The sequence below is a fragment of the Nocardia alba NBRC 108234 genome, assembly GCF_001612665.1.
GTDB classification, from domain to species: domain Bacteria; phylum Actinomycetota; class Actinomycetes; order Mycobacteriales; family Mycobacteriaceae; genus Nocardia; species Nocardia alba.
In genome coordinates this window covers 55660-112438 of record NZ_BDAX01000019.1, presented here as the reverse complement: position 1 = coordinate 112438, position 56779 = coordinate 55660, and the positions used below count along the sequence as shown (strand labels likewise).

General features: G+C 68.3%; 55 protein-coding genes (2 of these 55 running past the window's edge). 24 read left to right on the top strand and 31 right to left on the bottom strand.

Annotated elements, in window-relative coordinates; translation table 11 throughout:
• The 6 genes from NA12_RS21480 to kstR all read right to left on the bottom strand — a co-directional run.
• Nucleotides 1-1129: the 5' portion of an acyl-CoA dehydrogenase family protein gene (locus NA12_RS21480; RefSeq protein ID WP_067454175.1), read on the bottom strand. The gene continues 47 nt to the left of window position 1, outside the view; 1129 of the gene's 1176 nt are visible here — the first part of the coding sequence; the start codon lies at nt 1127-1129; its stop codon lies off the left edge, out of view.
• A 71-nt stretch (nt 1130-1200) separates the two neighbouring features.
• The gene (locus tag NA12_RS21475) at nt 1201-2067 is read right to left on the bottom strand and encodes a metal ABC transporter permease (RefSeq protein ID WP_174551116.1); all 867 of its coding nucleotides are present in this window, start codon (nt 2065-2067) and stop codon (nt 1201-1203) included.
• Complete coding sequence (locus tag NA12_RS21470) at nt 2067-2909, bottom strand: metal ABC transporter ATP-binding protein (protein WP_067454173.1); 843 nt, start codon at nt 2907-2909, stop codon at nt 2067-2069. The genes NA12_RS21475 and NA12_RS21470 overlap by 1 nt, the downstream gene beginning before the upstream one ends.
• Before the next feature lie 8 nt (nt 2910-2917).
• Complete coding sequence (locus NA12_RS21465; RefSeq protein WP_067454170.1) at nt 2918-3802, bottom strand: metal ABC transporter solute-binding protein, Zn/Mn family; 885 nt, start codon at nt 3800-3802, stop codon at nt 2918-2920.
• Nucleotides 3803-3991: 189 nt separating this feature from the next.
• On the bottom strand, nt 3992-6577 hold the full coding sequence (gene otsB / locus NA12_RS21460; protein WP_067454167.1) for a trehalose-phosphatase: 2586 nt from the start codon (nt 6575-6577) through the stop codon (nt 3992-3994).
• 344 nt (nt 6578-6921) lie between these two features.
• The gene (gene kstR, locus NA12_RS21455; protein WP_067454165.1) at nt 6922-7536 is read right to left on the bottom strand and encodes a cholesterol catabolism transcriptional regulator KstR; all 615 of its coding nucleotides are present in this window, start codon (nt 7534-7536) and stop codon (nt 6922-6924) included.
• A gap of 146 nt (nt 7537-7682) precedes the next feature.
• Between kstR and NA12_RS21450 the strand changes: the two genes are divergently transcribed.
• From NA12_RS21450 to NA12_RS21420, 7 genes are read left to right on the top strand one after another with little or no spacing between them, the layout of a single operon-like run.
• The gene (locus NA12_RS21450; protein WP_067454162.1) at nt 7683-9806 is read left to right on the top strand and encodes an acyl-CoA dehydrogenase family protein; all 2124 of its coding nucleotides are present in this window, start codon (nt 7683-7685) and stop codon (nt 9804-9806) included.
• A gap of 4 nt (nt 9807-9810) precedes the next feature.
• Complete coding sequence (locus tag NA12_RS21445) at nt 9811-10890, top strand: acyl-CoA dehydrogenase family protein (RefSeq protein ID WP_174551115.1); 1080 nt, start codon at nt 9811-9813, stop codon at nt 10888-10890.
• Nucleotides 10875-12038: an acyl-CoA dehydrogenase family protein gene (locus tag NA12_RS21440; RefSeq protein ID WP_067454156.1), complete on the top strand. Its 1164-nt coding sequence runs from the start codon at nt 10875-10877 to the stop codon at nt 12036-12038. The genes NA12_RS21445 and NA12_RS21440 overlap by 16 nt, the downstream gene beginning before the upstream one ends.
• 14 nt (nt 12039-12052) lie before the next feature.
• On the top strand, nt 12053-13006 hold the full coding sequence (locus NA12_RS21435; RefSeq protein WP_067454658.1) for a bifunctional MaoC family dehydratase N-terminal/OB-fold nucleic acid binding domain-containing protein: 954 nt from the start codon (nt 12053-12055) through the stop codon (nt 13004-13006).
• Between the two features lie 20 nt (nt 13007-13026).
• Complete coding sequence (locus NA12_RS21430; RefSeq protein WP_067454655.1) at nt 13027-13449, top strand: MaoC family dehydratase; 423 nt, start codon at nt 13027-13029, stop codon at nt 13447-13449.
• Complete coding sequence (locus NA12_RS21425; protein WP_067454152.1) at nt 13446-14645, top strand: lipid-transfer protein; 1200 nt, start codon at nt 13446-13448, stop codon at nt 14643-14645. The genes NA12_RS21430 and NA12_RS21425 overlap by 4 nt, the downstream gene beginning before the upstream one ends.
• 20 nt (nt 14646-14665) lie before the next feature.
• Complete coding sequence (locus NA12_RS21420; protein ID WP_067454149.1) at nt 14666-15106, top strand: NUDIX hydrolase; 441 nt, start codon at nt 14666-14668, stop codon at nt 15104-15106.
• On the opposite strand, the gene NA12_RS21415 is transcribed toward NA12_RS21420, so the two are convergent.
• Nucleotides 15076-15714 carry a TetR/AcrR family transcriptional regulator gene (locus NA12_RS21415; RefSeq protein WP_067454652.1) on the bottom strand — a complete coding sequence of 213 codons (639 nt, stop codon included), beginning with the start codon at nt 15712-15714 and terminating at the stop codon, nt 15076-15078. The two genes, NA12_RS21420 and NA12_RS21415, sit on opposite strands and share 31 nt — an antisense overlap.
• A gap of 65 nt (nt 15715-15779) precedes the next feature.
• Between NA12_RS21415 and zapE the strand changes: the two genes are divergently transcribed.
• The 6 genes from zapE to NA12_RS21385 all read left to right on the top strand — a co-directional run bounded on the left by zapE (nt 15780) and on the right by NA12_RS21385 (nt 21358).
• On the top strand, nt 15780-16958 hold the full coding sequence (gene zapE / locus NA12_RS21410) for a cell division protein ZapE (RefSeq protein ID WP_067454146.1): 1179 nt from the start codon (nt 15780-15782) through the stop codon (nt 16956-16958).
• 137 nt (nt 16959-17095) lie between these two features.
• Nucleotides 17096-18025 (top strand): DUF4129 domain-containing protein, encoded by a 930-nt coding sequence (locus tag NA12_RS21405; protein ID WP_067454649.1) that lies wholly within the window; start codon nt 17096-17098, stop codon nt 18023-18025.
• 141 nt (nt 18026-18166) lie between these two features.
• A complete protein-coding gene (locus NA12_RS21400) occupies nt 18167-18661 on the top strand; it encodes a hypothetical protein (RefSeq protein ID WP_067454143.1) in 495 nt (164 codons plus the stop codon).
• 17 nt (nt 18662-18678) lie between these two features.
• The gene (locus NA12_RS21395) at nt 18679-19641 is read left to right on the top strand and encodes an AAA family ATPase (protein WP_067454140.1); all 963 of its coding nucleotides are present in this window, start codon (nt 18679-18681) and stop codon (nt 19639-19641) included.
• Nucleotides 19638-20912 (top strand): DUF58 domain-containing protein, encoded by a 1275-nt coding sequence (locus tag NA12_RS21390; protein WP_067454137.1) that lies wholly within the window; start codon nt 19638-19640, stop codon nt 20910-20912. The genes NA12_RS21395 and NA12_RS21390 overlap by 4 nt, the downstream gene beginning before the upstream one ends.
• Nucleotides 20909-21358: a hypothetical protein gene (locus NA12_RS21385; RefSeq protein WP_067454135.1), complete on the top strand. Its 450-nt coding sequence runs from the start codon at nt 20909-20911 to the stop codon at nt 21356-21358. Before NA12_RS21390 ends, NA12_RS21385 begins: the two co-directional genes overlap by 4 nt.
• Before the next feature lie 6 nt (nt 21359-21364).
• Here NA12_RS21385 and NA12_RS21380 read toward each other — a convergent pair whose 3' ends face one another.
• Nucleotides 21365-22198: a GNAT family N-acetyltransferase gene (locus NA12_RS21380; protein WP_067454646.1), complete on the bottom strand. Its 834-nt coding sequence runs from the start codon at nt 22196-22198 to the stop codon at nt 21365-21367.
• Nucleotides 22199-22267: 69 nt separating this feature from the next.
• Nucleotides 22268-22615 (bottom strand): winged helix-turn-helix transcriptional regulator, encoded by a 348-nt coding sequence (locus NA12_RS21375; RefSeq protein WP_067454132.1) that lies wholly within the window; start codon nt 22613-22615, stop codon nt 22268-22270.
• 69 nt (nt 22616-22684) lie between these two features.
• Between NA12_RS21375 and NA12_RS21370 the strand changes: the two genes are divergently transcribed.
• Nucleotides 22685-23452: an SDR family oxidoreductase gene (locus NA12_RS21370; RefSeq protein ID WP_067454129.1), complete on the top strand. Its 768-nt coding sequence runs from the start codon at nt 22685-22687 to the stop codon at nt 23450-23452.
• 93 nt (nt 23453-23545) lie between these two features.
• Here NA12_RS21370 and dmpG read toward each other — a convergent pair whose 3' ends face one another.
• Genes dmpG through NA12_RS21355 form a run of 3 tightly spaced genes read right to left on the bottom strand, consistent with a single transcriptional unit; the run spans nt 23546 to nt 26331 of the window.
• Nucleotides 23546-24601 (bottom strand): 4-hydroxy-2-oxovalerate aldolase, encoded by a 1056-nt coding sequence (dmpG, locus tag NA12_RS21365; protein ID WP_067454127.1) that lies wholly within the window; start codon nt 24599-24601, stop codon nt 23546-23548.
• Nucleotides 24602-24616: 15 nt separating this feature from the next.
• Nucleotides 24617-25522, bottom strand: coding sequence for an acetaldehyde dehydrogenase (acetylating) (locus tag NA12_RS21360; protein ID WP_067454124.1), 906 nt, complete (start codon nt 25520-25522; stop codon nt 24617-24619).
• A gap of 23 nt (nt 25523-25545) precedes the next feature.
• Complete coding sequence (locus tag NA12_RS21355) at nt 25546-26331, bottom strand: 2-keto-4-pentenoate hydratase (protein ID WP_067454121.1); 786 nt, start codon at nt 26329-26331, stop codon at nt 25546-25548.
• A gap of 181 nt (nt 26332-26512) precedes the next feature.
• On the opposite strand from NA12_RS21355, the gene kstD reads away from it, so the two are divergent.
• Together kstD and chsH3 are read left to right on the top strand one after the other, a co-directional pair.
• Nucleotides 26513-28216 carry a 3-oxosteroid 1-dehydrogenase gene (kstD, locus tag NA12_RS21350; RefSeq protein WP_067454116.1) on the top strand — a complete coding sequence of 568 codons (1704 nt, stop codon included), beginning with the start codon at nt 26513-26515 and terminating at the stop codon, nt 28214-28216.
• A 125-nt stretch (nt 28217-28341) separates the two neighbouring features.
• Nucleotides 28342-29202, top strand: coding sequence for an enoyl-CoA hydratase ChsH3 (chsH3, locus tag NA12_RS21345; protein WP_067454113.1), 861 nt, complete (start codon nt 28342-28344; stop codon nt 29200-29202).
• 13 nt (nt 29203-29215) lie between these two features.
• Here the strand turns inward: chsH3 and NA12_RS21340 are convergent, their stop codons facing one another.
• Nucleotides 29216-29650 (bottom strand): YdeI/OmpD-associated family protein, encoded by a 435-nt coding sequence (locus NA12_RS21340; protein ID WP_067454110.1) that lies wholly within the window; start codon nt 29648-29650, stop codon nt 29216-29218.
• A gap of 104 nt (nt 29651-29754) precedes the next feature.
• Entirely contained in the window at nt 29755-30354 is a 600-nt protein-coding gene (locus NA12_RS21335) for a TetR/AcrR family transcriptional regulator (protein ID WP_067454109.1), read from the bottom strand.
• Between the two features lie 30 nt (nt 30355-30384).
• Between NA12_RS21335 and NA12_RS21330 the strand changes: the two genes are divergently transcribed.
• Nucleotides 30385-31587: a saccharopine dehydrogenase family protein gene (locus tag NA12_RS21330; RefSeq protein ID WP_067454106.1), complete on the top strand. Its 1203-nt coding sequence runs from the start codon at nt 30385-30387 to the stop codon at nt 31585-31587.
• Nucleotides 31588-31618: 31 nt separating this feature from the next.
• Here the strand turns inward: NA12_RS21330 and hsaB are convergent, their stop codons facing one another.
• From hsaB to hsaA, 4 genes are read right to left on the bottom strand one after another with little or no spacing between them, the layout of a single operon-like run.
• Nucleotides 31619-32194, bottom strand: coding sequence for a 3-hydroxy-9,10-secoandrosta-1,3,5(10)-triene-9,17-dione monooxygenase reductase subunit (gene hsaB / locus NA12_RS21325; protein ID WP_067454103.1), 576 nt, complete (start codon nt 32192-32194; stop codon nt 31619-31621).
• A 17-nt stretch (nt 32195-32211) separates the two neighbouring features.
• Nucleotides 32212-33117, bottom strand: coding sequence for an iron-dependent extradiol dioxygenase HsaC (hsaC, locus tag NA12_RS21320; protein ID WP_067454100.1), 906 nt, complete (start codon nt 33115-33117; stop codon nt 32212-32214).
• Nucleotides 33118-33987: a 4,5:9,10-diseco-3-hydroxy-5,9,17-trioxoandrosta-1(10),2-diene-4-oate hydrolase gene (gene hsaD, locus NA12_RS21315; protein WP_067454097.1), complete on the bottom strand. Its 870-nt coding sequence runs from the start codon at nt 33985-33987 to the stop codon at nt 33118-33120.
• Between the two features lie 3 nt (nt 33988-33990).
• Nucleotides 33991-35154, bottom strand: a complete 1164-nt coding sequence (gene hsaA, locus NA12_RS21310) for a 3-hydroxy-9,10-secoandrosta-1,3,5(10)-triene-9,17-dione monooxygenase oxygenase subunit (RefSeq protein ID WP_067454092.1) — start codon at nt 35152-35154, stop codon at nt 33991-33993.
• A 194-nt stretch (nt 35155-35348) separates the two neighbouring features.
• Here hsaA and NA12_RS21305 point away from each other — a divergent pair, with 194 nt between their 5' ends.
• Nucleotides 35349-36524, top strand: a complete 1176-nt coding sequence (locus tag NA12_RS21305) for a 3-ketosteroid-9-alpha-monooxygenase, oxygenase component (protein WP_067454090.1) — start codon at nt 35349-35351, stop codon at nt 36522-36524.
• A 151-nt stretch (nt 36525-36675) separates the two neighbouring features.
• Entirely contained in the window at nt 36676-36948 is a 273-nt protein-coding gene (locus tag NA12_RS21300) for a hypothetical protein (protein ID WP_067454088.1), read from the top strand.
• Here the strand turns inward: NA12_RS21300 and NA12_RS21295 are convergent, their stop codons facing one another.
• The 8 genes from NA12_RS21295 to NA12_RS21260 all read right to left on the bottom strand — a co-directional run bounded on the left by NA12_RS21295 (nt 36949) and on the right by NA12_RS21260 (nt 45463).
• Complete coding sequence (locus NA12_RS21295) at nt 36949-37698, bottom strand: DUF427 domain-containing protein (RefSeq protein WP_067454087.1); 750 nt, start codon at nt 37696-37698, stop codon at nt 36949-36951.
• Between the two features lie 186 nt (nt 37699-37884).
• On the bottom strand, nt 37885-39150 hold the full coding sequence (locus NA12_RS21290) for an MFS transporter (RefSeq protein ID WP_067454085.1): 1266 nt from the start codon (nt 39148-39150) through the stop codon (nt 37885-37887).
• The gene (locus NA12_RS21285) at nt 39150-39602 is read right to left on the bottom strand and encodes a MarR family winged helix-turn-helix transcriptional regulator (protein ID WP_084472975.1); all 453 of its coding nucleotides are present in this window, start codon (nt 39600-39602) and stop codon (nt 39150-39152) included. The genes NA12_RS21290 and NA12_RS21285 overlap by 1 nt, the downstream gene beginning before the upstream one ends.
• Before the next feature lie 120 nt (nt 39603-39722).
• Nucleotides 39723-40772, bottom strand: a complete 1050-nt coding sequence (locus tag NA12_RS21280; protein ID WP_067454082.1) for an acyl-CoA dehydrogenase family protein — start codon at nt 40770-40772, stop codon at nt 39723-39725.
• 35 nt (nt 40773-40807) lie between these two features.
• On the bottom strand, nt 40808-41824 hold the full coding sequence (locus NA12_RS21275; protein WP_067454078.1) for an acyl-CoA dehydrogenase family protein: 1017 nt from the start codon (nt 41822-41824) through the stop codon (nt 40808-40810).
• Nucleotides 41825-41888: 64 nt separating this feature from the next.
• Nucleotides 41889-43031, bottom strand: a complete 1143-nt coding sequence (locus NA12_RS21270) for an acyl-CoA dehydrogenase family protein (RefSeq protein WP_067454075.1) — start codon at nt 43029-43031, stop codon at nt 41889-41891.
• Nucleotides 43032-43901 carry an enoyl-CoA hydratase gene (locus tag NA12_RS21265; RefSeq protein WP_067454072.1) on the bottom strand — a complete coding sequence of 290 codons (870 nt, stop codon included), beginning with the start codon at nt 43899-43901 and terminating at the stop codon, nt 43032-43034.
• A complete protein-coding gene (locus tag NA12_RS21260; protein WP_067454068.1) occupies nt 43898-45463 on the bottom strand; it encodes a FadD3 family acyl-CoA ligase in 1566 nt (521 codons plus the stop codon). The genes NA12_RS21265 and NA12_RS21260 overlap by 4 nt, the downstream gene beginning before the upstream one ends.
• A gap of 79 nt (nt 45464-45542) precedes the next feature.
• Here NA12_RS21260 and NA12_RS21255 point away from each other — a divergent pair, with 79 nt between their 5' ends.
• The 5 genes from NA12_RS21255 (at nt 45543) to NA12_RS21235 (ending at nt 51523) form a co-directional block, all read left to right on the top strand.
• The gene (locus NA12_RS21255) at nt 45543-46730 is read left to right on the top strand and encodes an acyl-CoA dehydrogenase family protein (RefSeq protein ID WP_084472974.1); all 1188 of its coding nucleotides are present in this window, start codon (nt 45543-45545) and stop codon (nt 46728-46730) included.
• On the top strand, nt 46727-47548 hold the full coding sequence (locus NA12_RS21250; protein WP_243654808.1) for an SDR family oxidoreductase: 822 nt from the start codon (nt 46727-46729) through the stop codon (nt 47546-47548). Before NA12_RS21255 ends, NA12_RS21250 begins: the two co-directional genes overlap by 4 nt.
• A gap of 46 nt (nt 47549-47594) precedes the next feature.
• Nucleotides 47595-48215 carry a TetR/AcrR family transcriptional regulator gene (locus NA12_RS21245; RefSeq protein ID WP_132369755.1) on the top strand — a complete coding sequence of 207 codons (621 nt, stop codon included), beginning with the start codon at nt 47595-47597 and terminating at the stop codon, nt 48213-48215.
• 46 nt (nt 48216-48261) lie between these two features.
• Entirely contained in the window at nt 48262-49425 is a 1164-nt protein-coding gene (locus tag NA12_RS21240) for an acetyl-CoA C-acetyltransferase (RefSeq protein WP_067454630.1), read from the top strand.
• A gap of 136 nt (nt 49426-49561) precedes the next feature.
• Nucleotides 49562-51523, top strand: coding sequence for a molybdopterin-containing oxidoreductase family protein (locus tag NA12_RS21235; protein WP_067454065.1), 1962 nt, complete (start codon nt 49562-49564; stop codon nt 51521-51523).
• Nucleotides 51524-51528: 5 nt separating this feature from the next.
• Here the strand turns inward: NA12_RS21235 and NA12_RS21230 are convergent, their stop codons facing one another.
• The 5 genes from NA12_RS21230 to NA12_RS21210 form a co-directional block, all read right to left on the bottom strand.
• Nucleotides 51529-52773 (bottom strand): arginine deiminase, encoded by a 1245-nt coding sequence (locus tag NA12_RS21230; protein ID WP_067454062.1) that lies wholly within the window; start codon nt 52771-52773, stop codon nt 51529-51531.
• Nucleotides 52774-52801: 28 nt separating this feature from the next.
• Nucleotides 52802-54241: a basic amino acid/polyamine antiporter gene (locus NA12_RS21225; protein WP_067454060.1), complete on the bottom strand. Its 1440-nt coding sequence runs from the start codon at nt 54239-54241 to the stop codon at nt 52802-52804.
• 369 nt (nt 54242-54610) lie between these two features.
• On the bottom strand, nt 54611-55696 hold the full coding sequence (locus NA12_RS21220; RefSeq protein ID WP_067454057.1) for an NAD(P)H-dependent flavin oxidoreductase: 1086 nt from the start codon (nt 55694-55696) through the stop codon (nt 54611-54613).
• Between the two features lie 71 nt (nt 55697-55767).
• Nucleotides 55768-56532 carry a CoA-transferase subunit beta gene (locus NA12_RS21215; RefSeq protein ID WP_067454054.1) on the bottom strand — a complete coding sequence of 255 codons (765 nt, stop codon included), beginning with the start codon at nt 56530-56532 and terminating at the stop codon, nt 55768-55770.
• Nucleotides 56529-56779: the 3' end of a CoA transferase subunit A gene (locus tag NA12_RS21210; protein ID WP_067454051.1), read on the bottom strand. 640 nt of this gene lie beyond the right edge of the window; the window shows 251 of its 891 coding nt (coding positions 641-891); its start codon lies beyond the right edge, outside the window; the stop codon is at nt 56529-56531. The genes NA12_RS21215 and NA12_RS21210 overlap by 4 nt, the downstream gene beginning before the upstream one ends.

Sequence of the window (56779 nt, the reverse complement as noted above, 5' to 3'; positions counted from 1 at the left end):
CCGTCGGCCCGTCGTACAGCCGGAAGGCGCGCATATCCCGGAACAACATCTCCACGACCGTCTCGTCGCTGATCCCGATCCCGCCCAGCACCTGCACGCACCGATCGGTGACCTTGAACAGTTCCTCGGAGACATAGGACTTGGCCATCGACGATTCGTGTCTGGCCTGCTGCCCCTGATCCATCAGCCAGCAGGCATGCCAGATCGTCAGCCTGCACTGATGCAGCGCCACCTCGTTGTCGGCGAGCATGAACGACACGCCCTCGTGTTCGCCGATCGGCTTGCCGAAGGCGGTACGGGTTCGCGCGTAGTCCAGCGCGATGGACTGGGCTCGGGCCGCCGCGCCGAGCCAGCGCATGCAGTGTGTGAGCCGGGCGGGGGCGAGCCGTAGTTGCGCGTACCGCAGGGCCTGTCCGGTACGGCCTAGCACGGCCGAGGGCGGCAACGTGAGATTGTCGAACCGCACCACCGCGTGCCCGCCGACGTAGTTGCGGTCCATCGTGTTCATGATCCGCTCGATCACGATGCCCGGCGCGTCACCCTCGGTGAGGAACAGCGTCGGGCCCGCGGGCAGGTAGGGGTTCTCGGCGAGTTGGGCCATGATGATCCAGGTCTTGGCGCCGTCGGCGCCGGTGATCAACCATTTGAGACCGTTGAGCACGAAGTTCTCGCCGTCGAACACGGCCTCGGTGCTGAGCTGTCCGGGATCCGACCCGGCGCCACCGGGTTCGGTCATCGCGAAAACCGAACGCTGTTCGCCCCGGATCACCGGCATCAGGTACTGGTCCGCCTGCTCCGGGTCGGCGATCTTGCCGAGCAGGAACATGTTTCCCTCGTCGGGCGCGGCGCAGTTCATGGCGACCGGCCCGAGCGTGGACCACCCCGCCGCCTCGTACACCAGCGCCTGCTCGACGTGGCTGAGTCCGAGCCCGCCGTGTTCCACCGGTGCCTGCACGGTCAGCAGTTTCTCGGCGCGGGCCAGTTCCACGAGTTCGGCCCGCAGATCGTCGTTCGGGCCGTGCGCGGTGAGCCGGGGGTCGCGCTCGAACGGCACGATCTGCTCGACGACGAAGGCGCGAACCCGATCTCGCAGTGCGGCCAGATCATCCGGAACAGTGAAGTCGATCATGCTGGCCATTCTGCGCGCCGAGCCGGGTGACGCGTGGCCGTTCGGCCATCGGGGCGAGATCTCGGGCGGGTTCAGCGCGCGTGCGCGAGTTGCCGATCTCGATGTCCGATGACCCGGCACACCAGGTAGATGCCGAACGAGATCGCGGTGACGAAGGTCGACACCGGAACGCCGGGCGCCAGTGACAGCAGCAGCCCACCGACCGCGGCGATCTCGGCGAACACCACCGACAGCACGGTCGCCCGCATCGGGCTCGAGGTCACCTGGGCCGCCGCGGCGGCGGGCGTGATCAGCAGAGCCAGCACCAGCAGCGCGCCGACGATCTGTACGCCGAACGCGGCGGTGATGCCGAGCAGCACCGCGAACACCACCGACAGCGCCCGCACCGGCACGCCGCGCGCGATCGCGACCTCGGGGTCGGAACTGGCGAACAACAGCGGCCGGTACACCACGGCCAGCACGGCGAGCACGCCCGCGGTGCAGGTGACCAGTAGCGCGAGCCCGTCGTAACCGACCCCGGCGACCTGACCGGTGAGCAGCGAGAACTTCGACCCGGCCCGCTCCGGCGCGAGCCACAGGAACAGCACCGACAATCCGAGCCCGAACGACAGCACCACCGCGATCACCGAATCACGTTCGCGCGCACGAGAACCCAGCCACCCGAACAGCACGGCCGCGACCACCGAACCGGCGATCGCGCCGAATCCGACCCCCACCCCCACGAGCAGCGCCGCCGACGCGCCGGTGAGCGAGAGCTCGCTGGTCCCGTGCACGGCGAACGACATCTGCCTGGCGACGATCAGCGGCCCGATCAATCCGGCCAGCAACCCCAGCAGGGCACTCGCCAGCAGCGCCTGCTGCACGAAGTCGTAGCCGAGCAGATTCGCGGTGGTGGCGAAGTCGAACATCTGCGCAAAGACCTTGGTGAGCTTTTCCATCAGGCGGTACCGCCCAGCGCGTCCATGTCGTCGCCGGTTCCGACGACCACGAGGCGCCCACGCACCCGCAGCACCTCGACCTCGGTGCCGTAGAGCTCCGACAGGGTCCGCGAGGTCATCACCTCGTCGGGCGTACCGATCCGGAAGCCACCGTCGACCAGGTACAGCACCCGATCCACCAGCGGCAGGATCGGGTTGATCTCGTGGGTCACGAACAGCACCGCGGTGTCGTGTTCGCGGCGGCGCCGGTCGACCAGTTCGGCGACCAGCCGCTGGTTGGCCATATCCAGGCTCAGCAGCGGTTCGTCGCACAGCAGCACCGATGGATCGCCGACCAGGGCCTGGGCGACCCGCAACCGCTGCTGCTCGCCACCGGAGAGCGTCTCCAGCGACGCGTGCGCGAACGACTCGGCGCCTACCGCGGCGATGGCCCGCTCGACCTTCTCGGCCCGGCTGCGTCGACCGCGCCAGCCGAGCCCCCATCGATGCCCGTCCACGCCGAGGCCGACCAGGTCGACGCCGCGCAGTTGCACGCCGGCGTCGATGGTCTTCTGCTGCGGGATGTAGCCGATGCCCGGATTGCCGACCCCGGCGCGCCGCCCCGCGATCAGCGCGCTGCCCGCGCTCAGCTCGCGGGTGCCGAGCAGGGCGCGCAGCAGCGAGGTCTTGCCGGAGCCGTTGGGTCCGAGGACGGCGATGAACTCACCCGGTCGCACGTCGAGGTCGAGGTCACGCCAGAGGACGCGGTCGCCGAAGGCCATGGTCGCCCCGCGCAGCCGGATCGCCGCGTCGGCGGTCTCGGGCGCGGCGGTGGTTTCCGACACTGCGGTTGCCTCGGTCATGGGGGTCCTCAGCGCAGGGCCGCGGCGAGCGCCTTGGCGTTGGCGGTCTGCCACTGGATGTAATCCATTCCAGCGGGCAGGGTTTCGGTGACCTCGACCACGGCGACGCCCGCGGATTTCGCGGTGGCCCGCAGGTCCTGGGTGATCTTGTCCTCGGTCTGGGTGTTGTAGATCAGCGCCTTGACCTGCTTGGCGGTGATCAGGTCGCGGGTGGCGGCGACGGCGGCCGGGGCCGGGTCGGTCTCCTGCTCGATCGCCTCCTGGAACTCGCGCGGGGTCTTGTCCTGGGCGGTCGCGGCCGTCAGCAGGTAGTGCGCGAGCGGCTCGGACTGGGCGACCGGCGCGTTCGGCGTCTGGGTGGCGATGGTGCCGGTGATGGTGCTGACGCCGATCAGCTGATTCTTGAAGGCGACCGCGCGCTCGGTGTAGGCGTCGGCGTGCGCGGCGTCGACCCGGCCGAGTTCGGCCGCGATCCGGTCGGCGACGGCGGCCACCGTGGTCACGTCGTACCAGACGTGCTCGTTGTCGTCCTTCTTGTCCGCGCGCTGCTCGAACGCCTCGACGGTCCGCTTGTTCTTGCCCGAGATGGCCTTCTCGATGAACTCGTCGTAGTGGCCGCCGTTGAACACGACGAGATCGGCGTCGCTGATCTTGGCGGTGTCGGTGGCCGAGGTCTCGAACGAATGCGGGTCGGCGGCGGGATCGCTGATGATCGAGCTCACCTGGGCGTCAGGTCCGGCGACGGCGGCGGCCACCGAACCCCACACATTGGTGGAGGCGACGATCTGGGGGGTACCGGTATCGCTGGCGCTCGTACCGCAGGCGGTGAGGACGACCACGGCCGCCACTCCCACCGTGAGACCGGCGAACAAGCGGACGAATCGAGGGTTCACGCGGCACTCCTGGCGATGCTGGCGAGCAAGCTCTAGATCATAATGGAAATCGTTACCGTTTTAGATTAGCAGGACCTACGCTGATCAGGTAACGAGCCGGGTGATCTCGCGAGCACACGGGCGAATCGCCGAGCGGCGGCCGACGTTCCGAGTGCGGAACGCCGGCCGCCGAACTGACGGCGCCCGCCCTTACGTCTGGCCGAGAGACACGGGAAGCCGGATCTGTTCGCTCAGGAGTTGGGCACAGCGCAGCAGGCCGAGGTGGCTGTACGCCTGCGGGTGGTTCCCGAGGGAACGTTCCGCGACCGGGTCGTACTCCTCGCTGAGCAGGCCGGTGGGGCCCGCTGCGGCGACCAGCTGAGCGAACAGCGCCTCCGCGTCGGAGCGCCTGCCGATCAGCAGGTACGCCTCCACCAGCCAGGCGGCGCACAGGTGGAAGCCGCCTTCGCCGCCGGGCAGTCCGTCGTCGTGGTGGTACCGGTACACCGTCGCGCCGCTGCGCAATTCGGCCTCGGTGGCCACCACGGTCGCGGCGAAGCGCGGATCGGCCGGGTCGATCAGGCCGCTCAGGCCGATGTGCAGGGTGGCCGCGTCCAGGTCGGTGCCGTCGTAGGCGGCGGTGTAGGACTGGACCTCGTCGTTCCATCCCTTGGCCCTCACCTCGTCGGCGATCGTGTCGCGCAGGCTCGCCCAGTCGGGATCGGCGGCACGATCGAAGCGCTCGGCCAGGGTCAGGGCGCGGTCGATGGTGAGCCAGCCCATCACCTTCGAGTACACGTGGTGGCGCGGGTTGCCGCGGATCTCCCAGATGCCGTGGTCGGGTTCGGTCCAGCGCCGCTGCACCGCCGACACCATCGCGTGCACCAGTTCCCAGTCGGCGTCGGGCAGGGCCTTGGCCGGTGCGGTGATGCCCTGACGCTCGCGCTCGTGCGCCATCGAGGTGATCAGGTCGACGATCGGCCCGAACACGTCGAGCTGCACCTGCATATTGGCCGCGTTGCCCACCCGCACCGGCCGCGACCCGGCGTAACCGGGGAGCAGGTCGATCACGGCCTCGGGCGGCAGGGTCTCGCCGTAGATCGTGTACAGCGGGTGCAGGCGCTCCGGGCCCGGCAGGGTGTCGAGCACCTTGTGTACCCAGCCGAGGAACTCGTCGGCCTCGGTCAGCGAGCCGAGGTTCACCAGTGCCTGCGCGGTCAGCGACGCGTCACGCAGCCAGCAGTAGCGGTAGTCCCAGTTGCGCACGCCGCCGATGTCCTCGGGCAGTGAGGTGGTCGCCGCGGCCAGGATCGACCCGGACGGGCGGTGCACCAGCCCGCGCAGCGTCAGCGCCGAACGCTTCATCAGATCCGGCTTGAGCGGGGGCAGCTGCAACCCGGCCGCCCACTGCGACCAGTACTGCTCGGCGAGCTGGCGGCGCTGCGCCTCGGGGGTCATCGAGGGCGCGAGATCGGCCGTACCGCAGCGCAATTCGAGTACCACCGGACCGAGCGAAGGATCCACCACCGCGATCGCCTGCTGGTTGGTGCCGTCGGACAGGATCTCCCACTCGACGCCGGGGGAGCGCAGCACCATCGGATCGTTGGTGCCGCTGACCTGGATTCCGTTGCGCACGACATCCATTCGCACCGGCACCTGGCCGAACTCCGGCTGTGGTGCGAAGGTGACCACGGCCTTCGCGGTGCCGGTGATCACCCTGGTCAGGTCGGTGCGATCGGGGGCAACGTCGTGGGGCAGGTAGTCGGCCACTTGCAAACTGGCCCACCGTGTCTCGACCGTCATGGTGCCGTCCACGTACCGCTGCGACAGCGGCAGGCTCGGCCGCTCCGGTGCCACGGTGAAGTGACCGGCTCCCGCGCCGCCGAGCAGGTGCGCGAACACCGCCGCCGAATCGGGTTCGGGGTGGCAGAACCAGGTGACCGTGGCGTCGGGGGTGAGCAGCGCGACCGAGCGCGGGCTCGCCAGCATGCTCAATCGCTCGATCCGCGGGGCACTCGCCCCGGCCAGCCAGGTGCGCCGCTCCTCGACGAGGAACGCCAGCGCGCGGGCCACGTCCTCGGTGGAGTCCACGTGCAGCTTGGCGATGCTCTCGCCCTCGCCGACCTTGATGCCGACATCGGGACCAGAGAGCACGCGGAACGCCTTCTCGTCGGTCACGTCGTCGCCGAAGAACACCGCGGCCGACGCGCTCGCCTGATGACGGATGGTGTCGAGCGCGGTGCCCTTGTCGGTGGGGATCACCGCGAGCTCGATCACCGCCTTGCCCTCGGTCACCTGCACGCCGTCCCAGGACGCCGGGCCTTGGCGCACGGAAGTCAGTGCGCGCCTTCCGATTTCCGGGTCGGCGTTACGCACGTGCAGCGCGGCGCTGGCCGGCTTCATCTCCACGGTCACGCCCAGGTTGTCGGTGGCGATCTTCGAGAACGCGGAATTGATCTCTGTCAGTAGCTTTTTGGCGTCCTTGTCGATCGCGTGCACGAAGCCGACGTCGAACTCGGAGCCGTGACTGCCGATCAGCTGCACCTCGACCGGCAGGCGCGAGAGCGCGGCCAGATCGCGTAGTGCCCGACCGGAGATCACCGCCGCCGTCGTGTTCGCCAACCCCGCGAGCGCGCGTAAGGCGCTCACCGATTCCCGTTGGGGAAACGCTTTCGACGGGTCGGACACGATCGGGGCGATTGTCCCGTCGTAGTCCGAGGCAACCAAGAGCCGTGGCACGCGCGCAACCGACGCCAGTGCACGGCGGACATCCAAGGGCAGTTCCTGTGCGCTCACGCATCCAACCTAGTGATGGGAGGAGTTGATCAGGGGGCGCGAAAAACAATACTGCGTCAATTCTCCCGCTCGAGCGGCGCGGCAGGTTGTGCGCTCGACCCCCCGGTCGTCGCCTCGCGACCTCATGGCAAATTCCGCACCCCGGGTCCACCGATGTCGGACGTATTCGTCGAGCTCACCGGGCACGGGCAGGCTCGGCGAGGCACGGGGACCCGGTAGATGCGCTGTTTCGCATATGCGATGTCTGCTATGCATCTTCCCACTGGAAGGCGCACAGCCGACGGGTGTCAACAGTGATGGGCGATTTGTGATGTTGCGGTAGTGAGCTTTGCCGGGTTGCTCGGTTATCCGCGATCGCCCAGCAACAGGTCGACGGTGAGCTCGAGTCGTTCCGTGACATCGGTCGCGGACGCGCGCCGGGTGAGCCAAGCCACCAGGTTCGACAGCCACACATCGGAGATGACGCGGGCGATGGCGAGCTGGCGCTCGTCGGGTTCGCCGTCGCTCATCGCGCGGGCGAAGACCCGGTCCATCACCTTGCCGACCCGATCCACTTCCGCGGCGGCCGAGGCGTCGGCGAACATGAACGCGCGCGTCATCGCCTCGGTGAGTAGCGGGTCGCGCTGCATCATGCGGGTGATCTGGGTGAGCAGGGTGTGCATGCGCTCGGACGGGCCGTCGCCGGGCAGCGGCTTGCGCTTGCCCTCGAACATCTCGAATTCCCTGGCCAGCGCCGAAACGAGCAGGTGCACCTTGGACGGGAAGTAGCGGTACAGCGTGCCGACGGCCACGTCGGCGCGCTCGGCGACCGCGCGCATCTGCACGGCGTCGTAGCCGCCCTTGGAGGCGAGCGCGAGGGTGGCGTCGAGGATGCGCTTGCGCCGGTCGCGCTGTGCGCTGGAGCTGAGTTCGTCCTCGGACAGCGTGGTCACGGTGGGCGTTGGTGCGGGACTGTCCATCGTGGAAACCCTTCGCTTCAGTAGTGATCGATCGGCCGAGGCATGCCCGGAGCTTGGTGTGAGTGTAGGTCTCTTGACTTACACCCGGCTCAGATATTAGAACATGTTCTAGAAGTGTGAACCACGCCGGAAGGGCGGATCCTCTTGTGACCATCGCCACCACTGACGAGCACAAAGCCGTCGCGGCATCGCTGCGAGGCTGGGCGAGCACGGTCGCGCCGATTGAAACAATGCGGACCGGCGGCTCGGCCGCCTGGCGCGGATACTGGACCGGGTTGACCGAGTTCGGGCTGTTCGAGGTCGCGCTGCCCGAGGAAAACGGCGGTCTCGGCGGCACGGTCGCCGACCTCGCGGTGATGCTGGAGCAGACCGGCGATGACCTGGTCGGCGGTCCGGTGCTGGCCACCGCGCTGGCCGGGCTGATCACCGAGGGCGCGTTCGCCGACGGCACGCCGTGTGCGGTCGCGGTGCCCGGCGCCGATCGGTCCGCGAAGGCGGTCGCCACCGACACGGGTTGGAGTGTCTCCGGCACTTGGGATTTCGTCTACGGCGCCGATGAGCTGACCCGGGTTCTCGTGCCCGCCGACACCGCCGACGGCACCCGCTGGCTGCTGCTGCCCGCCGACGCGGTGACGGTGACCCCGCTGCCGCACGGCGACCACACCGTGCCGCTGGCGCGGGTCAGCGCCGCCGAGGCGGCCGTCGCGGCCGACCACGGCTTCGCGCCGACAGTCGATGTCACCGACCTCTTCGTCGCGCTCGCGGTGTCGGAGCTGGCGGGCATCGCCGGCTGGACCCTGCGCACCGCGGTCGAATATGCCCGTGTCCGTGAACAATTCGGCAAGCCGATCGGCAGCTTCCAGGCGATCAAGCACCTGTGCGCCTGGATGCTGTGCCGCACCGAGCTGATCCGCGCCGTCGCCGCCGATGCCGCCGCCGCGATCGACGAGGGTGGCGACGAACTCGCGATCGCCGCCGCTGTCGCCGCGTCGGTGGCCCTCGACGCCGCCGTCGACAACGCCAAGGACGCCATCCAGGTGCTCGGCGGCATCGGCTTCACCTGGGAACACGACGCGCACTTCTACCTGCGCCGCGCCAGTTCGCTGCGCCAGCTCCTCGGTGGCTCGGCGCGCTGGCGTGCCCGGGTCGCCGAGCTCACCAGGGCCGGTCAGCGCCGCACCACCGGCGCCGAGCGGGTGCTCGGTGACGCCGCCGTCGATACCGCGCTGGCCGACGAGGTCGCCGCGATCGCCGCGCTCGAGCCCGCCGACCGGGCCAGGGCGCTGGTGGAGGCGGGCATGGTGATGCCGCACTGGCCGCGCCCCTACGGCCGGGCCGCCGATCCGATGACCTGCCTCCAGCTCGCCGAACAGCTCCGTCGCGCCGAACTGGCGACCCCCGACCTCGCCGTCGCGGGCTGGGCTGTGCCGACGCTGTTGCGCTTCGGCACCGAGCAGCAGATCGAACGCTACGTCTGGCCGACCCTGCACGGCGAGGTCATCTGGTGTCAGCTGTTCAGCGAGCCCGGCGCCGGCTCCGATCTCGCCGCCCTGCGCACCACCGCCGACAAGGTCGACGGCGGTTGGGTGCTGCGTGGGCAGAAGGTGTGGACCTCGCTCGGCTCCACCGCGAACTGGGGCATCTGCCTGGCCCGTACCGATCCGGGCGCGGCCAAGCATCGCGGCATCAGCTACTTCCTCGTCGATATGCGCGCCACCGGTGTGCAGGTGCGTCCGCTGGTGCAGATCACCGGCGAGGAGAAGTTCAGCGAGGTCTTCCTCGATGACGTGTTCGTGCCCGATGATTGCCTGGTCGGCGCGCTGAACAACGGCTGGAAGATCGCGCGCACCACGCTGTCGGCCGAACGGGTCGCGATGGGCGGCGGCGGTATCGGTGGCGCGCTCGAAGCGCTGCTCGACCGGTTTCCGGTCGGCGGCTGGGGAACAGAGCTGCGTGAGGACCGTTTCGGCACGCTGATCACCTCCTCGGTTGCCGGATCATTGCTGGAGCAACGGATCGCGGTGGCGACGATGGCGGGCGTCGACGCGGGCGCGCAGGCGGGCGTCCGCAAGCTGGTCGGTGTCCGGCACCGCCAGGAGCTGGCGGAATACGCGCTCGAACTTGTCGGCCAAGAGGGTTCACTGGACGGCGATGAACTGAAAGAATTCCTGCTTACACGGTGTCTCTCGATCGCGGGCGGTACCGAGCAGATTCTGTTGACCGTGGCCGCTGAGCGCATTCTCGGCCTGCCGCGCGATGCGGACAGTTAGCTCGATGAGGGAGGACGCCGTGGATTTCACCCGCGACGAAAGCGCCGACGCCGTAGCCGAGGTGGTAGTGAGCCTGCTCGAACGCGAGTCGGCCCGGGATATGGCCCTGTGGCCGAGCCTGGTCGACTCCGGCCTGCTCTCGGTGCCGGTACCGGAACGGTTCGGCGGCGACGGCATGGGACTGCTGGAGGTATCCGCCCTGCTCATGGAGCTGGCCACCGATGCCGCCGCGGTCCCGGCCCTGCCGACCTTCGGGTTCGGCGTGCTGCCGCTGCTCGACGTGCTGTCGGACGAACTGGCCGAGCGGGTACTGGCCGAGGTGGGCAAGGGCACCGTGCTTACCGCCGCGCTCAACGAGCCCGGCGCGCCGTTCACCACCGCGCCGACCACCAAGGCCGTGCGCGAGGGCGACACGGTGCGCATCACCGGTCGTAAGTCCGGCGTGATCTACGCCGCGCAGGCGCGCTGGATCCTGGTGCCCACCGATGCCGGTGTGGCACTGGTGGATTCGGTCGCGCCGGGGCTGGAGATCATCCCGGTGTCGGGTTCGGCGGGCATCCCGGAGGCGACGCTGGTCCTCGACGACGTCGAGATCCCGGCCGACCAGCTGCTGCCCGACGCGCTGCCCGGACTGCACCGCCACGCACTGGCCTGTATCGGCGCGGTCGCCGACGGCCTGTTGAAGGGTGCGATCACGCTCACCGCCGAGCACGTGCGCACCCGGGAACAGTTCGGCAGGCCGCTGGCCGAATTCCAGGCCGTGGCCCAGCAGATCGCGGATCTGTACGTGGTCTCGCGCACGCTGCACGTGGCCGCGGAGTCGGCGTGCTGGGCGCTGGCTCAGGCCGACGCTTCGCCCGAGCACCGGTACCGCGTCGACGAGGACCTCGACGTGCTCGCCTACTGGGCCGCGTCCGAAGTCCCGCGCGCCATGCAGAAATGTCACCACCTGCACGGTGGACTCGGCGTGGATATCACTCACCCGATGCACCGCTACTACTCGCAGGCCAAAGACCTCGCCCGGCTCCTCGGCGGTGCGGGTCTGCGGCTCGACCTCCTGGGAGCAAGATGTTCATCGATCTGACCGCCGAACAGCGGCGGTTGCGCGAAGAATTGCGTTCCTACTTCGCCGACCTCATCAGCCCGGACGAAGCCGCGACGATGGCGGTGGACCGGCACGGCGACACCTACCGCGAGGTGGTGCGCCGGATGGGCCGTGACGGCTGGCTCGGCGTCGGCTGGCCCAAGGAGTTCGGCGGCCAGGGTTTCGGCCCGATGGAACAGCAGATCTTCTTCAACGAGGCTGTCCGCGCCGATGTTCCGCTGCCCCTGGTCACCCTGCTCACCGTGGGGCCGACCCTGCAGAAGTACGGCACCGACGCGCAGAAGAAGAAGTTCCTGCCCGGAATCCTGTCCGGCGACATCCATTTCGCCATCGGCTACTCCGAGCCCTCGGCGGGCACCGACCTCGCGGCGCTGCGCACCAGCGCGGTGCGCGACAACAACGGTGACTGGATCGTCAACGGGCAGAAGATCTTCACCACCGGCGCCCACGAAGCCGACTACGTCTGGGTGGCCTGCCGCACCGGCACGGTCGAGTCGCGCCATCGCGGCATCACGATCCTCATCGTGGACACCAAGGATCCCGGCTACTCCTGGACCCCGATCATCACCTGCGACGGCGCCCACCACACCAACGCCACCTACTTCGACGATGTGCGGGTGCCCGCCGAGATGTTGGTCGGCGAGGAGAATCGCGGCTGGCGGCTGATCACCACCCAGCTCAACCACGAGCGCGTCAGCCTCGGCCCGTCGGGCAAGATCGAACAGCTCTACGACCGTCTGCGCGACTGGTCGGCCGAGCACAGCCTGCTCGGCGAGCCCGAGGTTCGGCGCGCGCTCGGCCGGGTGCGAACCATGGTGCGGCTCAACGAATTGCTGAACTGGCAGGTCGCGGCCGCCGATACCGCGGCGGCGCAGAACGCGGTGATCGCCGACGCCTCGGCCACCAAGATCTTCTCCACCGAATCGCTGCAGGACGCGGGCCGCGTGGTCGAGGAGATCATCGGCCGCTACGGCGACCCGGCCGAGCCCCGCACAGCCGAATTGCTCGACTGGCTGGATCGGCGCACCAAGCAGAACCTCGTCGTCACCTTCGGCGGCGGCGTGAACGAGGTCATGCGTGAACTGGTGGCCACCGCGGGACTCGACCTCCCGCGCGTGCCCCGATGAACAAGGAGCGGCGCGTGCCGGACAGCATCACCCCCGACGATATTCCGGACGCGCTGGCGAGGTTGTCGGCAGCGGGGCAGTCCGCGCCGCGGGCCGGTCGCGACCCGGTGAACCAGCCGATGATCCACAACTGGGTCGAGGCGCTGGGTGACACCAACCCGATCTACGTGGACGCCGAAGCGGCGCGAGCGGCAGGCCATCGCGGCATCGTCGCCCCACCCGCCATGGCGCAGGTGTGGACGATGAACGGCCTGCACGGGGTGCGCACCGCCGACGACCCGCTCGGCCTGGCGACACAGCTGCTCGACGATGCCGGCTTCACCTCCGTGGTCGGCACCAACTGTGAACAGACCTACCACCGCTACCTCGAGCCGGGGGAGGCGGTGACGATCCGCAGCAGGCTCTCGGAGTTCAAGGGCCCCAAGCGAACCGGGCTCGGCGACGGCTGGTTCCTGACCTTCACCACCACCTGGTCGGTCGGCGACGAGGTCGTCACCGAAATGCTCTTCCGCATTCTGAAGTTCGCGCCCGCCGCCGCCACTACGGAGGCGGAGCAGGAGTCGGCGAGCATCGCGCCCGCCGATCGGGTCGGCCCGGTCATCTCGCGCGATACCGAGTTCTTCTGGGCGGGAACCGAAGTCGGCGAGCTGCGCATCCAGCGTCTGCCCGACGGCACCCTGCGCCATCCGCCCATTCCCGCACTGTGGCAGGACAAGTCGGTGCCCACCGACTACCTGGTGGCCGCGGGCACCGGCACGGTGTTCAGCTTCGTGGTGCACCACGCGCCCAAGGTGCCCGGTCGCGACCTGCCCTTCGTGGTCGCCCTGGTGGAACTCGACGAGGGCGTGCGGATGCTCGGTGAGCTGCGTGGCATCGACCCGGCGGAGGTCGCCATCGACGTGCCCGTCCGGGTCGCCTTCGAAAAGCTCGCCGACGGAACCGTGCTGCCCTACTGGCAGGCCGTGTGATGACCGCAAAGGACGCCACGATGACCCCCACCGTCGACCTCGCCACCATCGCGGTGGGAACCACGTTGCCGGAGTTGGTGATCCACGCCGATCCGACCTTCGTGATCAGTACCGCCATGGCGACCAGGGATTTCCAGGATGTGCACCACGACCGCGACAAGGCGGTCGAGCGCGGGTCCGACGACATCTTCGTCAATATCCTCACCGATACCGGTCTGGTGCAGCGCTTCGTCACCGATTGGGCCGGGCCGCGCGCACTGGTCAAGCGCATCGCCCTGCGTCTCGGGGTGCCGCTGTACGCCGGTGACACGCTGACCCTTTCCGGCACCGTCACCGGGATCGACGCCACCCTGGTCACCATCGACGTGCACGGCACCGACAGCCTCGGCGAGCACATCACCGCCACGGCCGTCATCGCCCTTCCCGATCTGGAGCCGAAATGAGCACCACCGCGGCCGAATCCGCTGACAGCCCCGGCCTTTCCGGTCGCGCCGCCATCGTCGGCATCGGTGCCACCGACTTCTCCAAGGACTCCGGTCGCAGCGAATTGCGGTTGGCGGCGGAGGCTGTCAGCGCGGCGCTGGCCGACGCGGGTCTCACACCCGCCGATGTCGACGGTCTCACCACCTTCACCATGGACACCAACACCCAGGCCGCAGTGGCAAGGGCAGTCGGCATTCCGAGCCTGAAGTTCTTCAGCCACATCGGCTATGGCGGCGGTGCCGCCTGCGCGACCGTGCAGCAGGCCGCGATGGCCGTGGCTACCGGCGTGGCCGATGTGGTGGTGGCCTATCGCGCGTTCAACGAACGATCCGGCGCCCGATTCGGGCAGTTCTCGCCCGCGCTGGCCGCCGCGCCCACGTCGTCGGGGATCGACGCGGGCTGGGCCTACCCGCAGGGGCTCGGCACGCCCGCCGCGCAGGTGGCGATGGTCGCCCGCCGGTACATGCACGTCACCGGCGCGACCAGTGCCGATTTCGGCGCGGTGGCGGTCGCCGACCGCAAGCACGCCGCGGTGAACCCCAACGCCTTCTTCTACGGCAAACCGATCACCCTCGAGCAGCACCAGGATTCGCGCTGGATCGCCGAACCGCTGCACCTGCTCGACTGCTGCCAGGAGTCCGACGGCGGCGTCGCCATCGTGGTCACCAGCGTGGAACGGGCCCGCGACCTCGCGCAGCGCCCCGCGATCATCGCGGCCGCGGCCCAGGGCAGCGGCGCCGATCAGTACGTGATGACCAGCTACTACCGCGACGCCATGACCGGCCTGCCGGAAATGGGTCTCGTGGGCGAGCAGCTCTGGGCGCAGAGCGGCCTGACCGCCGCCGACATGCAGGCCGCGATCCTCTACGACCACTTCACCCCGTTCGTCCTCATGCAGCTCGAGGAACTGGGCTTCTGCCCCCGCGGCGAGGCCAAGAACTTCATCGCCGACGGCGCCATCGAGCTCGGCGGACGCCTGCCGCTCAACACTCACGGCGGCCAGCTCGGGGAGGCCTATATCCACGGCATGAACGGCATCGCCGAAGCGGTGCGCCAGATCCGCGGCACCTCGGTGAACCAGGTCGACGCCCTGGAACGCATCCTGGTCACCGCGGGCACCGGCGTACCCACGTCAGGACTGGTCCTGACGTCGTAGCCTCTCGTACGCTCGACCGGGTGACTCCCCGCCACCTGGTCGACGTGCACGTCCTGCTGATTCGCGGCGACCAGGTTCTGCTGAGTCTGCGCCGGAGCGGCGACGAATTCGATCACCGCTGGCACCTGCCGTCGGGAAAGGTCGAAGCCGACGAATCGGTGGCGATGGCGGCGGTTCGGGAAGCGTCCGAAGAGGTCGGGGTCGAGATCGACCTCACCGCCTTGCGGCTGTTTCATGTCGCTCACGTCACCGCGGCGGGGCGCGATGCCCGGCTCGGGCTGTTCTTCCGCGTCGAGGACTGGCGCGGTGAACCTGTCAATCGTGAGCCCGATAAATGCTATGCGCTGCAATGGTTTCCGCTGGCAGAGCTTCCCGCGGATCTGATCGAGTACTCCGCTCTCGGCCTGGCCGCGCTGACCTCGGCCGCGCCCTATTCCGAATTCGGTTGGCGGGCCGAATAGTCGCGTGCACCGGTCAGGAACTCGGCCAGCGGCCGCGCGAACTGGTCGACGGTGCCCGCCGATTCCGCGCGCAGTCCCGCGAAGCGATCGAAGACGAGTCCTTCCAGTAGCGCGAGGAAGTCGTGGGCCGACTCGCTCGGCGCGGCGGCGCCGAGCGCACTGAACAGGTCGGTCGCGCGGTCGAGGGAGAACAGGCTGCCCGCGAGGCGGCCGTGGAGTTCCGGGTCGGACATGACCTCGATGATCAAGGCGTGCCGGGCGATCAGCTCGTTGCGGCGATGGGCGAGTAGGTCGGCGAGCCAGGACGCGATGTCGTGTGCGACCCGTACGGGATCCATCGGCCTGCCTGCGGATTTCGCGCGGGTAAGGCTTTCAGTGTGAGTCGCTGATTCGTGCTGCGCGGCTTCGAAATCCACGCGTGATCGCGTGGTGATCGAGTCGGCGATGGCCTCGATCAAAGCCTGTCGAGTACGGAAGTAGTACGAGGTCGAACCCGGCGGTAAGGCCAGCCGGGTGTCCACCGCGCGGTGGGTGAGCGCGCGGATTCCCCGGGTGGCGATGAGTTCGATAGCGCCCGCCACGATCTGGGTCCGCCGGTCTGTGGACATCGTCACCTCTCCTGGCCGTCGGCGACGCCCGTCCTCTACAACTGTAGAGGAACGAGGAGGTTCGGATGAAACCCGACACGGTGGTGCTCGACCCCGCACAGCAAGCGGCCCTGGACGCGCTCGAAGCACTGCTCGATCCGGTCGACGGACGCCTCTCACCGGGCGGGCACTCCGCTCGACGCACCGGCCCGTTCGGTATCCCGCGCCTGGCCGAAAGCGGTGGTCGGCGCTCGCGTGCCCTGCGCGGGCGTCGGGCCGCACGAGGCAACCAGCCCGGGGGCTCCGTCGAGCGCGATGCCCTGCGGCGATATCGCGCCGGCATCTATCTGCACGGCCGACCGGGACGCGGCAAGACCATGGTGATGGACCGGTTCTACGGCGCGGTCCGGACCTCGCGCAAGCGTCGCTTCCACTTTCACACCTTCTTCGCGGCCCTCCACGCCGCCACCCATGCCCTCGGCTCGGTCGAACGGGCCATCGACGAACTTCTCGGCGGGGCCGACCTGGTCTGCTTCGACGAATTCCACGTCACCGACATCGGCGACGCGATGCTCATCGCCCGCCTGCTCGAAGTTCTCTTCGCCGAGCACCGCACGCTCGTGGTCACGTCGAACTACCGGCCGCGCGATCTGCTGCCCAACCCGCTGTTCCACGACGCCTTCGTGCCGACCATCGAGTTGATCCTGGCCCACCTCGACACCGTCGCCCTCGATGGACCACTCGATTACCGCACCCGCACGCCACACCGCGACACCGGTTTCCTCGCGGGTCGGTACGTGCTCACCGAGGGCGCCGGATCGGCTCCACCGCGTGTGGAGGCGGGCGCGCGGGCCGTCGCGGCTCGGGCGGACCCGCACGACATCGAGCGGCTCGCGGTCGACGTGCCCCTGGGCAACGGCCGCACCCTGCGCGCCCGCACCGCCACCGATGTCATCACCGTCGATTTCCACGACATCTGCGCCGTACCCACCAGTGCCGCCGACTACCTACTGCTCGCCGAGCGCTACCGCCACCTGACCATGGGCGAGGTTCCTCCGCTGCGCGAGGTCCCGCCGGACTGGGCCATGCGCCTGGTGAACCTCGTCGATGTCGTCTACGACGCCGATATCCCGTTCACCATCCACGCGTCGGAGCCCCCGCACGACCTCACGGCCGGCGTCCCCCTGATTCCTGATCTGGCTCGCACCGCCAGCCGACTCGGTGAATTGCCGTTAACTAACGCGTCGAGCGTCCGCGCTGTGTAGCAAGTCCCTGATCTCAGGGGGACAATAAGGGAGAGAGGTTGAAAAGCATCGATTTCCTCTCGAGTGGACCACTCGGCATGTAACTATGTGGCTGTTTTGTGCAGTCTCTGGGGTTTGGTGGTACAGCTGTGATCGGGGTGAATCAGCCCATTACGCGGGCGATCGTCGTGATCGCACTGGTCGTCGCTTCGACGATCGCGTTGCAGGGCACCCTGCCTGGCTCCGGCGCGACTTCGACCGGAGCTCCTTCCGCGCTGCTCGTCGCCGTGATGCCGGTGCTGCTGCTGGTCTCGATCGTCATCCTGGTAGCGGGTGTCATCGCCAGTCAACATCGTCTGCCGCTGGCGATGCCGGAAGCTGAACGCGACGCCCTGCCGCGCATCCAGTGGCGCAGGTTGGCGGTGCTCGTCCCGGTCGCCGTCGCCGCGGTCGCCCTGATCTTCGCCGGCGGGGTCACCGCGCTGTTCCTGCTGCCCGGCGCCCGCCCGATGCGCCAGGCCTCCGAGACGCTGACCGAGGGCTCCGGTCCCGTCCCCACGACCGACACCCATGCCGCCGATCCCACGACCGGACCCACCGAACTCACCGGCACCGCCCTGGTGATCGCGGCGATCCTGGCCATCGTGCTGATCGTGGTCGCGATGGTCGGCCTGGTCGTCGTCGCTTTCGCCGCACGTCGTGAGCCGGTCCCGGTCGCGCCCGTCGAGGACGAACCGATCGCCAGCGAAGTCGACTCCCTCACGCGCGCCGCCGAAATGGGCCTGGCCGCGATGAACGCCCCCGGCCAGGACCCGCGCACCGCCATCATCGCCTGTTATGTGGCGATGGAGCGCGGCCTGTCCAGCGACCACGCCGCCCGCCCGCTGGCCTCGGACACCCCGATGGAGGTACTGGCCAGGGCCTTCGAAAGCGGTGTGCTGCACGATGCCTCGGCCCGCGAGCTGGTCGCGCTGTTCGAGGAGGCGCGCTTCAGTCCGCACTCGATGCTCGAATGGCAGCGCATGCGCGCCGAACAACTGCTGCGCATCGTGCTCACAGATCTACAGCGCAGGTTGGTGACGGCATGAGCGGTCAGCGCCCGGAGGCGGTAGCTCGCGTAACCACGCAGGGCGCCCGAGCATGCCAGGAGGCCACGGCATGAGCGGTCAGCGCCCGGAGGCGGTAGCTTGCGTAACCACGCAGGCCCGAGCATGCCAGGAGGCCACGGCATGAACCGGACTTCGGTGATTGTGACAGCCGTGCTCGCGGTCGCGGTGATCGAAGTGACGTTGGTGCGTCTGGATCGTGACTCGGTGCTGCTCGCGGTCGCCGTGCCGGTGGCCGTGGCGCTGGCGCTGCTGGTCCGGTCGCTGCGGCACCGCGTGATCAGCGAGGAGCCGCTCACCGAGTACATCGACAACGGTCCGGCGGAGATGCTCGGTCGATGGCACGCGCGCGCCGAGATGCTCACCGCGCGTGCCGACGGCACCCGTGCCGACTGGGATCGCCACCTGCGCCCGCTGCTCGCCACGGAATTCGAGCTGTCCACCGGACTGAGGGTTTCCAAGAATCGCCGGGCCACCGAGGCCGCCGGTCAGCTGCAGTTCGGTCCCGAACTGTGGCGCTGGGTGGACCCGGCGAACTCCGCACCGCGCGACCAGACCGGTCGCGCGCCGGGAAGAGAGGCGCTGGACGAGATCCTGCGCCGTTTGCAGACGATGTGAGGGGTTAGAGGCCACCGATGACAATGCCGTTGAACGTGACCGTCCAGCGCTCCGATGCCGTACTGCGTGAGCTGGGCCGTGTCGTGGTCGGCAAGCGAGATGAGCTACAGCTCATCATGATTGCCGTGCTGGCCGGAGGCCACGTACTCATCGAGGACCTGCCGGGACTCGGAAAAACCCTGATCGCGCGGTCTTTCGCGGCCGCGCTCGGACTCGACTTCACCCGCGTGCAGTTCACGCCCGATCTCCTGCCCGCCGACCTGCTCGGTTCGACGATCTACGACATGGCCTCGGGCCGGTTCAACTTCCGGCGCGGCCCGGTGTTCACCAATGTGCTGCTCGCCGACGAGATCAACCGCACCCCGCCCAAGACCCAGGCCGCGCTGCTGGAGGCGATGGCCGAGGGCCAGGTGAGCATCGACGGCGAAACCTTCCTGCTGCCACAGCCTTTCGTGGTGCTGGCCACCGACAACCCGATCGAGTACGAGGGCACCTACCCGCTGCCGGAGGCGCAGCTCGACCGCTTCGCCATCCAGCTGCGCCTCGGCTACCTCTCCGAGGCCGACGAGACCCAGATGATCCGGCGCAGGCTCGAACGCGGTTCCACCGCGCCGCAGGTGGGCCAGGTGGTCGACGCGCAGGGGCTGATGGAGATGCGTCAGTCGGTCGAGTTCGTCACCGTGCACCCCGACGTGGTGAGCTACGTCGTCGCGCTGGCCTCGGCCACCCGCAGCCATCCGCAGGTGGAAGTCGGCGCCAGCCCGCGCGCCGAACTCGACCTGGTGCAGATGTCGCGGGCCAGGGCGCTGCTCCTCGGGCGCGACTACGTGATCCCCGAGGACGTGAAGGCTCTCGCGGTGGCGGGGATGTCGCATCGCATCACGTTGCGCCCGGAGATGTGGGTGCGCCGGATCCGTGGCGAGGACGTCATCACCGAACTACTGCGCCGGCTACCGGTGCCCCGCGCCACGAGCACATGAAGCATCGCGACGAATCCAGAACGGTCGAGGTCGACCTCCGGTGGCGACCCGCGCCGCTGGTGTTCATCCTGGCCGGTTGCGCGGGCGCGGCCCTGGTCGTCGCGGTGCTGCTCGGGCAGTGGCAGCTGGTCGTGTTCGCGGCGCCGATGCTCGGCGTGCTCGCCACCGCGCCCTGGCAGCAGGCGCCGACCAGGGTCCAGGTCGACGGCAGCGGCACCGTGCGCTGTTTCGAGAACGAGGTGATCGGCTGTAACGCGGTCGCTTTCGTCGAGAGTGGGCACGCGCTGCTGCGGATGAACGCCCTGCCGATGCCGGGCCTGGAACTCGAGATCGAGGAAGCTCACGATTCCGGCGGTGCGCCCGCGGGCATGCGACTGGGGCTCTCGGCCGCCCGCTGGGGACGCTATCCGGTGCGGGTGAAGGTGTCCGCGCTGAGTCCGGCCGGTCTGGCCGTCGCGACCACCGAGCTGCCCGCGGCCATGCTCTACGTGTACCCCATCGCCGATCCACAGCGAATGCGCTTGCCGCGCACCGAACTTCCCGACCGCATCGGTACCCACCTGACCCGCAGGCACGGTCCCGGCGTCGAATACGCCGATATCCGTGCCTACACGCCGGGCGATCAATTGCGCGCCGTCAACTGGCCGGTGAGCGCACGGCGCGGCAGGCTCTACGTCACCCAGCGGTTCACCAATCGCTCCGCCGACGTGGTGGTCATGGTCGACACGTCGCAGCAGGCGCCCGGCCCGGCCAGCGATTCGCTGGAACTCTCGGTGCGCGGCGCGGCCCAGGTGGTGCAGTCGACCCTGCAGTCCGGCGACCGCACCGCCGTGGTCTGCCTCGGCGAATCGCCCCGCTGGCTGCGCCCCGACATCGGCCGCAGACAGTTCTATCGCATCGTCGACACCGTTCTCGGCGTCGGTGACGAACACCTCGAGGTAACCGGCACCCTCGCGCCGCACGCCGCCGTTCCGATCGGCGCGATCGTGGTGGCCTTCTCCACGCTGCTCGACACCCAGTTCGCGCTGGCCCTGATCGACCTGCGCAAACGTGGCCACGTGGTGGTCGCGGTCGACGTTCTGCGCGGCACTCCCTTCGCCAACGGCCTCGACCCGACCATGGCCAAGATGTGGCAGCTCGAACGCGCCTCGATGTATCGCGATATGGGCACCGTCGGTGTCGACATCGTCGCCTGGCCCGAAGACACCCGCCTCGACCAGGCGATGCGTCTGCTCCCCGCACACCGCCGAGCGGTCCGGGTGCGCCGATGACAAGATTCCTCGCCATGCTCGCCGGTCTGCTGCTGGTCGCCGCTGTCGCGCTGATCAATCCGCCGGCCGGGGTGCCCGCGCTGGCGCTGGTGATCGCGAGCTGGTGGTGGCGCCCGGCCTCGGTCGGCGCGGTGCTGATCACCATCGCCGCTCTCGCCTTCGCCGACGTCGGCGTAATAGCCGCTGCCGCAACAGGTTTGGTGGCCACCACCTACCTGCTCAATGCCGCCGTCCTGCACGCCCCCGACGGCGTGGTGCCCACCACCATTCCCTCGGTCGGGGGCGCGGTCCTGTTCACCATCGCCGCCGCCACCGCGGCCCTGGTTCCGGTCCAGCTGATCTGGGCGCCCCTGGCCGCGCCCATCCTCATCGTCGCGATCTATGCCCTCTTGGTGAGCGGCCTCGCGGCCAAGAATCCGACCGTCGAGGAGATCCCCAGCGAGTGAGCGTCGTCAGGCTGGGTCTTTGACCAGCACCGCTCGGGTGTAGAGCAGGGTGAAGCCCTGGGTCTGGGAGTTGTGCTGGGAGGCGGACCCGGGCTGGGTGGTGACCACGGCGAGGTCACAGTCCGCCGCGGTCGCGGTGTTGAGCCGGGTGGCCAGTAATGCCGTCTGGACGCCCTGTCGGCGGTGCTCGGGCAGGGTCGCCGCGCCGGCGAGAGCGGCGATGCCCGCGGTCATGCGAAGGCTGGCGCCGCCCGCCGGAGTGCCCGCGCGATAGGCCAGGTATCGGTGAGTGTTGTTGGCGGCAGCCAGGTCTCGTACGGCGGCGGCCAGGATGTCGCGAGGGAAGTCCTCGGTGGCAGGCAGGCCCTCGTCGTCGGGGTGGGCGAAGCCGTCGACGACGATATCGAGCCAGTCATCCAGATCGTCGCCGTCGTCGCGGCGCACTTCGATCGACTGCGCAACCGGCCACGTGCGGTCACGCAGACGCAGGCCGAGCACATTCTCGAAGGATGTCAGCCGGTAGCCGCGCGCGGTCAGTTCGGCTCCGATCCGTGGCTCGGCGAGATGGGCCAACTCGACCTGGACCGGCGCCCCCACCTCGGCATAGGCCTGTTCGACCGCCTCCCACTGTGCCGTCGAGGGTGTCCCGGCGAAGCCGACGCCGACCACCTTGTTCAACGGCGAGTTCGGACCGGCGAAACACGCCGCGCCACCGGCGATCTCCACGGTGAACCCACTCGCGGTCGAGGGTGCCCGGTGAAGTCCCGCGCGCACTCCACCGGCGATGGCCTCGGTCTCCATCCGTTCGATCCGACCGGCCATGCCGATATCGCAGAACAACGCCGCCGCATTCTCGCTCATCAGCCAGTTATATCGCCCCTGTCCAGCGAGTTTCCGGCGACCGACGGGCTAGCGGTCGGGCCGCCAGGGGATTCGTCCGTCGCCGTCGCCGGTGGAGGTTCGGTGCTCGGACCAGTCCCACAGCGGCTGGAGGGATTCGGCGAGCAGGGCGCCTTCGGTGGTGAGCTCGTACGCGCCGCGCTGGCCGTTCTTGCGGATCAAGGCCGCAGACTGGAGTTGCTGGAGTCGGTCCGAGAGCATGCTCGACGAGCAGTTGCCCATGCGTCGGCGGATATCGAGAAAGCCGAGCGGGCCCGGCTCCAGTTCCCAGATCACACGCAGCATCCAGCGCTGACCGAGTAGGTCGATCGCGGCCAGGATCGCTTGCGACGGTTCGTCGCCGGTTGCGCTTCTCATTCAGAAGCACGATAGTTGCTTCTGAATCAGAAGCATGATGGCCGGTCGGGATGGACGAGGAGATCGACGATGGATTCGACAGTGCGGCGAGATCAGCGGATCGTGCTGGTCACCGGGGCCTCGCGGGGGATCGGGGCGGAGGCGGCCGCGCAGTTCGGCGCGGCGGGGGCGCATGTCGTGGTGAATTTCCGGGAGAAGCGCAAGCGGGCCGAGAACGTCGTGGACGGGATCGTGGCGGCGGGCGGCAGCGCCTCGGTGCTCGGCGCCGATGTCTGCGATCCGGCGGCTGTCGAGACGATGGTCGAGGAGATCGGCCGGATGTCCGGTCGGTTGGATACCCTGGTGCTCAACGCATCCGGCGGGCTCGAGCGCGATGCCGATCCGGGCTACGCCCTCCGGCTCAACCGGGACGCGCAGGTGAACCTGGCGACGGCGATGCTGCCGCTGATGCCGGAGGGTGGCCGGATCGTGTTCGTCACCAGCCATCAGGCGCACTTCATCCACGAGAACGACAACGTGCCATCGGGTTACGCGCCGATCGCGCGGAGCAAGCGCGCGGGTGAGGACGCGTTGCGCGCGTTGATTCCCGAATTCCGTTCGCGTGGAGTCGGTTTCACGGTGGTGTCCGGCGACATGATCGACGGGACGATCATCGTGCGTCTACTGGAACGCCGCGACCCGGACAGCGTCGAGTCCCGCCGCGCGGCAGGCCCGTTGCCCACCGTCGAGGACTTCGCGCGGGTGATCGTCGCGGCGGGCACCGAAGCGGTCGCCGACGGACACACGTATTTCGTCGGCGGCGATGACTATCTCGCCGCCGGTGCGCTCACGCGCTGACGCGCGGTATCCGCACGCTGAGGTCGGTGATGCACTCGCGCAAAGCCGAACGACGTGACCCGGGTGCCGGGTCACGTCGTCGAGGGGGTGCTGTCAGGCCGAGGCGGTGACGGCGGCTTCGCGTTGGAGTTCCAGGGCGATATCGATGAGCTGGTCTTCCTGGCCGCCGACGAGCTTGCGCTTGCCCGCGCGGACGAGCATTTCGGCGGCGGAGACACCGTAGCGTTCGGCCTGGCGTTCGGCATGGCGCAGGAAGCTGGAGTAGACACCCGCGTAGCCCATCATCAGCGCCTGACGGTCGAGCAGGCACTCCGACGGCATGGCCGGGCGGACCACGTCCTCGGCGGCGTCGGTGACAGCGAAGAAGTCGACGCCGGTCTTGACACCGAGCTTGTCGCAGACGCCGATGAAGGCTTCGACCGGCAGATTGCCCGCGCCCGCACCGAAGCGGCGAGCCGAGCCGTCGATCTGGGTGGCGCCCGCACGCACGGCGTAGACCGAGTTCGCCACGGCGAGGCCGAGGTTCTCGTGGCCGTGGAAACCGACCTGGGCGTCGTCGCCGAGTTCGGCGACCAGGGCCGAGACGCGGTCGGAGACCTGCTCGAGGACCAGCGCGCCCGCGGAATCGACGACGTAGACGCACTGGCAGCCCGCGTCGGCCATGATGCGGGCCTGCTCGGCCAGCTTCTCCGGCGTGGTGGAGTGGGCCATCATGAGGAAGCCGACGGTCTCCAGACCCAGATCCCGCGCGTAGCCGAAGTGCTGAATGGACACATCGGCTTCGGTGCAGTGGGTGGCGATGCGGCAGATGGACGCGCCGTTGTCCTGCGAGATCTTGATGTCCTCCTTGACGCCGACGCCGGGCAGCATCAGGAAGGCGATCTTGGCCTGCTTGGCGGTCTCCGCGGCGGCTTTGATCAGTTCCTGCTCCGGGGTCTTGGAGAACCCGTAGTTGAACGAGGACCCGGCCAGACCGTCACCGTGGGTGACCTCGATGACCGGGACACCGGACGCGTCGAGCGCGCCGACGATGTCGCGAACCTCGGTCACGGTGAACTGGTGACGCTTGTGATGCGAGCCGTCGCGCAGCGAGGTATCGGTGACACGCACATCGAGTTCGCCCGAGTAGGGCTTCAGCACATTGCTCATGGTCGCATTTCTCCCTTACACCCGAGCCGAGAGGATTTGATCGGCCAGCACATCGCCGACCTTGGTGGCCGCGGCGGTCATGATGTCGAGGTTGCCCGCGTACGGCGGCAGGAAGTCGCCCGCGCCCTCGACCTCGACGAAGATCGACACCTTCGCCAAGCCGCCGGATACCAGCGACGGTTCGTCGAACTGCGGGTCGTTGAGCAGCCGGTAGCCGGGCACGTACTCCTGAATGGACTTCTCCATCCGGAAGATCGACTCGGAGATCGCGTCGCGATCGGCATCCTCGGGGATGGCGCAGAAGATGGTGTCGCGCATGATCATCGGCGGCTCGGCCGGGTTCAGGATGATGATGGCCTTACCGCGTTCGGCGCCGCCGATGGATTCCACACCCTTGGAGGTGGTCTTGGTGAACTCGTCGATGTTCGCGCGGGTACCCGGTCCGGCCGACACCGAGGACACCGAGGCCACGATCTCGGCGTAGGACACCGGGACCACCCGCGAGACCGCGTTGACCATCGGAATCGTGGCCTGACCACCGCAGGTGATCATGTTGACGTTCGCCGCGTCCCGCAGTGAATCCAGGTTCACCGGGGGGATCACGGCCGGGCCGACAGCGGCCGGGGTGAGGTCGACGGCGCGGATACCCGCGGCCTCGTATTTCGGCGCGTACGCGCGGTGCACGTAGGCGGAGGTGGCCTCGAACAGCAGATCCGGCTTCTCGTCGAGGGCGAGCAGCCAGTCCGCGCCCTCGGCGGAGGTTTCCAGACCCAGCCCGCTCGCCCGCTTCAGCCCCTCCGAATCGGGGTCGATGCCGATCATCCAGCGCGGCTCGATCTTGTCCGAGCGCAGCAGCTTGTAGAGCAGATCGGTGCTGATGTTGCCGGACCCCACGATCGCGGCGGTGACTTTGCTGGTCACGGTGTTCTCCTAGGAAGTCTGGTTCAGCTGAAACGCAAGCGGACGGAACCGAGTCCGGTGAACTCGGCGAGGAAGTCGTCACCGGGGCGGGCGTCGATGGCGCGGGTGCAGGAACCGGGTAGCACGATGTCGCCCTTCTTCAACCGCACCCCGAAGGTCGCGACTTTGCGCGCCAGCCACGCGACGGCGATCACCGGATCGCCCAGCACCGCGTCGCTGCGGCCCTCGGCGATGACCTCGCCGTTGCGGGTGAGCACGGCGTCGATGGCCTTGATGTCGATGTCGCCGGGTGCGACGCGTTCTTTGCCGAGCACCCATCCGGCCGAGGAGGCGTTGTCGGCGATGGTGTCGGTCAGGCCGATCTTCCAGTCGTTGATGCGCGAGTCGATGAGTTCGATCGAGGGTGCGTACGCCACGGTCGCGGCCAGCACGTCGGCCTCGGTGCAGTCCTGGCCGGGCAGGTCGGCGCCGAGGATGAACCCGACCTCGACCTCCACGCGCGGCAGCAGGAACTTCGAGGTGTCGACGGGGACGTCTTCGTAGACCTCCATGTCGGCGAGCAGGTGACCGTAGTCGGGCTCGTCGACGCCCATCATCTCCTGCATCGCCTTCGACGACAGCCCCACCTTGTGCCCGACCACCTTCGCGCCGGACCGGAGCCGACGCTGGATATTGAGCAGCTGGATCTCGTAGGCATCGACCACATCGATATCGGGGAACCGGTCGACGAGCGGCGGCACGGCCACGCGCTCGTCTTCGGCGCGGGCCAGTTCATCGGCGAGATGGGTTCGTACCGCGTCAGGCAGCACGCGGACCTCCTTGGCAGCACAGTCAGCACGGTCGGCAGAATCTAGACGCCAAAACTGTAACCGGTTTTCCGATTCAGCATCGGCCGTTCACCTGACAATACAACGCTACATCTGGTGATTTCTGCAACATGTTCTACTGAGTTCGATTTTTATCTGTCCAACGACCGGACCCTTCTATAACGTGTTCTACATGAGTGATCGGGAATACGATGTCGTGGTCGTCGGGAGCGGCGCCGCCGGGATGACCGCGGCCCTCACCGCGGCCCACAAGGGACTGAGCGTTGTGCTGCTGGAGAAGGCCGCGCACTACGGCGGGTCGACGGCCCGATCCGGCGGTGGCGTCTGGATTCCGGGCAACAAGGCGTTGCTCGCCGCGGGCAGGCCCGACGACCGCGAGGACGCGCGCACCTATCTGCACAGCATCATCGGCGACGCGGTGCCCACCGCGAAGATCGACACCTACCTCGATCGCGGCGCCGAGGCGTTCGACTTCGTCCTCGACCACACTCCGCTGAAGATGAAGTGGGTTCCCGGCTACTCCGATTACTACCCCGAAGCGCCGGGCGGGCTCGGTCAGGGGCGCTCGTGCGAACCGACACCGTTCAACGGCAAAGTGCTCGGCGCGGAACTGGCCAACCTGGAACCGCCCTACGCCAAGGCGCCGCTGAACGTGGTCGTCATGCAGGCCGACTTCGTGCGGCTCAACCTGATCCGCCGTCATCCCAAGGGCGCGATGCGGGCGTTGCGCGTCGGCGCGCGCACCTACCTGGCGAAGTGGACCGGCAAGCATCTGCTCGGCATGGGGCAGGCCATCATCGCCGCCATGCGCAAGGGCCTGCTCGACGCGGGCGTGCCGGTGCTGCTCAACACCCCACTCACCGACCTGGTGGTCACCGACGGCACGGTCACCGGGGTCAAGGCCACCGTCGACGGCGAACCGGTCACCTTCACCGCGCGCTACGGCGTGATCCTCGGCGCGGGCGGGTTCGAGCACAACGCCGACATGCGGGCCAAGTACCAGCGTCAGCCGATAACCACTGAGTGGACAACCGGCGCCGCGGCCAACACCGGCGATGGCATCGTCGCGGGCATGGCAGCGGGCGCGACGGTCGGGTTCATGGAGGACGCCTGGTGGGGTCCGACGATCTTCAAGGGCGGCAAGCCCTGGTTCGCGCTGGCCGAGCGCAATCTGCCCGGCACCATCATGGTCAACGACCGGGGCGAGCGCTTCGGCAACGAATCGGCTCCCTATGTCGAGGCGGTGCACACCATGTACGGCGGTGAGTACGGTCAGGGCCCCGGCCCCGGCGAGAACGTGCCGTCCTGGCTGGTGTTCGACCAGCGCTACCGCAACCGCTACATCTTCGCGGGTCTGCAACCGGGACAGCGCTTTCCGTCGCGCTGGCTGGAGAACGACAACATCGTCAAGGCCGACACGATCGCGGAGCTGGCCGAGCGCATCGGCGTGCCCGTCGAGAGCCTGACCTCGACGGTCGAGCGCTTCAACGGCTTCGCCGCCACTGGCAAGGACGAGGATTACGGCCGCGGCAACAGCCACTACGACCGCTACTACGGCGACCCGACCGTGAAGCCGAATCCGTGCCTGGCCGAACTGTCGCAGGGCCCGTTCTACGCGGCGAAGATGGTGCCCGGCGACCTCGGCACCAAAGGCGGCCTCGTCACCGACACGGCCGCACGTGTGCTGCGCGAGGACAATTCCGTCATCGACGGCCTCTACGCCGCGGGCAACACCAGCTCGCCGGTGATGGGCCACACCTACGCGGGCCCCGGCGCGACCATCGGCCCCGCGATCACCTTCGGCTACCTGGCTGTGCTCGACATCGTCGCCAGGAAGAAGACCGACTCGGCGAAGGCGACCGCATGAGGGTCAGCCCCACCATCACGATCGGCTATCTGGCCGTCATCGACGTCTCGATGACCGGGTCGGCGGACGAGGTCGACGGATGAACCAGCCTTTCGCACTGTTCAGCGGACAAGCAGGAGTAACCGATGCCCATTGATCTGTCGACCGCGCTCGGCGCGACACTGCCCTCGCGCGAGTTCAGCTGGACGGCCACCGACGTGCAGCTCTATCACCTCGGCCTCGGCGCGGGCGCTCGTCCGACCGACCCGGCCGAGCTGGCCTACCTCGACGATCGCGCACCCCAGGTGCTGCCGACCTTCGCTGCGGTGGCGCCGACCCTCGGCGAGACCGAGCCGCCGCGGGTGAGTTTCCCCGGTATCGAGATCGACCTGGCCAAGGTGGTGCACGGCCACCAGGAAGTGGTGGCGCACCGGCCGATTCCGGCCGCGGGCAAGGCGCTCTGGGCTGGTCGGATCGTCGAGATCTGGGACAAGGGCGCCAACGCGGTGATCGTGCAGGAGCACACCATCACCGGATCCGACGGCGAACCGCTGTGGACCGCCCGCTCCTCCATCTTCGCCAGGGACGAAGGCGGCTTCGGCGGCGAGCGCGGTCCGAGCGCCCGCACCGAACTGCCCGATCGCGCCCCCGACGCGGAGCTGCTCACCCCGACACTGCCGCAGCAGGCCCTGCTGTACCGCCTCTCCGGTGACCGCAACCCCCTGCACTCGGACCCCGAATTCGCCCGTGGCGCAGGCTTTCCCGCCCCGATCCTGCACGGGCTGTGCACCTACGGCACCGTCTGCAAAGCCGTCACCGACCACTTCCTGGACAGCGACGCCACCAGGGTCGGCGGTTTCCGCGCCAAGTTCGCCGGCGTGCTCTACCCGGGCGAGACCCTGCGCACCAAGGTCTGGCGCGAGGACGATCAGCTGATCGCGGTCGTCACCGTGGTCGAACGAGACGACGCCCCCGTCCTCAGTGATGTCGTCCTGCGGATCGCCTGACCCGGACAGCTGATCAACCGGGGATCGCGCGAGAATCGCCCGCGAGCGATTCCGTGTGATCGTCGGTCGATCCAGGCATCGCCGGCGCCGGGCCGGTCCAGCTGCCGGTGGTGACGGCCTGCTCGATGGCCGCGAATCCCGCGGTGCGCATTCGGCCCGCCGCGATCAGGGCCGCCGCCTTGGCGATGTTGAGCCGGGACCACGGGCTTCTCGGGCGCCGGGGCGAGTAGCGCTGGAGGTAGTGGTCGGCGTCGTAGGCGCGGCGGTGGCTGTCGATCCAGCCGTAGCAGAGGGCGCCGTCGAGGGTTTCGGTGATCGTCACCGAGGGCTCGGGGGCGCCCTTCTTGGCAATCCGCACCCAGACCTCGCCCGCGTCGTCATGATTGGCCGCCAGCCAGGCCGTCCATTCGGCCGCGTCGGCGCAGGTGATGAATTCGATCCGGTTCATGAGTCCCATCCTGCTGGGAAAAGTGCTCACCAAATGAGCGGTTTACGCCAGCGAAATCAGGGACGGGGCGGCCGCCGTCCGGGAGGGGTACGACGCGGCGAACGCTATGGGTCGATGGGCAGTGCGGCGAGCAGCGTTCGAGCGGCCTGTCGTGCCTGGTCCGCGCGCTCTGGGCTGTCGATGCCCTGGAGGTGGAAAGCCCAGTGAGCCTCGAACAGGCACGCGAGGGCATAGGCGGTGGCGGCGACGCGCTCGGGTGGCGCGGTCGGGTAGGCGACCTCGAGTCGGTGTTCCAGTCCCGGCAGCCACCGGTCGCTCCAGAGTTCGCGAAGCCGTTGCCGGACCACGGATTCCCTGGCCGACAGGGCGACCAGTTCACACCACACCACCAGGTCGTCGCGACTCTCGTACGCGCCCGGTCCGAACATCAGCGCCACGCGCTCCTCGATCGGCTCGTCGGCCCCGAGGCGCAACATCGCGTCGCCGTAGGCCGCGACCGCATCGGTGATGAACGCCTGCATGAGCCCGTCCCGGCTGCCGAAATAGTGCAGGACCAGGGTGCGTTGGACGCCCGCCGCCGTGGCCACTCGCGACAGTGTCGTGGCGGCGAAGCCCTCCTCGGCCACCACTGAGCGCGCCGCCCGCAGGATCTGGGCGATCCGCTCCTTGGCCTTGCTCGGGCGGCCGACTTTATTTACTGTCATGATAGTCAATATATTCGACGGGAGGCAGTGATGCGAGTACTGGCACTGGGCGGGGCAGGGGAAATGGGGCGGGTCGCGGCGCGTGTCCTGCGCGCCGACAGCAGGGTGACCAACGTGACGATCGCCGATCGGGACGAATCGGCGGCGTGCAGGGTGGCCGCTGAGCTCGGCGCCGAAGCCCGCGGTCTCGACGTCACCGACGCGGCGGCGCTGGCGCACGCCCTGCGCCAGGTGGACATCGTCGTGAACACGGTCGGTCCGTATTTCCGCTTCGGCCCGCCGATCTTGGCCGCCGCCATCGCCGCGGGCTGCGACTACATCGACATCTGCGACGATCCGCAGCCGACCATCGAGATGCTCGAACTGGGCGCACGGGCGAAGGCGGCGGGCGTCACCGCACTGCTCGGGATGGGTGCCAGCCCCGGCGTCGCCAACCTGCTCGCGCTGCGGGCCGGCGCCGAGCTCGACCGGGTCGACTCCCTGATCACCGGCTGGAACATCCACTCGGCCCACCCCGCGTCCGAGACCACGGGTCCGACCGCCGCGGTCGTCCACGGCATGCGGCAGATCAGCGGGAACATTCCGGTCACCCGCCACCGGACGCACACCGAACGCCCTGCGCTGCAACGGGTTCGGTTCGACTACCCGGGACTCGGTCCCAGTGCGGGCCGGAGCTTCGGTCACCCGGAGGCGATTACGCTGCCGCTGGCCTTCCCCGACGTTCGGGAGGCGACCTCGGTGGCCGTCGGCGATCGTTCGACCTCGGCCGCGCTGCTCGCGCTGCGCTGGGCGATCAACCGCCGACTGCTGACCGTCGACCGCGCGGCCGGCCTGGCTGCCCGGGCGGAACGTCTACTGCCCGCCGACCCGGCGACCCTCGTCGCGGCCGGTCGACTGCCACCGCTGTTCGCGATCGCCACGGGCGTGCGCGACGGCTCCGAGGCGACGGTCGCCACGGCACTGTGTCAGGTCCCCGGTTTGTCGATGGCCGAGAACACCGGTGTGCCGCTGGCGATCGGCGCGCTACTTCTGTCGATGGAGTCCAGGCCGGGTGTCCACGTACCCGAGACACTGCTCGACCCTGACCGGTTCTTCGCCGCGTTCGCGCCGCACTGCATCGGCCTACCGGACCCGTCGGCGATGACCGTCACCACCCGCAGCTGGGCCGGCGCCGAGGCCAACGCCGCGGCACTGTCCTCGGCACTGCTCACCGCACTGGTCGCCGCGGGCTGAGCGGCCCGCTACCAGTGCGGGGCAGCGGCGTTCACAGCCAGGTGTCGAGGCTGGTGGTGGTGAGGAAGTGGTCCAGGTCCGCGCGCCAGGGGGCGGGGGTGGTCTTGTCCGGCTCGATGCCGGTGTACTGGCCGCGGTAGAACAGCAGCGGTCGCCCGCCGGTGGTTTCCGATTCCGCGAGCGCGTGGACCCGGCCGATGACGATGTAATGGTCGCCGCCGTCGACGACGGAGTCGACCGTGCATTCGATGGTGGCCAGCGACTCGTCGATCACCGGAACGCCGAGTTCGGAGGTGTGCCAGGAGACTCCGGCGAATTTGTCGGTCTCCCTGGAACCGAAACGCGCGCAGACCGGCTGCTGTTGCTCGGAGAGCACGTTCACGCAGAACTTGCCCGCCGCCTCGATCGCCGCCCAGGAGCGCGAGCCCTTGGTGGGGCAGAACAGCACCAGCGGCGGGTCGAGGGAGAGGGCGGCGAAGGACTGGCAGGCGAACCCGATGGGGTCACCCGCCGGGTCGAGCGCGGTGATCACGGTGATGCCGGTGCAGAACTGCCCGAGCACCGTGCGGAACTGCCGGCCGTCGATCGCCGGGGTCTGTTCGGTCATGTCCTTCGCCGCCGTTCCTATTGCTGCTTGAATCCGACAGTGAAGTCGTGACCCCACAGGCTGACCGCGGTCGATTCGCGGGCGACCCAGGCGTGGTCGTCGACTTCCAGTCCCTCACAGCCGAATTCGATGTCGAATCCGCCGGGCGTCTTCATGTAGAACGACAGCATCTTGTCGTTGATGTGCCTGCCGAGGGTGGCCGACATCTTCACCTTCTTGCGATAGGCGCGGTCGAGGCAGAGGCCGACGTCGTCGGAGTTTTCCACCTCGACCATGAGGTGCACGATGCCGGTGGGATTGGGCAGCGGCAGGAACGCCAGCGCGTGGTGGCGCGGGTTGCAGCCGTAGAAGCGCAGCCAGGCCGGGTCGCCGTCGGCGGGACGGCCGACCATCTGCGGCGGCAGCCGCATGGAGTCGCGCAGCCGGAAACCGAGGATGTCCTGGTAGAAAGCCTGTGCCGCGGCATCGTCGGTGCAGGTGAGGACCACATGGCCCAGGCCCTGCTCGGCGGTGACGAACTTGTGGCCGTAGGGGCTCACGAAGCGGCGGCCCAGGTATTGCGCGCCGTAGAACGCCTCGAGGGTGTTGCCGGACGGATCCTGGAATCGGATCATGCCCTCGACGCGGCGCTCACCGAGCTCCTCCTTGGTGCCCTCGGTGAAGTCGACCCCGGCCTTGTCCAGGGTCTCGCGCAGCTGTTGCAGGCCGGGAGCGTCGGTGACCTCCCAGCCCGAGACCAGCAGCCGATCCTGCTCACCGGGGACGATCACCAGGCGGGCGGCGAAATCGTCCATGCGCAGGTAGAGCGCGTCGGGGTCGAGCCCGCTGCCCTCCATCATGCCGAGCACCTTGAGGCCGTATTCGCGCCAGGCCGCCATGTCGGTGGCCTCGATGCGCATGTAGCCGAGTGCGCGAATGCTCATCTACTTCTCCCCGAGGAAATCGACCGTGAGCCGGTTGAACTCGTCGAACTTCTCCAGCTGTGCCCAGTGCCCGCAACCGCCGAACACGTGCAGCTGCACGCGCGGGATCACCTTGGTGGCCACGAGCGCGCCGTCGAGGGGGTTCACCCGATCCTCGCGACCCCAGATGAGCAGCACCGGCTGACGCAGCTTGTACGCGTCACGCCAGAGCATGCCCTTCTCGAAGTCGGCGCCGGCGAAGGACTTGCCCATCGCCTTCATCGCGGCCAGCGATTCGGGGGTATTGGCGAGCGCGAACCGCTCGTCGATCAGCTCTTCGGTCACCAGGGACTGGTCGAAGACCATGATCCGCAGGAACTTCTCCAAGTTGTCCCTGGTCGGTTCGTAGGTGAACCGGGAGAGCAGCCGCACGCCCTCGGTGGGGTCGGGCGCGAACAGGTTGGTGCTCAGCCCGCCGGGACCCATCAGCACGAGTTTGCCCGCGCGGGTGGGGTGGTCGAGGGCGAAGCGCACCGAGGCGCCGCCGCCGAGGGAGTTGCCGAGCAGGTGCACCCGGTCGGTGATCTCGAGGTGATCGAGCAGTGCGAGCAGCGCGTTGGAGCTGTGCACGAAGTACTGCGGGTGGTCGATCGGCTTGTCGGACTTGCCGTAGCCCGGCTGATCCGGCGCGATCACGTGATAGCGCTCGGCCAGGACCGGGATGTTGCGGGCGAAGTTCGACCACGCCGACGCGCCGGGCCCGCCGCCGTGCAGCAGCACGATCGTGGTGGGGTTGCCGACGCCCGCCTCGTGATAGTGCAGTGTCAGGTCGGGGGTGACCTGCGCGAAGCGGGAGGTCGACGCGTACGTGAGTTCAGCGGTCTGCGTCATCGGCTACACCATGGCGTCGGTGACGGGCAGCCCGAACTCGTGCGTGCCGTACATGACGTAGGCACGCTCGGGATCGTTGGCCGCGTGCACTCGTCCGGCGTGCGCGTCACGCCAGAAGCGCTGCAGCGGTGTGCCGTTGGCCAGTGCGGTGGCGCCGGAGGACTCGAAGAGCTTGTCGATCGAGGCGATCACGCGACCGGTCGAGCGCACCTGGTCGCGACGGGCGCGCACGCGCAGGTCGAACGGCACCTCCTCGCCCGCGAGCAGCAGCGCGTACTCCTCGGCGACATTGCCCGAGAGCTGACGCCACGCGGCGTCGATATCGCTGGCCGCCTCGGCGACGCGCACCTTGGCGAACGGATCGTCCTTGGCGTTCTCGCCCGCGTAGGCGGCGCGCACGCGCTTGCCCTGGTGCTCGACGTGGGCCTCGTAGGCGCCGTAGCCCATGCCGACGATCGGCGCGGAGATGGTGGTGGGGTGAATGGTGCCCCACGGCATCTTGTACACGGCGTCGGTGTTCTGCTCGAGGCCGGGCGCGCGGCCCTCGCTCATCGCGCGGAAGCTCAGGAACCGGTGCGTCGGCACGAAGACATCTTCGACGACCACGGTGTTGGAGCCGGTGCCGCGCAGGCCGACGACATTCCAGACGTCATCGATGCGGTAGTCCGAGCGCGGGATCAGGAAGCTGCCGAAGTCGACCGGCTTGCCGTTCTTGATCACCGGACCGCCGAGTACCGCCCAGGTGGCGTGATCGGAGCCGGAGGACCAGGCCCACGAGCCGCGCACGATGTAACCACCGTCGACGGCCTGTCCGGCGCCCATCGGCGCGTACGAGGACGAGATGCGCACATCGGTGTCCTCGCCCCACACGTCCTGCTGGGCCTGCTGATCGAACAGCGCGAGGTGCCAGTTGTGCACCCCGATGATGCCCGAGACCCAGCCGGTGGAACCACACGCGCTGGCGATCTTGCGCACGGTGTCGTAGAAGATCACCGGGTCGGCGGCGTGGCCGCCCCACTGCGTGGGCTGGAGCAGCCGGAAGAAACCGGTCTCCTGCAGCGCCTTCATGGATTCGTCGGGAATGCGGCGCAGGTCCTCGGCCTCCTGCGCGCGCTCACGCAGCGTCGGCAGCAGTGCCTCGACCCGTTCGGTCACTTCTTGCGTCATTTCGGAGCCCGCTCCTGCCCTTGTCGGATCGACAACCGGTTCTATTCGCTTCTGAGATTAGAACAGGTTCTCGTTTCTGTCGAGAAGATAGCCCTACCTCGGATATAACAGGAGTCAACAGAGAAGTTCGCTGGACAACTGGCGTGAAGTGGCTCAGTTTTGTAACGTGTTCTAGTGAACGAGGAGGGTTCGGGATGGCGATCAACCCCAAGGTGAGGGAACTCGATGTCGGTGCACCGCCGACGAGGTTCGCGCGCGGCTGGCACTGTGTCGGCCTGGCGTCGACCTTCCGCGACGGTAAACCGCACGCGGTGGAGATCTTCGGTACCAAGCTCGTCGTGTGGACCGATACCGACGACCAGATCCGCGTGCTCGATGCCTACTGCAGGCATATGGGCGGCGACCTGAGCATGGGCACGGTGAAGGGCGACGACATCGCCTGCCCGTTCCACGACTGGCGCTGGGGCGCCAGCGGAAAGTGCACCGCGATCCCGTACGCGCGCCGCGTTCCGCCGCTGGCCCGCACCCGGAAGTGGACCACGCTCGAGCGCAACGGTCAGCTGTTCGTCTGGCACGACCACGAGGGCAACGAACCGCCGCCGGAGGTCACGATCCCGCATATCGAGGGACCGTACACCGACGCGCAGGGCAATCCGGTCGAGACGCACGACAGCGGCTGGACCGACTGGACGTGGGACTCGTTGCTGATCGAGGGCGCCAACTGCCGCGAGATCATCGACAACGTCGTGGACATGGCGCACTTCTTCTACATCCACTACGCCTTCCCGACGTTCTTCAAGAACGTCTTCGAAGGGCATGTGGCGACGCAGTTCCTCGAGACCAAGGGCCGTCCCGACATCGGCATGGCGGCCAAGCACGGCGGTGACACGCTGCTGAAGTCGGAGGCGTCGTACTTCGGGCCGTCCTACATGATCAATCCGCTGGTGAACATCTACAGCGGGTACGAGATCAAGGTCCAGCTGATCAACTGCCACTACCCGGTCAGTCAGGATTCGTTCGTGCTGCAGTGGGGCCTGACCGTCGAGAAGCCCAAGGGCATCCCCGACGAGGCCGCCAAGAAGCTGGCCGACACGATGGCCAAGTTCTTCGGCGACGGTTTCCTGCAGGACGTGGAGATCTGGAAGCACAAGTCCAAGGTCGAGAACCCGCTGCTCTGCGAGGAGGACGGCCCCGTCTACCAGCTGCGTCGCTGGTACGAGCAGTTCTACGTCGACATCGCCGATGTGACCGAGAAGATGACCCAGCGCTTCGAGTTCGAGGTCGACACGACCAAGGCGAATCAGGCGTGGGAGGCCGAGGTGGCGGAGAACCTGCGCCGCAAGGCCGAATCCGAGGAAGCGGGCGTCTGATATGAGCCAAAGCGAGCAGCAAAGGTCCGGCGATCCGTCGCGGCTCGCTTCGGCGGAGCCGGGGTCGGGCGATTCTCCGCATCGCGCGGGGACTCGCCCGACCTGGGCCAAAGCGCCCGATTTCGCTGATCAGCCCGTACGCCGGGCGGCGGTGCGCGCACAAACCGTGGTCGACAAAGCGCACTACCTCGATAAGGGCCTGACGCCGCTGCGGTGCCAGACCTGCTCGGCCCAGGTGCTGGTGCGCAAGTCGAGCGCGCACCAGACCTCGGTGCAGTGGACCGAACGGCCCGACGCGCACTGCCCGGTCTTCGCCCAGATGACCGCGCACGGTGCGCGGCCGGGTCGACCGGAATCCTGCCCGTCACTGGAGAAGTCGATCAAATGGGCGGTCGACGAGGGCGTGCTCGAGATTCCCGACTAGTCAGCTGAACGGTGACTGCGGGCGATCCTGGCGCACGCCGTCGAGGTAGATGTCGACCTTCTCGTTGTAGAAGCACGCCAGCCCGGCCACCTTCTGGCTCTCCGGCAGCGGCGTGCGATAGATCCAGACGATATCGATGTGCTCGGTGTCGCCGACGCGCACGTTCCAGTAGTCGGCGGTGCCCTTGTAGGGGCAGCTGGTGTGGGTGTCCGACGGGGTCAGCAGATCCATCCTGACATCGGTCAGCGGCAGGTAATACCGTGCGGGCAAACCGGTTTCGAACAGGATCCGAGGCGAATGCGAGTCCGCGACGGTCACTCCGTCGATCTCCACCCGCACATGCCGGGAGCTCCCGAGAATGTCCACGCGCGAATACGGATCGCGCGGATGGACGAAGACCTGCTCGTCTTCCTCGAACCAGTCGAATGCCGCGATATCCAGCCGCACAGCGTCTTTCAGCTCCGCCAGCGGTGAGTCGAGATAGCGCAGCGCCGCACCGTCGGCGCGCAGACCCTCGACCCTCACGTCGTAACCCGTCGCGTCGCCGTGACTGGGGGAGTGCTCGGTGATCCCGTTCGGATCGAGGTCAGCACGCAAGTCGGTGAGCGGCACGTAATAGGTCGGATAGTACGGAATCTCCCAGACCAGCAACGGCCGCAGGGTATCGGCCACCAACTTCCCGCGCAGATAGACCCGCACTCGCTTCTGCCCGATCTCAACCTCGACACGCCCACGTCGGTCCTCGGTCATACACCAACGCTACCCGAACCCCAACCCCGAACCCCGACCCCTAGGGAGGGGCCGGCCGCGCAGCGGCCGGGTTCGCGGCCGTCCCGTCGATCAGGTGCCGGTGCGTAGGCGACGAAGGAGCAAGCACCGGCACCTGATCGACGGGACACAAGGGGCCGCGAACTCGAGCGCGCCAGCGCTCCGAACTCAGTCGCCGACGGTTATCGCCTGTGCTTCCTCGACGGAATGCGGGGCTGGGTCGTGGTCGTCGATGTGGGCGAGCGCGCCGCGGCCGATGTACAGGACCGCCACCGCGGCGGCGGTGAAGGCCGCGCCGAGCCAGAACGGCAGCGACATGTTGTGCTCGCCGAGTTTGCCCGCCACCCACGGCGCGGCGGCACCGCCGCCGAATCGGACGAAGCTGTAGGCCGCCGACGCGGTCGAGCGCTCGACCGGCGCCGAGATCATCACGGCCTCGGTGATCAGCGTGTTGTTCACGCCGAGGAAGGCGCCCGCGATCACGACGCCGACGATCAGCACGATCTTGTGCTCGGTGAACATCCCCATCACCGCCAGGTCGACCGCGAACAGGCCGAGCGACAGCGCCATCATCGGCAGCGAACCGAACCGCGCCTGCAGCTTCGGGGCGAGGAACACCGAGGTGAGGGCGAGCAGGATGCCCCAGCCGCAGAAGATGAAGCCGATCGCGTAGGTGCCCATGTCCAGTGGGAACGGGGTGAACGCGAGCAGGGTGAAGAAGCCGAAGTTGTAGAGCAGCGCGGTGATGCTCACGGTGAGCAAGCCCCGGTGCCGCAATGCCTTGAACGGCGCGGTGATCGAGGTCGGCTTGGTCGGCTTCGGCATCTCGGGCAGCAGCACGACGATCGCGATGAAGGCGATGGCCATCAGTACCGAAACGCCGAAGAACGGTCCACGCCAGCTGATTCCACCGAGCACGCCGCCCAGCAGCGGTCCGGTGGCGATGCCGATGCCGAGCGCGGCCTCGTAGAGAATGATCGCCTTGGCGACGCCGCCGGTGGCCGCGCCGACAATGGTGGCCAGCGCCGTCGCGATGAACAGGGCGTTGCCGAGCCCCCAGCCCGCGCGGAAGCCGATGATCTCGCCGATGCTGCCGGACATGCCCGCCAGCGCGGCGAACACGATGATGATCGCGAGCCCGGACAGCAGCGTCTTCTTGGCGCCGAAGCGACTCGAGATCACGCCGGTGACCAGCATGGCGACGCCGGTGACGGCCATGTAACTGGTGAACAGCAACGACACCTGCGACGGTGTCGCGTTCAGCTGTTCGCCGATCGGCTTGAGGATGGGATCGACGAGGCCGATGCCCATGAACGCGATAACGCTGGCGAAGGCGACGGCCCAGACAGCCTTGGGCTGGCCGGTGGGGGAGGTGGCTGCGGCAGTGTCGTCGCGAGTCAGCTGGGGGGTGCTCACTGGCGCTCCTGGTTTCATCACTGGTGACCGCGGGCAACCGCGCGAAGGGCTGTCAGCAGGTCGTTCATGTCGGTATCGAGGCGGATCAGCCGGTCGAGATCGAATTCGGCGAGTCCGGGTGCCATGGTGGCGGCGAACGCGCGCCTGGCCTCGGTGAGGCGGGTCCGGCCGGCCGGGGTGAGCTCGATGACCACTGCCCGGGAGTCGTGCGGGTCCTTGGTGCGGGTGGCGAAGCCGTCGGTGACGAGTCGACCGATCAGCGCCGTTGCCGCCGGTTGGGAACATCTGTCGATCCGGGCGAAATCACTGACCCGCAGATCACCGTGCTCGTCGAGTACGGAAAGAGCCCGCAGGACCGCGCGGGGCAGGTCGTCGTCGCTGATCGCCCCGGCCAGTCGGGTGAGCCGACCGGCGGTGACCATCAGGTCGACCACGATGTCGTCCGCGGATGGCTGCGCTGTCGGCTTCACAGGACCTAATATTACATAAGCTAATTATCTAAATCCAGTGGGGTCGGCCCGAACGCCGGTGAGACGGGGCACAACATGCCGAAAGCCCTGGCGGCGGCCAGGGCTTTCGAAGAATGTCGGCTAGGCGGCGACCGGGCGTCGTCCGGTGCCGAACAGCTCGGCGGTGGCATGGGCCCGCTTGAAGTACAGGTGGGCGTCGTGCTCCCAGGTGATGGCTATACCCCCGTGCAACTGGATGGTCTCGGCCGCCACCGTGGTGAAGGTTTCGGTGCAGTGCTTGCGGGCGACCCAGACGTCCTCCGCGGCCGACGGGCTGTCCTCGGCGACGGCCTCGGCGGCAGCCAGCGCCGCCGATTCGGCCGACTCGACCAGTACATACAGATCGGCCATCCGGTGCTTGAGCGCCTGGAAGCTGCCGATCGGGCGACCGAACTGCACGCGCGAGGCCGTGTACTCGACCGTCATCTCGAGACAGTGCCTCGCGGCCCCGACCTGCTCGGCGGCCATTGCTGCCCAAGCGATTTCGCGCAAACGGCGGCGCAGCGTCGCCGGGTCACCGGTGCCGAGGCGGGTGGCGGGGGCATCGGTGAAGCTGATGGTGGCGAGCTTGCGCGTGGGGTCGAGTGCGGGAGTCGCGGTGACGACCACGCCGGGGGCATCGGCGGTTGTCTCGAACAGTCCTTCCTCGGTCAGTACCAACAGCAGCTCGGCCTGCGCGCCGTGCAGTACGTAATGGGCTGTGCCGCTGAGCTTTCCCTCGGTCGCGCCGACACCGAGCGAATCCCAGCCGTTGGCGTCGGCCCAGCACAGCGCCGCTGTGCGCGAACCGTCGGCCAGATCGGGCAGGAGTCGAGCGCAGGCCTGTTCGTCACCGGCGAGCAGAATCGCCTGCACCCCGAGAACCGCCGATCCGAGCATCGGCACGCTGCCCAGCGCGCGTCCCAACTCGCCGACGACCATCAGCGATTCGACAAGTCCGGCGCCCGCGCCGCCCCATTGCTCCGGCACCGCGAGCGCGGCGACCCCGACCTGCTCGCAGAGCATCCGCCACAACTTCGGGTCGTAGCCGAGGTCGGTGTCCATGGCCTCGCGCAGCGTCGCGGAGGTGGCGTGCTTGCCGAGCAGCGCACGCACGGAGGTCCGGAATTCGAGCAGTTCATTCGATGACATGGGGTTCCTCGTCAAGCTCGGTGATGGGGTACGTCTCAGCTCGCCGCGTCGGCGGGTGCGGCGGCGCGCAGGGCCTCGGCGATCCGGCCCCGATGGAAATCGGCTGTGCCCCAGGCTGTTCGCAGCGCGGCGACCTTGGTCAGCCACAGCGACAGGTCGAATTCGGCGGTGTACCCGATCGCGCCGTGGACCTGAAGCCCCGCCCGTGCGGCGCGGTGGGCGGCATCGCCGCAGACCACCAGGGCGGCGGAGACATCGCGGGCGCGGTCGTTCGATTCCAGGGTGAGCGCCGCGCGGTACACCAGCGGCTCGGCCAGGTCCAACGCGATCAGCACGTCGGCGAGCTGCTGCTTCACGGCCTGGAACTCACCGATCGCGCGCCCGAACTGCTTGCGCTGCTTCGCGTAGGAGGTGGTCTGCTCGAGAATCGACCGACCCGCACCGAGGAGCTGGGCGGCACACGCGAGAACGCCGGTGTCGAAGGCGTAGTCGATGGCCGCTTCGACCTCGGGACCCTCGGCGATCAGCTCGCCGGCCGTGACGCGCACCAGCGTGCGGGCGGGGTCGATCGAGGTTGCCGCCGTTGTCGCGGGTACACCGAGGGTCAGTCGACCGTCGGCGGCGACGAGGACCGGCTCGGCGATCTCGGCGTCGAGGGCGATGCCGCGCTGCGCCTCGAAGGTGATGGTCGCGAGCGACTCGCCGCCGGCGAGCGCGGGCAACCATCGCCGCGCGGGCGCGTCGTCGGTAAGGCGTTGCAGCAGAGCGGGAATCACGGCGGCGGACTCGATGACCGGGCCGGGCGCGGCGGCGCGTCCCAGTTCGATCAGCGCGACGACGAGATCGACAGTGGACGCGTCCGCCCCGTCGTACTTCTCGTCGACGATCAAGCCGAAGACGCCCATGTCGGCGATCTGGCGCAGCAGCGCGCGTCCCCTCCCGGTGTCGCCGGCGGCCCACGCGCGCACCGCCGTCGGCACCTGTCCGGCATCGAGGATCTTGCGCAGCTCGGCGGCGAAGTCGAGCTGTTCGGTACTGAGCGCGAATCTCATCGCGGACCTCCTGTGTTCGGCAGGGCGATTCGGCCCGAATGATGGCTGGTCCCGTGTCGCGCGTTCATCGCTTGCTCTCACGGGGCAGTCCGAGGATGCGTTCGGCGATGATGTTGCGCTGGATCTCGTTGGTACCCGCGTAGATCGGGCCCGAGAGCGAGAACAGATAGCCGTCGGTCCAGGTGCTGCGCTGCTCGGCGGCCCCGCCGAGCAGGTCGAGCGCCGTCTCGTGCATCGCGATATCGAGCTCGGACCAGTACACCTTGGTGATCGACGATTCCGCGCCGAGTTGCCCGCCGTCCTGCAGACGCGTCACGGTGCCGAAAGTGTGCAGGCGATACGCCTCGGCGCCGAGCCAGGCATCCACCACCGCGTTCCGCGCGGCGGTGTCGGCGGGCTCGGTGGTCTCGGTCCACAGGTCGATGAGTCGCCGCGCGGTGGCGCTGAACCGGCCGGGGCTGCGCAGGGAGAGACCGCGTTCGTTGGACGAGGTCGCCATCGCGACCCGCCAACCCTCGTTCACCCCGCCGATCACATCGTGGTCGGGCACGAAGACATCGTCGAGGAAGATCTCGGCGAAGCCGGGTTCGCCGTCGAGCTGGGGGATCGGCCGCACGCTCACGCCCTCGGCGGTGAGCGGGAACATCACGTAGGTGAGGCCGTGGTGGCGCTGCGCCTCGGGATCGCTGCGGAACAGGCCGAACGCCCAATCGGCGAAGGACGCTCGCGAACTCCATGTCTTCTGGCCGTTGAGCAGCCAGCCGCCGTCGGTGCGGCGAGCGGTCGAGCGCAGGCTCGCCAGGTCGCTGCCCGACTCGGGTTCGGACCAGGCCTGTGCCCAGATGTCGTCACCGCGCGCCATGCGCGGCAGGATCCGTGCGAGCTGTTCGGGGGTGCCGTGCTCGAACAGCGTCGGCGCGAGCAGGAAGATGCCGTTCTGCGCGACCCGGCCCGGTGCGCCCGCGGCGTAGTACTCCTGCTCGAACAGCACCCATTCGAGAATCGACGCGTCGCGCCCGCCGAACTCGCGCGGCCACGAGACCGCCGACAGCCGGGCTTGCGCCAGCTTCGCTTCCCAGTCCCGATGCGCGGCAAAACCTTGCGCGGTATCCATCGACGGCAACGGCTCGGCCGGCACATTGGCGGCGAGGAATTCGCGCACCTCCAGCTGGAATTCCCGGGCAGCCGGGTCGATCTCGAGATCCACTTACTTCGTCCCGTTCTGTTCGGTGGCGGTGGCCTTCATCGAGCGGGCGTTCATCCCGCCGAGCGAATCGGTGCCGACCTCGGCGTTGTGCGCGTGTGCGAAATGGTGCAGCCCGAAGACCGAGTCCATGCCAGAGCGCATGCCCATCAGATCCTCGGCCTGGTTGACGGCCTTCTTGGTGAGGGCGAGCCCGAATTGCGGCATGGCGGAGATCTTCTCGGCCATGCCGAACACCTCGGCCGCGAGCTGCTCGCGTGGTACGACCCGGTTGACCATGCCCCACTCCTTGGCCTGGGCCGCCCCGAACCGGTCTCCGGTGAACAGGAACTCCTTGGCCGCGCGTGGACCCATCACCCACGGATGCGCGAAGTACTCCACACCCGGAATGCCCATCCGGACAACCGGATCGGAGAAGAACGCGTCGTCGGAGCAGACGATCAGGTCGCACACCCAGGCCAGCATCAGCCCGCCCGCGATGCACGCGCCCTGCACCATCGCCACCATCGGCTTGGGGATCTCCCGCCAGCGCCTGCACATGCCGAGGTACACCTCGGACTCGCGCGCGAACCGCTGATCACCGCCGGGGCGATCGAGGTGGTCCCACCACAGCGCGGCCTTGTTCTCGTATTCCACGTCGTGGTCACGGCCCGGGGTGCCGATATCGTGGCCCGCGCTGAAGTGTTTTCCGTTGCCCGCCAGCACGATCACCTTGACCTGGGGGTCCTCGACGGCCCGCACGAAGGCCGCGTCGAGGGCGTAGGTCATCCTCGAGTTCTGCGCGTTGCGGAAATCGGGCCGATTCATGGTGACGACGGCGACCGACCCGCGCACCTCATAGGTGACGACGTCGGTCTCGGTCTCGGAACTCACGACTTCTCCTCACGTAGCTCACGCTTGAGCACCTTGCCCGCCGCGCTGTAGGGCAGTTGGTCACGGAACTCGACAAGCCTCGGCACTTTGAAATTCGCCAATCTGCTCGCGGCGAAGGCGATGACCTCGTCGGTGGTCAGCGTGGACCCGGCCCTGCGGACCACCACGGCCTTGCCGACCTCGCCCATCCGCTCGTCGGGCACGCCGATCACGGCCGACTCGGCGACGCCGTCGAGCCTGGCCAGGGTCTGTTCGATCTCGGCGGGATACACGTTGAACCCGCCGGTGATGTACATGTCCTTGAGCCGGTCGGTGATCTTCAGATAGCCGCGCTCGTCGACGACGCCGATGTCGCCGGTGTGCAGCCAGCCGTCGGCGTCGATGGTCTCGGCGGTGGCCGCCGGATCGTCGAGGTAGCCCAGCATCACGTTGGGTCCGCGCAGTAGTACTTCACCGGCGTCGGACAGGCGCAATTCGAAGTCGGCGATCGGCCCGCCGCAGGTGTTGGCGATCGTGGCCGCGTCGTCGGAGGGGCGGCACATGGTGCCGAATCCGGCCGTCTCGGACAGGCCGTATGCGGTGATCACCACCTCGAAGGCGAGATCGTCGCGCATCCGCTCGATCAGCACCACCGGCACGGTCGCCGCGCCGGTCACCGCCACCCGCAGCGAGCTCAGGTCACGCTCGGTGCGCTGGGGATGCTCGAGGATGGTCTGGTAGATCGTGGGCGGGCCGGTGAGCACGGTGATCCGCGCGGACTCGATGAGCGCCAGCGCGGCGGGCACGTCGAAGGTGGCCTGCGGCACGATAGTGGCCCCGGTGACCAGGCACGCGAGGATGCCCGCCTTATAGCCGAAGTTGTGGAAGAACGGCGGGATCACCAGGTAGCGGTCGCCCGCGCGCAGGGTCGAGCACTCGGCCCAGGCGCGCACCACGCCCAGCGCCTGCCGGTGCGCGACGAGGGTGCCCTTGCTGCGGCCGGTGGTGCCGGAAGTGAAGAGGATGTCGGAGACGTCGTCGGGGTCCACCTGCGCCGCTCGCTCCTCGCCGACCGTCTCGGACACGTTCGCGGCCTGCGCGAGCAACTCGTCCCAGGTGATAGTCGCGGAGTCGTCCTCGCCCGATGACCCACCAGCCGCACCCTCGACCGGGATGACGACAACCGTCCCGATACCGAGTTCCGGCGCCGCCGCCGCGAGTTCGCTCGCCCGATCGCGGCCGAGGAAGGGACCGGCCACGAACAGGGCCTTCGCGTCGACGCGAGCCAGCACATCGACGGCCTCGGCGGCCACATAGCGGGTGTTCAACGGAACCAGCGCGGCCCCGGCGGAATGCGCGGCCAGGGCGGCGATCACCCAGTGATAGGTGTTCGGCGCCCACATCGCCACCCGGTCGCCGGGGGCGATGCCACGGGCGATCAGGGCGCGGGCGGCCACCCGGACCTGGTCGAGCAGCTCGGCCCAGTCCAGGCGGATCGCGCCGTCGATGAGGGCAGGCTCGTGCGGATGCGCCGCCGCGATGTGTCGCAGCGCCTGCGGAGTGGTTTGGGCAGGGGTTGTCACGGGGTCCTCACCGTTGTGCGGTTCGCTGTTCTTCCGAAGCAGCTAACAAAGCAAGTGCTTGGTAGGTTATCCTACCGAGGTGGGCGTGATCCAGACCTCAGATTCCGATACCGCGACTTCCGACGCGGAGTTTCGCGCGGAAATACGCGATTGGCTGGCCGAAAACCTCTCGGGCGAGTTCGCTGACCTGCGCGGCACCGGCGGACCCGGCCGCGAGCACGAATTCTTCGACGAGCGGTTGGCCTGGGACCGCCACCTCGCCGCGGCGGGCTGGACCTGCCTCGGCTGGCCCATCGAATACGGCGGGCGCGGCGCCAGCGTGCGTCAGCAGGTGATCTTCCATGAGGAATACGCCAAGGCCGACGCGCCCGCGCGGGTCTCGCACGTGGGCGAGGAACTGCTCGGCCCCACCGTGCTCGCCTTCGGCACCGACGAGCAGAAGAAGCGTTTCCTGCCGGGCGTGCGCTCGGTCGGCGAACTGTGGTGTCAGGGCTATTCCGAGCCCGGCGCCGGTTCCGACCTGGCCGCCGTCGCGACCACCGCGCGCCTGGACGGCGACAAGTGGGTGATCAACGGCCAGAAGATCTGGACCTCGCTCGCCCACGTCGCCGACTGGTGCTTCGTCATCGCCCGCACCGAGCGCGGCTCTAGCCGTCACAAGGGCCTGTCCTATCTGCTGGTTCCGATGAACCAGCCCGGCATCGAAGTGCGCCCGATCGAACAGCTCACCGGCACCTCCGAATTCAACGAGGTCTTCTTCGACGATGCCGTCACCGACGCGGACCTGGTGGTCGGCGCGCCGGGCGACGGGTGGCGAATCGCGATGGGCACGCTCACCTTCGAGCGCGGCATCTCCACCCTCGGTCAGCAGATCCGGTTCGCGCGCGAACTCTCCGACATCGAGGACCTGGCGCGCCGCACCGGCGCCGCCGACGACCCGCTGATCGCCGATCGCCTCGATCGCGCCTGGGTGGGACTACGGGTTTTGCGCGCGCACGCGCTGCGCACCATGAGCGAGGACCACGACGACGCGGGCGGCGCCTCGGTGTCGAAGTTGTTGTGGGCCAACTGGCATCGCGACCTCGGCGAACTGGCGATGGCCGTCCAGGGCGCGATGGGCCTGATCACCGGCCCAGACGACATGACCGCATGGCAGCGGCTGTATCTGTTCAGCCGCGCCGACACGATCTATGGAGGTTCGAACGAAGTGCAGCGCAACATCATCGCCGAGCGTGTGCTCGGTCTCCCGCGAGAGGCACGCCCGTGACCGATCAGACCTATTCGGGTGCGGGCAAGTCCCTGTCGGTCGCGCCCGCCTCGATCCCCGGACACGGCTTGCTCGCGGGCCGGACGGCGGTGATCACCGCCGCGGCGGGCACCGGCATCGGCTCGGCCACCGCGCGCAGGCTGCTCGAGGAGGGCGCCGATGTGGTCGTCTCCGATTGGCACGAGCGCCGGTTGACCGAGACCGCCGAGCTGCTGGCCAAGGAGTTCCCCGAGCGCCGGGTGGGCGCGGTGGTCTGCGATGTCCGCGATACCGCGCAGGTGAATCAGCTGCTCGCCGACGCCGCCGCCGAACTCGGCCGGATCGACATCATGGTCAACAACGCGGGTCTCGGCGGTGAGACCCCGGTGGTCGATATGACCGACGAGCAGTGGGACCAGGTGCTCGACATCACCCTCACCGGCACCTTCCGCTGCACTCGTGCGGCTCTCGGTTACTTCCGTGGCGCGGGCCACGGGGGCGTGATCGTCAACAACGCCTCCGTCCTCGGCTGGCGCGCCCAGCACGGCCAGGCGCACTACGCCGCGGCCAAGGCGGGGGTGATGGCGCTCACCCGGTGCAGCGCGGTCGAAGCCGCCGAATTCGGCGTGCGGATCAACGCCGTCGCGCCGAGCATCGCCAGGCACCCGTTCCTGGACAAGGTGAGCTCGACCGAGCTGCTCGACTCGCTCAGCGAGCGCGAGGCCTTCGGTCGCGCCGCCGAGCCGTGGGAAGTCGCGGCGACGATCGCCATGCTGGCCAGCGATTACACCTCGTACCTGACCGGCGAGGTTGTCTCGGTGAGCAGCCAGCGCGCATGATCGTGGTGGCGAGCTCGGCCGAACCAAGCAATTGCTTGGTTGTACGATGACGGGTGTGACCGCTCCCGACACCGTCAAACGCACCCGCCGCGCCGAACTCCTCGACCTCGCCGCCGATCTGTTCGCCGAACGTGGACTGCGTGCCACCACGGTGCGCGATATCGCCGACTCGGCGGGCATCCTCTCGGGCAGTCTCTACCACCACTTCGACTCCAAGGAATCGATGGTCGACGAGATCCTGCGCGGATTCCTCGACGACCTGTTCGGCCGCTACCGCGAGATCGCGGGCGCGGGCCTGAGCGCGCGAGACACCCTGGAGTCCCTGGTGACCGCGTCCTACGAGTCGTTCGACCGCCATCACGCCGCCGTCGCGATCTACCAGGCCGAGGCCAAGAACCTCCGCGATGTCGAGCGCTTCGGCTACATCCGCGACTTCAACACCGAGTTCCGTGACCTGTGGCACCGTGTGCTCGCCGCGGGCGTGGCCGACGGCAGCTTCCGGCCCGAACTCGACGTGGAACTGGCCTTCCGCTTCCTGCGCGACACCGTGTGGGTCGCGGTCCGCTGGTACACCCCCGGTGGCCCGATCACCGTCCAAACCCTTGCCCAGCAATATCTCACCATCGTGCTCGACGGGCTGACCCTGCCCGGGAGCACCGCGAAATAGGAGTTCCATCATGACCGCATCCGCCGAGCGCCGCCCCTACGCCCCGTTGCGGGAGGCCTATGTGATCGATGCGGTGCGTACCGCGGTCGGCAAGCGCGGTGGCGCGCTGGCGCAGGTCCATCCCGCCGATCTCGGCGCGGCCGCGCTGCGTGGGCTCGTCGAGCGCACCGGTATCGACCCGGCGGTCGTCGACGACGTGATCGTCGGCTGTGTCGACAACGTCGGCCCGCAGGCAGGCAACATCGGCCGCACCATGTGGCTGGTCGCGGGATACCCCGAGGAGGTCCCCGGCGTCACGGTCGACCGGCAGTGCGGTTCCAGCCAGCAGGCGATCAACTTCGGCGCGCAGGCCATCATGAGCGGCACCGCCGAGATCATCGTGGCCGGCGGCGTGCAGAACATGAGCTCCATCCCGATCGGCGCCGCCATGATCGCGGCCAAGCCGTACGGCTTCGAGTCCTCGTTCATCGGCGCGAAGGGCTGGGACTCGCGCTACGGCACCGGTGAGGTCTCCCAGTTCAAGGGCGCCGAGCTGATCGCCGAGAAGTGGGGCATCAGCCGCGAGGACATGGAGCACTGGGCGCTGCAGAGCCATCAGCGCGCCAAGACCGCCATCACCGAGGGCCGCTTCGACAACGAGATCGTGCCGGTCGGCGAATTCACCGTCGACCAGGGCCCGCGCGAGACCAGCCTGGAGAAGATGGCGAGCCTGCAGCCGCTGTCGGAGGGCAGCCCGCTCACCGCGGCCGTCGCCAGCCAGATCTCCGACGGCGCCAGCGCCACGCTGCTCGCCTCGGAATGGGCGGTCAAGGAATACGGTCTCACTCCGCGGGCCCGCATCCACCACGTCAGCGCGCGCGGCGCCGACCCGATCTTCATGCTCAGCGCGCCGATCCCGGCCACCCAGTGGGCGCTGGAGAAGACCGGCCTGACCATCGACGACATCGACGTGATCGAGATCAACGAGGCCTTCGCCCCGGTGGTGCTGGCCTGGATCAAGGAGATCGGCGCCGATCCGGCGAAGGTGAACGTCAACGGTGGGGCCATCGCGCTCGGCCACCCGCTCGGCGCGACCGGCGCCAAGCTGTTCGCCACGCTGCTCAACGAGCTCGAGCGGGTGAACGGCCGCTACGGCCTGCTCACCATCTGCGAGGGCGGCGGCACGGCCAACGTCACGATCATCGAGCGTCTGGACGCCGACAAGAAGTAGGTCCTCGGTACGAAGTGGTGGTCCTCGGCGGGTTTCGCCGGGGACCACTCTTCGTTCATCACCATGTCCCAGCGCTGCGGCGTATCGGGCACGGCCGGTCCGGGTGGCGGCAATTCGTCCCACCTATGATGGCCTGGTGAAGGTGCTCGGCGCATGCCCGCTCGACTGCCCCGACGCGTGCTCGTGGGTGGTGACCGTCGAGGACGGGGTCGCCACGGGTCTCCGAGGAAACAGGGAACATCCGGTCACGCGCGGCGCGCTGTGCGTGAAGGTGAACCGGTATCTCGAGCAGGTCGGCGCGCCGGGCAGGCTCCGGTATCCGATGCGCCGGGTCGGACCGAAGGGGTCGGGGAAGTTCGAGCGGATCAGCTGGGACGATGCGCTCGACGAGATCGCCACCCGGGTCACCGGCATCATCGACGAATTCGGCGGTGAGGCGGTCTGGCCGTTCCACGGCACCGGCAGCCTGGGCTATATCCAAGGGCTGGAAGGGTTTCCGGGGCGCCGGATGTTCAACCTGCTCGGCGCCTCGCATCATCGGCCGACCATCTGCTCGGTCGCGGGCACCGCGGGCCTTCGCTACACCCTCGGCACCTCCGGCGGCATGGACCCCGAGGACTTCGCGAAGTCGAAGCTGATCCTGCTGTGGGGCACCAATCCGCTCAGTTCCGGCCACCACCTGTGGAAGTTCATCCAGGACAGCGGCGCCTACCTGGTCTCCATCGACCCTGTCCGCACCAAGACCTCCGAGCGCTGCGACGAACACCTCGCCCCGTTGCCCGGCACCGACGCGGCGCTGGCTCTCGGGTTGCTGCACGTGGTGGTGTCGCTGGGCGCGCAGGACACCGAGTTCATCGCCGAGCACACCGAGGGCTGGCCCGAATTCCGGGACCGTATCGAGGAATACACCCCCGAACGTGTCGCCGCGATCACTGGGCTGCCCGAGGAGCGGATCGTCGCGCTCGGGGAGCGGATCGCCCGCACCAGGCCGACCGCCATCCGCGCCTCGCAAGGTATGCAACGCCACGCGGGCGGCGGTATGGCGCTGCGTGTGCTCGCCTGCCTGCCCGGAGTCACCGGTGACTGGGCGATACCCGGTGGGGGACTGCATTATTCGACGAGTGGGCACTTCCGCCTCGACGGTGCCGCACTGCGTCGCGATGATCTACTGCCGCACCCGGTCCGCACCCTGTCGATGACCCGGCTCGGCGAAGCCCTGCTCGAGACCGATGGTCCGCCGGTCAAGGCGCTGTTCGTGATCGGGGCGAACCCGGTCGGCTCGAATCCCGATCAGCGTCGGGTGATCGAGGGCCTGTCGCGCGAGGACCTGTTCACCGTGGTCCTCGAGCACTTCGGGACCGACACTGTCGACTACGCCGACATCGTCCTGCCCGCCACGATGCAGCCCGAACACCTCGACGTGCTCGCGGGCTACGGGCACCTCTATCTGATCTGGAACGAACCGGCCGTCGAACCGCCCGGCGAATGCCTTTCCACCACAGAGACTTTCCGTCGACTCGCGCGCCGCTTCGGTCTCACCGAGCCCGCGCTCTACGACTCCGACGAGGAACTGGCCAGGCAACTGCTCAAAGGCCATGACCTCGAACGCCTCAGGGCCGACGGATTCCTGAAAGTGCAGGCGGGCCCGGTTCCAGCGGGGAAACTCCAGTTCGTCTCCGCCAGAGCCGAACTGGCCGGTCACGATGCCTTTCCTACCTACACCCCGCCGGCCGACCCCGGCGACGGACTGGTGCTGATCTCCGCCGCTTCGCACTACTTCCTGAACACCACCTTCGGCTCCAACCCCGAATTGCGCCGCCGTGCGGGCGAATCCACCGTCACCCTGCACCCCGACGACGCCGCCACCCGCGGGATCACCGACGGCACCCCAGTCCTGGTGTCCAACGCGCGTGGGTCGTTCGAGGCCGTGGCCGAGGTGTCGGACCGGGTCCGCCCTGGCGTCGCGGGCACGACGAAGGGTCGCTGGGCCAAATTCACCAACGGCGCCACGGTCAATGCCACGATCGCCGAACGGGATTCGGACTACGGCGGTGGCGCGGTGTTCCACGACAACCGCGTCGAGATACGTCCCCGCTGATCCGCTCAGAACTCGACGGCGTCACGGATCAGCGGGCAGGTCATGCAGTGTCCGCCGCCGCGCCCGCGCCCGAGTTCGGCGCCGACGATGGTGATCACCTCGACGCCTTCCTTGCGCAGGGCCGCGTTGGTGTGGGTGTTGCGGTCGTAGGCGAACACGACGCCGGGTTCGACCGCGACCAGGTTGTTGCCGCTGTCCCACTGCTGACGTTCATTGGCGTAGAAGCCGCCGCCCGTCTCCACCACCCGCAGCTTCGGCAGGTTCAGCGCGGCGGCCACCACGTCGAGGAACGGCGCGGTCTCCTCGATCACCTCGACCCCGGGTGCGCGGTCGCTCGGCCGCAGGGAGAACGGGTGGATGCCGTAGACGATGTCGGGATACACCGTCACCAGGTCGCGGTCGGCGAAGGTGAACACGGTGTCGAGGTGCATCGCCGAGCGCAGCTTCGGCATCCCCGCCACGATCACCCGCTCGGCGGCGCCCGCCGCGAACAGCGACGCGGCGACCTGGGTGATCGCCTGGCGCGAGGTCCGTTCGCTCATCCCGACCAGGACCACCCCGTTGCCGACCGGCATCACGTCGCCGCCCTCGAAAGTGGCCAGCCCCCAGTCCTGTTCGGGGTCGCCCCACCAGACCTTCGCGTCGGTGAAATCGGGGTGGAAGGCGTAGATCGCGGCCATCAGCAGCGTCTCGTCGTGCCGGGCGGGCCAGTACAGCGGATTGAGGGTGACGCCGCCGTAGAGCCAACACGTGGTGTCGCGGGTGTAGAGGGTGTTCGGCAGCGGCGGCATCAGGTACTCGCGGACCCCGGTCTGCTCGCGCGCCAGCGCCAGGTAGCCGGAACGGAAGTCGGCGGGCAGGTCGGCGGTCGCGAATCCGCCGATGAGGTAGGTCGCCAGGGTACGCGCGTCCAGCGAGTCCAGGTAGGCCCTGGTGTCGTCGATCAGCCCGAGCCCGACTTCGTTGGCGACGATCTTGCGGTCGAGAATCCAGGCTTTCGCGCCGGGCACGGCGAGGGTCTCGGCGAGCAGATTGTGGAGTTCGATCACCTCGACGCCGCGGTCGCGCATCTTCGTCATGAAGTCGAAGTGGTCGCGTTTGGCGTTCTGCACCCACAGCACGTCGTCGAAGAGCAGGTCGTCGCAGTTGGTCGGCGTGAGCCGCTCGTGGGCCAGGCCGGGCGCGCACACCAGCACTTTGCGCAGCGTGCCGACTTCGGAGTGGACGCCGAACGCGGTGGTTCCGGTCATTTTCTGCTCCTCGAGAGATCGGGCGGACTCAAATCGAGATGGCGCCGGTCGCCAGACCGACGATGCCGACAACGGCGCCGAGGGCGACCACGGCGAACATGACCGCCTCCCAGGGCGAGAAGATCCGCTTGCCCGCCTCCCGGCGGGTCAGGGCGAACAGGATGGTGCCGGGCGCGTAGATGATGCATGACAGCAGCAGGAATTCGAGACCGGCCGCGACCAGCATGAACGCGGTGTAGAAGGTGGCGACGAAGGCGATGGCGAACTCTTTGACCCGATTGTCGGGCTGGATTCGCTCGTAGGTCTCCCTGGTGTAGGCGAGTTTGAGCGCGTAGGCGGCGGCCAGCAGGTACGGCACCAGCGACAGCGAGCTGCACAGTTTGAGGGTGAAGGTGAACGCGTCGTCGGAGAACAGCGTCGTGATCAGCACGATCTGGATCAGCACGGTGGTGAAGATCAGTGCTACCACCGGTACGTTCGCGCCGTTGACCCGGGCCAGGAACGACGGCATGTCCCGGTCCTTCGCCGCCACGAACAACACCTCAGCGGCCATCAGCGTCCAGGCCAGGTAGGCACCGAGGACCGAGATGATCAGTCCGATGCTGATGAACCAGGCGCCCCAGGTGCCGACCGCGGATTCGAAGACCGGCGACATCGACGGCTGCTGCGCCACGGCGAGTTCGTCGCGCGGCATGATGCCGAACGACACCATGGTCACCGAGGCGAAAATAGCCAGCACGCTGAGGAATCCGAGCACGGTGGCGCGACCGATGTCCTCGCGTTTGCGCGCGTAGCGCGAGTACACGCTGGCGCCCTCGATGCCGAGGAACACGAAGACCGTCACCAACATGGTCGAACGCACCTGTTCGACCAGCGATTCGGAATACGCGTCGCCGCCCCAGAAATTGTCCGCGAAGACACCGGGGTCGAAGAAGAACAGCAGCACCACGATGAACACCAGGATCGGCACCAGCTTGGCCACGGTGACGATCTGGTTGATGGTGGCGGCTTCCTGCACTCCGCGCAGCACCATGAAGTGGAACGCCCAGATGCACACCGTCGACAGCAGCACCGCCGCGATGGTGTTGCCCTCGCCGAAGATGGGCAGTACCTGCCCGAGGGTGGACTTGATCAGCACCCAGTAGCTGACATTGCCGACACAGGCGCTGGCCCAATAACCGAACGCCGAGAAGAATCCGAGGTACTCACCGAAGCCCGCCTTCGCGTAGGCGTAGACACCGGCGTCGAGGTCCGGTTTGCGCACGGCCAGCGTCTGGAACACGAACGCCAGCATCAGCATTCCGGTGCCGGCGATCGTCCAGGCGATGATCGCGCCGAATCCGCCGGTGGCCTGGCCGAAGTTGCGCGGGAGCGAGAAGACGCCCGCGCCGACCATGGACCCGACCACCATCGCCGACAGGGTCAGCAACGGCATTTTCTTGGTCGCGGTTTGTTCCGAGGCTGTCATCGCGCTACTCCTCCGGCTCGGTGCTGGCGATGGGTCGGACGCGGGCCGAGGATGCGACGGCAGTGTTGGCAACCATCTCGCATATCGGCGTCGGCGAGGCCCGGAACTGCCGTTGGAACTCGGCGTCCACGCGACCTCCCGCTGCGATATCGATGTCCGGCTAACTTTAGGCGAACGGACACCGTCGGTAGCGGCTTCGAAGGCGTGTCGCGACCACGAGACGCGCTGAGCCGAAAACAACACTGGACCCGGTGCGCACTGTGTGAGTGCGGCACCGGGTCCAGTGCTCGATCGCCCCGTGGGACCGACGGTTGGCTCCAGGCCGTCGAGGGGGCGAGTTCGTGGCGGCAGCCGGGGTACGGCCGCGGGTCAGTGGGCCTCGGTGGCGGGCTCGATGGTGAGCGCCGAGAGGGCCTCGATCCGGGTGAGGGCGTCGGTGACGATCCCGTCGATCAGTTCGGCCACGGTCGGCAGGCTGTCGATGATGCCGGTCACCTGGCCGGCGGGCAGCACGCCCGCGTCGGTGCGACCTTCGACGAGACCGGCCTTGGTGAGCATCGCGGAGTTCGCCGCCATCACGACCTGAGACCAGCTGAGGTCCTTGGTCTTTCGCATAGACAGACCGTCACGCATCAGCGTCGACCATTTCATCCCGGTCATGCTCTTGAACTTGGCCGCGTTCGAGACCGCCGCCGACAGGCCGCGCCAGCCGCCGGAGTGCTCGAGCTTGGTCACCAGTTCGGTGTTGAGCATCCGATGCGGCATGCCGTCGACCTTCACCGACACCACCGTGTCCTGCAGGCCGCGCGCCAGGTACTGCTGTTTCACAGCCTCGGGCACGGTGCTCTCCTGGGTCAGCAGGAAGCGAGTGCCCATCGCGACACCGGCGGCGCCGTAGGACAGCGCGGCGGCCAGGCCGCGACCGTCGAAGAAGCCGCCCGCCGCGATCACCGGGATATCGACCGCGTCGAGCACCGACGGCAGCAGCAGCGTGGTGGCGACCGGGCCGGTGTGACCACCGCCCTCACCGCCCTGCACGATCACCGCGTCGGCGCCCCAGGACGCCACCTTCACCGCGTGTTTGGCGGCCCCGATCGACGGAACGACCACGACACCCGCGTCTTTGAGCCGGGCGATCAGCTCCTTCTTCGGCGCGAGCGCGAACGACGCCACCCGGACCTGCTCGCGAATGAGCAGTTCGATGCGCTCGCTCGCGTCGGTGGCGTCGGCGCGGATGTTCACGCCGAACGGCTTGTCGGTGAGCGACTTGGTCTTGGCGACCGCCGCCTCCAGCTCCTCGAAAGTCATTGTCGCCGAAGCGAGAATACCGAGTCCGCCCGCGTTCGCGGTGGCCGCGACCAGTCGTGGACCGGCGACCCAGCCCATGCCGGTCTGCACGACCGGGTGCTCGATGCCGACCAGTTCGGTCAGCGGTGTGCGCAAACGCCCGCTCATGCTGTCTCCATTCGGCGTGCTCGGGCGGCCTGCGTGGTTATGCTCCGCTGCCGCCTCCGGCCGCTGACCGCTCACGCCACCACTTCCTTCTCCCGAAACCCCCTGGGATCGAGCACGGTTCGAATGATCCGCAGCTCTTCCTCGGTCGGCAGCCTGGTCTCGCCCGCCGAATCCAGCTCGGCGATCTCGAAGGAGGTGTTCTCCGCGACCTCGGCCGGGCTCACCCCCGGGTGCAGCGACAGCGCGCGCAGGGTGTGATCGGGGCCGTTGAAATCGAACACGCCCAGGTTGGACACCACGCGGTGCAGGTGATGGAAGCGGTAGGCCGGGTTCTCGGGATCGATACGGTCGTAACCGATTCCGGAGATGATGTCGACCTGGTCGACGAACACCCGAGTGCTGTGCTTGGGCACGAAGTAGCTGGTCGCGTGGTTGATGGTGTTGCCCGGCGCGCCACGGACCCCGAACATCTGCCTGCTCGGCTGCTGTAGTGGACCGAAGGCCGACAGGTTCTGGTTGCCGAAACGGTCGATCTGGTTGGCGCCCATCACCACATGGCGACGGCCGGAGGCGACCACATCGAATACCCGGGAGAACGGAATCCAGCCCTCGACAGGCGCTTTGGCGCCGATCGCCGGTACCTCGGCGAACAACAGCGCCTCACCGTCGGACAGCAGCAGATCGGGTTCGAAGGTGAGCCGGGCCAGCCGCGCGCCGATGGTGGTGACGGTCGACATCGGACTCGCCATGATCTCGCCCGCCCCACGGAAGATCTCCGCAGCCGCGACGACACAGACCTCGGCGCGCGTGACGGTTCCGCTCTGTACTGCGGTCATGACTTCTGCTCCTCGGCGAAAGTGGCTACGGCGGACTGGTATTCCTCTTCGGAGACATCCAGGTAGCGGGCCTTGAACTCGGCCCACGACTCCGGCGTCTTCGCGGCCGCCACATAGTGCTTCTGAAACTTCTCGTCGCGCCCGTAGCTGCCCGAGAAGGTGAAGTGCGCGCCGCCGGGCGACTCGACCACACCGTCGACCAGCATGCGGTTGAGGATGATCGCCTGTTGCGGAACGGCTTTCACGA

Excerpts from the sequence above, each read along its gene's own strand:
- hsaD (WP_067454097.1), bottom strand. The coding sequence starts at position 33,987 with ATGACGCAGACCGCTGAACTCACGTACGCGTCGACCTCCCGCTTCGCG.
- dmpG (WP_067454127.1), bottom strand. The coding sequence starts at position 24,601 with ATGAGCAATGTGCTGAAGCCCTACTCGGGCGAACTCGATGTGCGTGTC.
- NA12_RS21330 (WP_067454106.1), top strand. The coding sequence starts at position 30,385 with ATGCGAGTACTGGCACTGGGCGGGGCAGGGGAAATGGGGCGGGTCGCG.
- NA12_RS21390 (WP_067454137.1), top strand. The coding sequence starts at position 19,638 with ATGAAGCATCGCGACGAATCCAGAACGGTCGAGGTCGACCTCCGGTGG.
- NA12_RS21415 (WP_067454652.1), bottom strand. The coding sequence starts at position 15,714 with ATGTCCACAGACCGGCGGACCCAGATCGTGGCGGGCGCTATCGAACTC.
- NA12_RS21335 (WP_067454109.1), bottom strand. The coding sequence starts at position 30,354 with ATGACAGTAAATAAAGTCGGCCGCCCGAGCAAGGCCAAGGAGCGGATC.
- chsH3 (WP_067454113.1), top strand. The coding sequence starts at position 28,342 with ATGCCCATTGATCTGTCGACCGCGCTCGGCGCGACACTGCCCTCGCGC.
- NA12_RS21470 (WP_067454173.1), bottom strand. The coding sequence starts at position 2,909 with ATGACCGAGGCAACCGCAGTGTCGGAAACCACCGCCGCGCCCGAGACC.
- hsaB (WP_067454103.1), bottom strand. The coding sequence starts at position 32,194 with ATGACCGAACAGACCCCGGCGATCGACGGCCGGCAGTTCCGCACGGTG.
- NA12_RS21275 (WP_067454078.1), bottom strand. The coding sequence starts at position 41,824 with ATGAGATTCGCGCTCAGTACCGAACAGCTCGACTTCGCCGCCGAGCTG.
- NA12_RS21245 (WP_132369755.1), top strand. The coding sequence starts at position 47,595 with ATGACGGGTGTGACCGCTCCCGACACCGTCAAACGCACCCGCCGCGCC.
- NA12_RS21230 (WP_067454062.1), bottom strand. The coding sequence starts at position 52,773 with ATGACCGGAACCACCGCGTTCGGCGTCCACTCCGAAGTCGGCACGCTG.
- NA12_RS21225 (WP_067454060.1), bottom strand. The coding sequence starts at position 54,241 with ATGACAGCCTCGGAACAAACCGCGACCAAGAAAATGCCGTTGCTGACC.
- NA12_RS21430 (WP_067454655.1), top strand. The coding sequence starts at position 13,027 with ATGACCCCCACCGTCGACCTCGCCACCATCGCGGTGGGAACCACGTTG.
- NA12_RS21385 (WP_067454135.1), top strand. The coding sequence starts at position 20,909 with ATGACAAGATTCCTCGCCATGCTCGCCGGTCTGCTGCTGGTCGCCGCT.
- zapE (WP_067454146.1), top strand. The coding sequence starts at position 15,780 with ATGAAACCCGACACGGTGGTGCTCGACCCCGCACAGCAAGCGGCCCTG.
- NA12_RS21445 (WP_174551115.1), top strand. The coding sequence starts at position 9,811 with ATGAGGGAGGACGCCGTGGATTTCACCCGCGACGAAAGCGCCGACGCC.
- NA12_RS21425 (WP_067454152.1), top strand. The coding sequence starts at position 13,446 with ATGAGCACCACCGCGGCCGAATCCGCTGACAGCCCCGGCCTTTCCGGT.
- NA12_RS21220 (WP_067454057.1), bottom strand. The coding sequence starts at position 55,696 with ATGAGCGGGCGTTTGCGCACACCGCTGACCGAACTGGTCGGCATCGAG.
- NA12_RS21215 (WP_067454054.1), bottom strand. The coding sequence starts at position 56,532 with ATGACCGCAGTACAGAGCGGAACCGTCACGCGCGCCGAGGTCTGTGTC.
- NA12_RS21295 (WP_067454087.1), bottom strand. The coding sequence starts at position 37,698 with ATGACCGAGGACCGACGTGGGCGTGTCGAGGTTGAGATCGGGCAGAAG.
- hsaA (WP_067454092.1), bottom strand. The coding sequence starts at position 35,154 with ATGACGCAAGAAGTGACCGAACGGGTCGAGGCACTGCTGCCGACGCTG.
- kstR (WP_067454165.1), bottom strand. The coding sequence starts at position 7,536 with ATGGACAGTCCCGCACCAACGCCCACCGTGACCACGCTGTCCGAGGAC.
- hsaC (WP_067454100.1), bottom strand. The coding sequence starts at position 33,117 with ATGAGCATTCGCGCACTCGGCTACATGCGCATCGAGGCCACCGACATG.
- NA12_RS21375 (WP_067454132.1), bottom strand. The coding sequence starts at position 22,615 with ATGAGAAGCGCAACCGGCGACGAACCGTCGCAAGCGATCCTGGCCGCG.
- NA12_RS21440 (WP_067454156.1), top strand. The coding sequence starts at position 10,875 with ATGTTCATCGATCTGACCGCCGAACAGCGGCGGTTGCGCGAAGAATTG.
- NA12_RS21340 (WP_067454110.1), bottom strand. The coding sequence starts at position 29,650 with ATGAACCGGATCGAATTCATCACCTGCGCCGACGCGGCCGAATGGACG.
- NA12_RS21305 (WP_067454090.1), top strand. The coding sequence starts at position 35,349 with ATGGCGATCAACCCCAAGGTGAGGGAACTCGATGTCGGTGCACCGCCG.
- NA12_RS21475 (WP_174551116.1), bottom strand. The coding sequence starts at position 2,067 with ATGGAAAAGCTCACCAAGGTCTTTGCGCAGATGTTCGACTTCGCCACC.
- NA12_RS21280 (WP_067454082.1), bottom strand. The coding sequence starts at position 40,772 with ATGTCATCGAATGAACTGCTCGAATTCCGGACCTCCGTGCGTGCGCTG.
- NA12_RS21400 (WP_067454143.1), top strand. The coding sequence starts at position 18,167 with ATGAACCGGACTTCGGTGATTGTGACAGCCGTGCTCGCGGTCGCGGTG.
- NA12_RS21370 (WP_067454129.1), top strand. The coding sequence starts at position 22,685 with ATGGATTCGACAGTGCGGCGAGATCAGCGGATCGTGCTGGTCACCGGG.
- NA12_RS21395 (WP_067454140.1), top strand. The coding sequence starts at position 18,679 with ATGACAATGCCGTTGAACGTGACCGTCCAGCGCTCCGATGCCGTACTG.
- NA12_RS21290 (WP_067454085.1), bottom strand. The coding sequence starts at position 39,150 with ATGAAACCAGGAGCGCCAGTGAGCACCCCCCAGCTGACTCGCGACGAC.